57 protein-coding genes are annotated in these 54694 nt (G+C 63.1%); 21 read left to right on the top strand and 36 right to left on the bottom strand.

The features are described 5' to 3' along the window. Nucleotides 1–8: 8 nt before the first annotated feature. The 3 genes from SAZ10_RS03800 to SAZ10_RS03790 are packed head-to-tail and all read right to left on the bottom strand — an operon-like array spanning nucleotide 9 to nucleotide 3594. Nucleotides 9–992, bottom strand: coding sequence for an adenylate/guanylate cyclase domain-containing protein (locus SAZ10_RS03800; protein ID WP_318607845.1), 984 nt, complete (start codon nucleotides 990–992; stop codon nucleotides 9–11). A 50-nt stretch (nucleotides 993–1042) separates the two neighbouring features. Continuing rightward, entirely contained in the window at nucleotides 1043–1798 is a 756-nt protein-coding gene (locus SAZ10_RS03795; RefSeq protein ID WP_318607844.1) for a crotonase/enoyl-CoA hydratase family protein, read from the bottom strand. A gap of 20 nt (nucleotides 1799–1818) precedes the next feature. After that, nucleotides 1819–3594 carry an acyl-CoA dehydrogenase gene (locus SAZ10_RS03790; RefSeq protein WP_318607843.1) on the bottom strand — a complete coding sequence of 592 codons (1776 nt, stop codon included), beginning with the start codon at nucleotides 3592–3594 and terminating at the stop codon, nucleotides 1819–1821. Between the two features lie 155 nt (nucleotides 3595–3749). Between SAZ10_RS03790 and SAZ10_RS03785 the strand changes: the two genes are divergently transcribed. Continuing rightward, the gene (locus tag SAZ10_RS03785) at nucleotides 3750–3968 is read left to right on the top strand and encodes a hypothetical protein (protein WP_318607842.1); all 219 of its coding nucleotides are present in this window, start codon (nucleotides 3750–3752) and stop codon (nucleotides 3966–3968) included. Nucleotides 3969–4066: 98 nt separating this feature from the next. Here SAZ10_RS03785 and purD read toward each other — a convergent pair whose 3' ends face one another. Further along, nucleotides 4067–5341 (bottom strand): phosphoribosylamine--glycine ligase, encoded by a 1275-nt coding sequence (purD, locus tag SAZ10_RS03780; protein ID WP_318607841.1) that lies wholly within the window; start codon nucleotides 5339–5341, stop codon nucleotides 4067–4069. Nucleotides 5342–5470: 129 nt separating this feature from the next. Between purD and ubiA the strand changes: the two genes are divergently transcribed. Next, nucleotides 5471–6454 carry a 4-hydroxybenzoate octaprenyltransferase gene (ubiA, locus tag SAZ10_RS03775; protein WP_318607840.1) on the top strand — a complete coding sequence of 328 codons (984 nt, stop codon included), beginning with the start codon at nucleotides 5471–5473 and terminating at the stop codon, nucleotides 6452–6454. A gap of 181 nt (nucleotides 6455–6635) precedes the next feature. Here the strand turns inward: ubiA and SAZ10_RS03770 are convergent, their stop codons facing one another. The 4 genes from SAZ10_RS03770 to SAZ10_RS03755 form a co-directional block, all read right to left on the bottom strand. After that, on the bottom strand, nucleotides 6636–7199 hold the full coding sequence (locus tag SAZ10_RS03770; RefSeq protein WP_318607839.1) for a DUF6101 family protein: 564 nt from the start codon (nucleotides 7197–7199) through the stop codon (nucleotides 6636–6638). A 282-nt stretch (nucleotides 7200–7481) separates the two neighbouring features. After that, on the bottom strand, nucleotides 7482–7913 hold the full coding sequence (locus tag SAZ10_RS03765; protein WP_318607838.1) for a DUF2442 domain-containing protein: 432 nt from the start codon (nucleotides 7911–7913) through the stop codon (nucleotides 7482–7484). 2 nt (nucleotides 7914–7915) lie between these two features. Further along, nucleotides 7916–8143, bottom strand: a complete 228-nt coding sequence (locus SAZ10_RS03760; RefSeq protein WP_318607837.1) for a DUF4160 domain-containing protein — start codon at nucleotides 8141–8143, stop codon at nucleotides 7916–7918. An 86-nt stretch (nucleotides 8144–8229) separates the two neighbouring features. After that, nucleotides 8230–9660 carry an FAD-binding oxidoreductase gene (locus SAZ10_RS03755; RefSeq protein ID WP_318607836.1) on the bottom strand — a complete coding sequence of 477 codons (1431 nt, stop codon included), beginning with the start codon at nucleotides 9658–9660 and terminating at the stop codon, nucleotides 8230–8232. Nucleotides 9661–9887: 227 nt separating this feature from the next. Here SAZ10_RS03755 and SAZ10_RS03750 point away from each other — a divergent pair, with 227 nt between their 5' ends. Next, nucleotides 9888–10619 (top strand): GNAT family N-acetyltransferase, encoded by a 732-nt coding sequence (locus SAZ10_RS03750; protein ID WP_318607835.1) that lies wholly within the window; start codon nucleotides 9888–9890, stop codon nucleotides 10617–10619. A gap of 73 nt (nucleotides 10620–10692) precedes the next feature. On the opposite strand, the gene SAZ10_RS03745 is transcribed toward SAZ10_RS03750, so the two are convergent. Then, on the bottom strand, nucleotides 10693–11667 hold the full coding sequence (locus tag SAZ10_RS03745; RefSeq protein WP_318607834.1) for an L-threonylcarbamoyladenylate synthase: 975 nt from the start codon (nucleotides 11665–11667) through the stop codon (nucleotides 10693–10695). Nucleotides 11668–11804: 137 nt separating this feature from the next. Between SAZ10_RS03745 and SAZ10_RS03740 the strand changes: the two genes are divergently transcribed. After that, the gene (locus tag SAZ10_RS03740) at nucleotides 11805–12350 is read left to right on the top strand and encodes a hypothetical protein (RefSeq protein ID WP_318607833.1); all 546 of its coding nucleotides are present in this window, start codon (nucleotides 11805–11807) and stop codon (nucleotides 12348–12350) included. Nucleotides 12351–12417: 67 nt separating this feature from the next. Here the strand turns inward: SAZ10_RS03740 and SAZ10_RS03735 are convergent, their stop codons facing one another. The 10 genes from SAZ10_RS03735 to hutI all read right to left on the bottom strand — a co-directional run bounded on the left by SAZ10_RS03735 (nucleotide 12418) and on the right by hutI (nucleotide 22980). Continuing rightward, the gene (locus SAZ10_RS03735; RefSeq protein WP_318607832.1) at nucleotides 12418–13194 is read right to left on the bottom strand and encodes an amino acid ABC transporter ATP-binding protein; all 777 of its coding nucleotides are present in this window, start codon (nucleotides 13192–13194) and stop codon (nucleotides 12418–12420) included. A gap of 1 nt (nucleotide 13195) precedes the next feature. Next, nucleotides 13196–13858 carry an amino acid ABC transporter permease gene (locus SAZ10_RS03730; protein ID WP_318607831.1) on the bottom strand — a complete coding sequence of 221 codons (663 nt, stop codon included), beginning with the start codon at nucleotides 13856–13858 and terminating at the stop codon, nucleotides 13196–13198. Continuing rightward, entirely contained in the window at nucleotides 13858–14505 is a 648-nt protein-coding gene (locus SAZ10_RS03725; RefSeq protein WP_318607830.1) for an amino acid ABC transporter permease, read from the bottom strand. Before SAZ10_RS03725 ends, SAZ10_RS03730 begins: the two co-directional genes overlap by 1 nt. Nucleotides 14506–14562: 57 nt before the next feature. Continuing rightward, nucleotides 14563–15381: a transporter substrate-binding domain-containing protein gene (locus SAZ10_RS03720; protein WP_318607829.1), complete on the bottom strand. Its 819-nt coding sequence runs from the start codon at nucleotides 15379–15381 to the stop codon at nucleotides 14563–14565. An 80-nt stretch (nucleotides 15382–15461) separates the two neighbouring features. Next, nucleotides 15462–17126: a urocanate hydratase gene (gene hutU / locus SAZ10_RS03715; protein ID WP_318607828.1), complete on the bottom strand. Its 1665-nt coding sequence runs from the start codon at nucleotides 17124–17126 to the stop codon at nucleotides 15462–15464. Between the two features lie 15 nt (nucleotides 17127–17141). Continuing rightward, nucleotides 17142–18305, bottom strand: coding sequence for an acyl-CoA dehydrogenase family protein (locus tag SAZ10_RS03710; protein ID WP_318607827.1), 1164 nt, complete (start codon nucleotides 18303–18305; stop codon nucleotides 17142–17144). After that, complete coding sequence (locus SAZ10_RS03705) at nucleotides 18302–19453, bottom strand: CoA transferase (RefSeq protein WP_318607826.1); 1152 nt, start codon at nucleotides 19451–19453, stop codon at nucleotides 18302–18304. Before SAZ10_RS03705 ends, SAZ10_RS03710 begins: the two co-directional genes overlap by 4 nt. After that, nucleotides 19450–20256, bottom strand: coding sequence for an N-formylglutamate deformylase (gene hutG, locus SAZ10_RS03700; protein WP_318607825.1), 807 nt, complete (start codon nucleotides 20254–20256; stop codon nucleotides 19450–19452). Before hutG ends, SAZ10_RS03705 begins: the two co-directional genes overlap by 4 nt. Further along, nucleotides 20253–21794, bottom strand: coding sequence for a histidine ammonia-lyase (hutH, locus tag SAZ10_RS03695; RefSeq protein ID WP_318607824.1), 1542 nt, complete (start codon nucleotides 21792–21794; stop codon nucleotides 20253–20255). Before hutH ends, hutG begins: the two co-directional genes overlap by 4 nt. Beyond that, nucleotides 21787–22980: an imidazolonepropionase gene (gene hutI / locus SAZ10_RS03690; protein WP_412535157.1), complete on the bottom strand. Its 1194-nt coding sequence runs from the start codon at nucleotides 22978–22980 to the stop codon at nucleotides 21787–21789. The genes hutH and hutI overlap by 8 nt, the downstream gene beginning before the upstream one ends. 138 nt (nucleotides 22981–23118) lie before the next feature. On the opposite strand from hutI, the gene SAZ10_RS03685 reads away from it, so the two are divergent. The 3 genes from SAZ10_RS03685 to SAZ10_RS03675 are packed head-to-tail and all read left to right on the top strand — an operon-like array spanning nucleotide 23119 to nucleotide 25791. Continuing rightward, nucleotides 23119–24483: a formimidoylglutamate deiminase gene (locus tag SAZ10_RS03685; protein WP_318607823.1), complete on the top strand. Its 1365-nt coding sequence runs from the start codon at nucleotides 23119–23121 to the stop codon at nucleotides 24481–24483. After that, nucleotides 24480–25226: a GntR family transcriptional regulator gene (locus SAZ10_RS03680; RefSeq protein WP_318607822.1), complete on the top strand. Its 747-nt coding sequence runs from the start codon at nucleotides 24480–24482 to the stop codon at nucleotides 25224–25226. The genes SAZ10_RS03685 and SAZ10_RS03680 overlap by 4 nt, the downstream gene beginning before the upstream one ends. Further along, entirely contained in the window at nucleotides 25219–25791 is a 573-nt protein-coding gene (locus SAZ10_RS03675; protein ID WP_318607821.1) for a HutD family protein, read from the top strand. The genes SAZ10_RS03680 and SAZ10_RS03675 overlap by 8 nt, the downstream gene beginning before the upstream one ends. A 4-nt stretch (nucleotides 25792–25795) precedes the next feature. Here the strand turns inward: SAZ10_RS03675 and glyS are convergent, their stop codons facing one another. Continuing rightward, nucleotides 25796–28297 (bottom strand): glycine--tRNA ligase subunit beta, encoded by a 2502-nt coding sequence (gene glyS, locus SAZ10_RS03670; protein WP_318607820.1) that lies wholly within the window; start codon nucleotides 28295–28297, stop codon nucleotides 25796–25798. Between the two features lie 189 nt (nucleotides 28298–28486). Between glyS and SAZ10_RS03665 the strand changes: the two genes are divergently transcribed. Further along, a complete protein-coding gene (locus tag SAZ10_RS03665; RefSeq protein WP_318607819.1) occupies nucleotides 28487–28597 on the top strand; it encodes a ribbon-helix-helix protein, CopG family in 111 nt (36 codons plus the stop codon). Nucleotides 28598–28771: 174 nt separating this feature from the next. Here the strand turns inward: SAZ10_RS03665 and SAZ10_RS03660 are convergent, their stop codons facing one another. The 3 genes from SAZ10_RS03660 to SAZ10_RS03650 form a co-directional block, all read right to left on the bottom strand. Beyond that, nucleotides 28772–29692, bottom strand: a complete 921-nt coding sequence (locus SAZ10_RS03660) for a glycine--tRNA ligase subunit alpha (RefSeq protein WP_318608451.1) — start codon at nucleotides 29690–29692, stop codon at nucleotides 28772–28774. Nucleotides 29693–29786: 94 nt separating this feature from the next. Further along, nucleotides 29787–31766: a tetratricopeptide repeat protein gene (locus SAZ10_RS03655; RefSeq protein ID WP_318608450.1), complete on the bottom strand. Its 1980-nt coding sequence runs from the start codon at nucleotides 31764–31766 to the stop codon at nucleotides 29787–29789. A 167-nt stretch (nucleotides 31767–31933) separates the two neighbouring features. After that, entirely contained in the window at nucleotides 31934–32950 is a 1017-nt protein-coding gene (locus SAZ10_RS03650) for a polyprenyl synthetase family protein (RefSeq protein WP_318607818.1), read from the bottom strand. 149 nt (nucleotides 32951–33099) lie between these two features. Here SAZ10_RS03650 and SAZ10_RS03645 point away from each other — a divergent pair, with 149 nt between their 5' ends. Next, a complete protein-coding gene (locus SAZ10_RS03645) occupies nucleotides 33100–33474 on the top strand; it encodes a VOC family protein (RefSeq protein WP_318607817.1) in 375 nt (124 codons plus the stop codon). Between the two features lie 75 nt (nucleotides 33475–33549). On the opposite strand, the gene SAZ10_RS03640 is transcribed toward SAZ10_RS03645, so the two are convergent. After that, nucleotides 33550–34203 carry a hypothetical protein gene (locus tag SAZ10_RS03640; protein WP_318607816.1) on the bottom strand — a complete coding sequence of 218 codons (654 nt, stop codon included), beginning with the start codon at nucleotides 34201–34203 and terminating at the stop codon, nucleotides 33550–33552. A gap of 406 nt (nucleotides 34204–34609) precedes the next feature. Here SAZ10_RS03640 and SAZ10_RS03635 point away from each other — a divergent pair, with 406 nt between their 5' ends. The 6 genes from SAZ10_RS03635 (at nucleotide 34610) to moaB (ending at nucleotide 38299) form a co-directional block, all read left to right on the top strand. Beyond that, nucleotides 34610–34834 carry a DUF2007 domain-containing protein gene (locus SAZ10_RS03635; protein ID WP_318607815.1) on the top strand — a complete coding sequence of 75 codons (225 nt, stop codon included), beginning with the start codon at nucleotides 34610–34612 and terminating at the stop codon, nucleotides 34832–34834. Between the two features lie 13 nt (nucleotides 34835–34847). Next, a complete protein-coding gene (locus SAZ10_RS03630; protein ID WP_318607814.1) occupies nucleotides 34848–35633 on the top strand; it encodes a tRNA1(Val) (adenine(37)-N6)-methyltransferase in 786 nt (261 codons plus the stop codon). A gap of 109 nt (nucleotides 35634–35742) precedes the next feature. Beyond that, nucleotides 35743–36576 (top strand): S49 family peptidase, encoded by an 834-nt coding sequence (locus SAZ10_RS03625; protein WP_412535169.1) that lies wholly within the window; start codon nucleotides 35743–35745, stop codon nucleotides 36574–36576. A gap of 80 nt (nucleotides 36577–36656) precedes the next feature. Further along, nucleotides 36657–36842 (top strand): hypothetical protein, encoded by a 186-nt coding sequence (locus SAZ10_RS03620; RefSeq protein WP_318607812.1) that lies wholly within the window; start codon nucleotides 36657–36659, stop codon nucleotides 36840–36842. Beyond that, the gene (locus tag SAZ10_RS03615) at nucleotides 36829–37758 is read left to right on the top strand and encodes a 4-(cytidine 5'-diphospho)-2-C-methyl-D-erythritol kinase (RefSeq protein WP_412535156.1); all 930 of its coding nucleotides are present in this window, start codon (nucleotides 36829–36831) and stop codon (nucleotides 37756–37758) included. Before SAZ10_RS03620 ends, SAZ10_RS03615 begins: the two co-directional genes overlap by 14 nt. After that, nucleotides 37745–38299: a molybdenum cofactor biosynthesis protein B gene (moaB, locus tag SAZ10_RS03610; RefSeq protein ID WP_318607811.1), complete on the top strand. Its 555-nt coding sequence runs from the start codon at nucleotides 37745–37747 to the stop codon at nucleotides 38297–38299. The genes SAZ10_RS03615 and moaB overlap by 14 nt, the downstream gene beginning before the upstream one ends. A gap of 167 nt (nucleotides 38300–38466) precedes the next feature. Here the strand turns inward: moaB and SAZ10_RS03605 are convergent, their stop codons facing one another. Next, complete coding sequence (locus tag SAZ10_RS03605; RefSeq protein WP_318607810.1) at nucleotides 38467–39195, bottom strand: NAD(P)-dependent oxidoreductase; 729 nt, start codon at nucleotides 39193–39195, stop codon at nucleotides 38467–38469. A 62-nt stretch (nucleotides 39196–39257) separates the two neighbouring features. Here SAZ10_RS03605 and SAZ10_RS03600 point away from each other — a divergent pair, with 62 nt between their 5' ends. Both SAZ10_RS03600 and SAZ10_RS03595 read left to right on the top strand, forming a co-directional pair. Next, a complete protein-coding gene (locus SAZ10_RS03600; protein ID WP_318607809.1) occupies nucleotides 39258–39734 on the top strand; it encodes a MarR family winged helix-turn-helix transcriptional regulator in 477 nt (158 codons plus the stop codon). A gap of 210 nt (nucleotides 39735–39944) precedes the next feature. Beyond that, nucleotides 39945–40457 (top strand): OsmC family protein, encoded by a 513-nt coding sequence (locus SAZ10_RS03595; protein WP_318607808.1) that lies wholly within the window; start codon nucleotides 39945–39947, stop codon nucleotides 40455–40457. Here SAZ10_RS03595 and SAZ10_RS03590 read toward each other — a convergent pair whose 3' ends face one another. Continuing rightward, the gene (locus SAZ10_RS03590) at nucleotides 40458–40964 is read right to left on the bottom strand and encodes a glycosyltransferase (protein WP_318608448.1); all 507 of its coding nucleotides are present in this window, start codon (nucleotides 40962–40964) and stop codon (nucleotides 40458–40460) included. Between the two features lie 172 nt (nucleotides 40965–41136). On the opposite strand from SAZ10_RS03590, the gene SAZ10_RS03585 reads away from it, so the two are divergent. Together SAZ10_RS03585 and SAZ10_RS03580 are read left to right on the top strand one after the other, a co-directional pair. Further along, a complete protein-coding gene (locus SAZ10_RS03585; RefSeq protein ID WP_318608447.1) occupies nucleotides 41137–42291 on the top strand; it encodes a PA0069 family radical SAM protein in 1155 nt (384 codons plus the stop codon). Between the two features lie 147 nt (nucleotides 42292–42438). Then, nucleotides 42439–43140 (top strand): ribonuclease HII, encoded by a 702-nt coding sequence (locus SAZ10_RS03580; protein ID WP_318607807.1) that lies wholly within the window; start codon nucleotides 42439–42441, stop codon nucleotides 43138–43140. Nucleotides 43141–43440: 300 nt separating this feature from the next. On the opposite strand, the gene SAZ10_RS03575 is transcribed toward SAZ10_RS03580, so the two are convergent. From SAZ10_RS03575 to SAZ10_RS03535, 9 genes are all read right to left on the bottom strand, one after another. Further along, nucleotides 43441–43920 carry a F0F1 ATP synthase subunit B gene (locus SAZ10_RS03575; protein WP_318607806.1) on the bottom strand — a complete coding sequence of 160 codons (480 nt, stop codon included), beginning with the start codon at nucleotides 43918–43920 and terminating at the stop codon, nucleotides 43441–43443. Nucleotides 43921–43929: 9 nt separating this feature from the next. Beyond that, nucleotides 43930–44502 (bottom strand): F0F1 ATP synthase subunit B, encoded by a 573-nt coding sequence (locus SAZ10_RS03570; RefSeq protein ID WP_318607805.1) that lies wholly within the window; start codon nucleotides 44500–44502, stop codon nucleotides 43930–43932. A 70-nt stretch (nucleotides 44503–44572) separates the two neighbouring features. Then, on the bottom strand, nucleotides 44573–44797 hold the full coding sequence (locus SAZ10_RS03565; RefSeq protein WP_318607804.1) for a F0F1 ATP synthase subunit C: 225 nt from the start codon (nucleotides 44795–44797) through the stop codon (nucleotides 44573–44575). A 54-nt stretch (nucleotides 44798–44851) separates the two neighbouring features. Then, the gene (locus tag SAZ10_RS03560; protein WP_318607803.1) at nucleotides 44852–45601 is read right to left on the bottom strand and encodes a F0F1 ATP synthase subunit A; all 750 of its coding nucleotides are present in this window, start codon (nucleotides 45599–45601) and stop codon (nucleotides 44852–44854) included. Nucleotides 45602–45642: 41 nt separating this feature from the next. Further along, a complete protein-coding gene (locus SAZ10_RS03555; RefSeq protein ID WP_318607802.1) occupies nucleotides 45643–46044 on the bottom strand; it encodes an AtpZ/AtpI family protein in 402 nt (133 codons plus the stop codon). A 172-nt stretch (nucleotides 46045–46216) separates the two neighbouring features. Beyond that, nucleotides 46217–47404: a cell wall hydrolase gene (locus tag SAZ10_RS03550; RefSeq protein WP_318607801.1), complete on the bottom strand. Its 1188-nt coding sequence runs from the start codon at nucleotides 47402–47404 to the stop codon at nucleotides 46217–46219. A 114-nt stretch (nucleotides 47405–47518) separates the two neighbouring features. Beyond that, nucleotides 47519–48949 (bottom strand): ribosome biogenesis GTPase Der, encoded by a 1431-nt coding sequence (der, locus tag SAZ10_RS03545; RefSeq protein WP_318607800.1) that lies wholly within the window; start codon nucleotides 48947–48949, stop codon nucleotides 47519–47521. Nucleotides 48950–48958: 9 nt separating this feature from the next. Next, entirely contained in the window at nucleotides 48959–49624 is a 666-nt protein-coding gene (locus tag SAZ10_RS03540) for a tetratricopeptide repeat protein (RefSeq protein WP_318607799.1), read from the bottom strand. 112 nt (nucleotides 49625–49736) lie between these two features. Then, nucleotides 49737–50306 (bottom strand): NnrU family protein, encoded by a 570-nt coding sequence (locus SAZ10_RS03535; protein ID WP_318607798.1) that lies wholly within the window; start codon nucleotides 50304–50306, stop codon nucleotides 49737–49739. A 357-nt stretch (nucleotides 50307–50663) separates the two neighbouring features. Here SAZ10_RS03535 and SAZ10_RS03530 point away from each other — a divergent pair, with 357 nt between their 5' ends. Further along, on the top strand, nucleotides 50664–51659 hold the full coding sequence (locus tag SAZ10_RS03530) for a polysaccharide deacetylase (protein ID WP_318607797.1): 996 nt from the start codon (nucleotides 50664–50666) through the stop codon (nucleotides 51657–51659). Between the two features lie 115 nt (nucleotides 51660–51774). On the opposite strand, the gene sbmA is transcribed toward SAZ10_RS03530, so the two are convergent. Next, a complete protein-coding gene (gene sbmA / locus SAZ10_RS03525; RefSeq protein WP_318607796.1) occupies nucleotides 51775–53049 on the bottom strand; it encodes a peptide antibiotic transporter SbmA in 1275 nt (424 codons plus the stop codon). Nucleotides 53050–53633: 584 nt separating this feature from the next. Here sbmA and SAZ10_RS03520 point away from each other — a divergent pair. Further along, nucleotides 53634–54536 (top strand): LysR substrate-binding domain-containing protein, encoded by a 903-nt coding sequence (locus tag SAZ10_RS03520; protein WP_318607795.1) that lies wholly within the window; start codon nucleotides 53634–53636, stop codon nucleotides 54534–54536. Nucleotides 54537–54694 lie beyond the last annotated feature (158 nt).

Below are 54694 nucleotides of genomic sequence, written 5' to 3'. Positions count from 1 at the left end.
CCCGGCACTCAACGCGCGGGATTGTCCCCGCGCCGCGTTACCCAGCGGATGGCGGCCACGATCGCCAGACCCAGCAGCGGCCACCTCGCCCAGAACTCACCGCTCCACGAGATAAGATTGATGGCGACGAGTCCGAGCCCGATCACGGCCAGAGAGGCAATGCTGCGATCCCCGAACTGCCCTCTCTTAACGGATGCCAGCAGGACTATCATGGCGAAGGCGAACAAGGGCCATCTCGCCCAGAAGACGCCGTGCCAGGAAAAGAGATTGATCGCGATGAGAGCGATGCCGATCACGCCCAGCACGCCGAACAGCCTGGGAAGCGCAAGATTAGCCATTATGCCGGGAGCATTGACTTCCGGGATTTGCGTCGCCGCGGGAGGCGGTGCCGGATTACGCCCAAAATGTGTTGCGGGGGTTGGTCTGGGCGCAGTTTCCAGAGAGCTTTCGCCTACCTTGACGGCATAGCTCGGCACGCCTTCCTCGATGTTCTTGACGGAAAGATTGCCGAGGAACTCGAAGCCGACCGGCACCTTGTTGCGCACTTGGTCGTAGACCGTGCTCGAAATCACGACGCCGCCAGGCGCAGCCTGTGTCTGCAGCCGTGCGGCGATATTGACGCCGTCGCCATAGATGTCGTCGCCCTCGACGATGACGTCGCCGAGATTGATGCCGATGCGGAACAGCATCCGGCTTTCGGTCGGGCGGCCCTCATTATGCTCGCCGAGCTCATTTTGCACGTCCACTGCGGCCCGCACGGCCTCGACGACGCTCGGGAATTCGGCGATCAGCCCGTCACCCCAGGTGTTGACGACGCGGCCGCCATGCGAGGCGATCAGGCGCGCCATGGCATCCCGATACTGCTTGAGAGTGGCGAGCGTCCCCTCTTCGTCCGCCTCCATCAGCCGTGAATAGCCCTGGACATCGGCCGAGAAGATCGTGGTGAGCTTGCGCTGTGTCGCCGAGACTTGCCTGCCTTCGAACTGTGCCATGGTCGTGTAGCCCGGAAGGTTCCCTAGCGTCACTTTCGCAGAGATAAGTATTATCCCGCCTTCTTGCGATTGAGAAAGGCGGAAAATGCCTCGAGCGCCTCCGCCGAGCGCAACCGGCCGGCGAAGAGCTCCGCCTCCTGCTTGATGCGCGCGACGACTTCCTCGCGCGAGCCGCGCATCAGGTCGCGCGCGATCTTCAGCGCCTCGGGCGGCTTGGCGGCGATCTCTTCCGCGGCGGCGAACACCTCGCGTTCGAGATCGTCCTCATCGACCACCTCGTAGATCAGACCGACCGCCTTGGCACGCTCGGCCGGGAGACCGCGGCCAAGCCCAAGCGTGGCGAAAGCCTGCTGCCGGCCGATCATCGCAGGCGCAAGCAGGCTGGAGCCGGCTTCGGGCACCAGCCCCAGATCGACAAAGGGCGTGCGGAACACGGTCCGGCGCGTGGCAAAGGTCAGGTCGCAATGGAGGTTGATGGTCGTGCCGATGCCGACCGCAATGCCGTCGACGCCGGAGACGATCGGCTTTTGCGAACGGGCCAGCGCAACCAGGAGATCGATGACCTCTTCGCCAAGCGCGCCGCCCTCAGCAAAGGCCATGAAGTCGTTGATGTCGTTGCCGGAGGAAAAGGCGCCCGGCACGCCGAGGAAGACGTGCACGCGGACATCCTCATCACCGTCGCCGGCCGCAAGCGCCTCCGCCATGGCCGCGTACATGGCGCGGGTGAGCGCGTTCTTCTTGTCCGGCCGATTCATGCGGATGACCTGGATCGTGCCGCGCCGTTCGACAATGACGTGTTCTGTCATCTCAGTCCTTCCGATCCAGATCAGGCCACAAGGGCCGCGCCGGCGGCGAGCAGGCTGTCGCTGCCGCCGACAACCGCCTCCTTCAAGGCGGCGGTCTCGCCGAGCAGGTTATCGCAATAGAAGCGGCAGAGTGCGATGCGTTCGGGCGCGCGGTCAGCCAGCGCTGCCCTCGCCAAATAGGCGGCGCCCGCGGTCAGCGCGAACTGGCGGAGGTAGGGTGTAGCACTGGCGAGCGCCTGCTCCTGACGACCGCCCTTCAGCGCCTCCTGCAGGAAATTGGTTGCTGCCAGCAGGTTGGCGACAGCCCGGTCGATCGCCTCGGCGCTGCGGCCGAAGCCTCGCAGGTTGGAGGTGCGGATCGCGGCGCTCATCTCGCCGAGCTCGGCAATATAGCCAAGCACATGCTCGCCGTCCGATTGCGGCAGCTTGCGGGTGACGAGGTCGATCGCCTGGATGCCGTTGGTGCCTTCGTAGATCGGCGCAATGCGCGCGTCGCGATAGAGACTCGCCGCGCCGGTCTCCTCGATGAAGCCCATGCCGCCATGCACCTGCACGCCGACCGAACTTACGGCGACACCGGCATCGGTGGAGAAGGCCTTGGCGACTGGGGTGAGCAGATTTGAGCGCTCCTGCCAATGACGAGCCGCCTCGCCTTCGCTGACGTGCGCCATGTCGATCGCATGGGCCAGCGCGTAGCAGATCGAGCGGGCAACTCGCGTCAGCGCCGTCATGGTGAGAAGATCGCGCTTCACGTCGGGATGATGGACGATCGGGGCCATCCCTTCACTGGACCAGGAGGCCGCCCTGCCCTGCCGTCGCTCACGCGCATAGCCGAGCGCCTTCTGGGTCGCTGCCTCGGCAACCGCCACGCCCTGGATGCCGACGGCAAGGCGGGCATTGTTCATCATGGTGAACATGCAGGCGAGACCGCGATTCTCGTCGCCGACCAGAAAGCCGATAGCGCCCGGCGGCCGATCCTTGGCGAAGCCGTCTCCATAGATCATCGTGCAGGTCGGCGATCCGTGGATGCCGAGCTTGTGCTCAATGCTGCCGCAGAAGACATCGTTGCGCTTGCCCAGCCTGCCATCCGCCCCGACCAGGAACTTCGGCACGAGAAACAGCGAAAGGCCCCGCGTGCCCGGCGGCGCGTCAGGCAGTCGGGCAAGCACCAGGTGCACGATGTTGTCGGTGAAATCGTGCTCGCCATAGGTGATGAATATCTTGGTGCCGAAGATGCGGTAACTGCCGTCGTCGGCACGCTCGGCTCTTGTCTTCAGCGCGTTGAGGTCCGAGCCGGCCTGCGGCTCGGTGAGATTCATCGTGCCCATCCATTCGCCGGAAACAAGCTTCGGCAGATAGGTCGACTTCAGCTCCTCCGTGGCGTGCTTTTCGAGCGCCTCGACGGCGCCCATGGTCAGCGTCGGGCCGATGCCGAAGGCCATGGCGCCGGAATTCCACATTTCCAGCGCCGCCATGCCGAGCATCAGGGGTAGCCCCTGCCCGCCACGCTCCGTCGGTGCAGAGACTGCGTTCCAACCGCCTTCTATCCAGCGCCGGTAAAGATCCTTCCAGCCGGGCGGCGTCGCCACGACCGCATCCTTCAGCTCCGCGCCGTGCTGGTCGCCCACCCGATAGAGCGGAGCGACCTCCTCGGTGGCGAAGCGTCCGGCCTCGGAGAGGATGGCATCCACCACGTCCTCGGAGAGATCGCCGAACAGGCCGCTCTCCAGCGCCGCCTTCATCCCTGCGACGTGCTTCAGCGTGTGTGCGATCTCGTCGACCGGCGCGCGATACATGGAGCCTCCCTTCAGCAGCTACATTCTAGCTTCCGATGCTGCCAAGGCCAATTCTTGAACCGAGCTAATATCGCTTTACGTAAAGGTCAAACCTCGGTGCTGTTTCATTGTGGACCGATCCGCGATATGAAAAGCACCAACGGAAGAGCAAACTAATGCTGGCAAGACCCGAAAAATATCGCTGCATTGAATGCGGCCTCGCCTTGGGCGAGCCGGGTTTTGCGCTGCATGGCGGCAGGATTGAAAGCGGGCCGGCCTATTTCACCGACCGCGGCGTGCTCTGCTCACCGCAATGCTCGCTCGCGCATTATCGCAAGCGCGCTGCCGAGGGCACGCTGCCGGCCGAGCCGCCACCGAACCCGTTCGAGCATTAGAGCATCGGACCGAAAACTGCGCAGCGGTTTTCGGACAAATCCGATGCGGAAGTAAAGAGATAGAGCAGCGTGGCGATCCAACATGAGCGCACGCTGCTCTAGGCTTTTTCCCGCTCCACGGCACGCCAGCCGATATCGCGGCGGTAGAAGCCGCCCGGCCAGTCGATTTTCGAGACAGCCTCGTAGGCATTGGCCTTCGCCTCGGCCACCGTCGCACCGCTCGCCGCGACGTTGAGCACCCGTCCGCCATTGGCGACAAGCTTGCCCTCGCGCAGCGCCGTGCCGGCCTGGAACACTTGGGCGCCCTGCTCCCGCGCCGCCTCGATGCCTGCGATCGGCGTGCCCTTCTCCAGCGTGCCTGGATAGCCCTTGGCGGCCATCACGACCGCAAGCGCCGCCTCGTCCTGCCAGCGCACCGACATATGCCCAAGCTGGCCGTCGGCGGCGGCGTTCAACAGCACGAGGAGGTCGTCTTTCAATCTCAGCATCAGCACCTGGCATTCGGGGTCACCGAAGCGGACATTGTATTCGATGAGCTTCGGGCCCTCGGCTGTGATCATGAGGCCGGCAAACAGGACGCCGGAAAAAGGCGCGCCTAGCTCCGCCATTCCTTTCATCGTCGGCTCGACGATCTCGCGCATGGTACGCTCGACCATCTCGGGCGTCATGACCGGCGCCGGCGAATAGGCGCCCATGCCGCCGGTGTTCGGCCCGGTGTCGCCGTCGCCGACGCGCTTGTGGTCCTGCGCCGTGCCGAAGGGCAGCGCGGTGATCCCGTCGCACAGGCAGAAGAAGCTGGCCTCCTCGCCTTCGAGACACTCCTCGATCACGACTTCCGCACCGGCGCTGCCGAAGGCGCCGCCAAGGCAGGCTTCGACCGCGGCGAGCGCCTCATCGACGCTCGTAGCGACCGTCACGCCCTTGCCCGCGGCAATGCCGTCAGCCTTGACGACGATCGGCGCGCCCTGTTCGCGCACATAGTCTCTGGCTGCCGCCAATTCCGTGAAACGGCGATAAGCGGCGGTCGGGATGCCGAATTTCGCGCACAGATCCTTGGTGAAGCCTTTGGAGCCTTCGAGCTGAGCCGCCGCTTTCGACGGCCCGAACACATGGATGTTCGCGTTGCGCAGATCGTCGGCGATGCCGGCGACCAGCGGCGCCTCCGGTCCGACCACGACGAGATCGATCGCCTTTTCGCGGCAGAAACGGATCACCGCCTGATGGTCGGCGACGTCGAGCGCCACGCATTCCGCCTCTTCGGCGATGCCGGGGTTGCCGGGCGCTGCATAAAGCTTCGTCAGCAGAGGTGAGGCCGCCAGCTTCCATGCCAGCGCATGCTCGCGGCCGCCGGAGCCGAGGAGGAGGACATTCATCGCAGGGTGAATCCAAATAGCATCCGCCTACCCGGTAGGTGCGGCCGACACGGGGGTCAAGGGTCAAGGACCCAATGCGCTGCAATCCGCCACCTTGACGCCCTGCCCGTGCACTGCCACTGCACATCCATGGACATCATCCAATCCACCGAGCGGCAGGGCCGCGTGGCAGATGCGCCGAGCGGGCATTGGGTTTACCGGCTCCTGCCGCGGGCGCTTTGGCCCTATGCACAGCTTGCCCGCTGGGACCGGCCAATCGGCTGGTGGCTGCTGCTTTGGCCGTGCTGGTGGTCGGCCGCGCTCGCCGCGATTGCTTACGCGAGGCCGGGCGACTCGCTGCCGAGCCTGCTGCCCGATCCGTTGCATCTGCTGCTCTTCCTGATCGGCGCGATCGCCATGCGCGGCGCAGGCTGCACCTACAACGACATCGTCGACTTCGACATTGACAGCAAGGTCGAGCGCACCCGGTCGCGGCCCCTGCCATCGGGCAAGATCCGCAAGCGGCAGGCCTGGGCATTCCTCATCCTGCAGTCGCTGGTCGGCCTAGCGGTGCTCCTGCAGTTCAATTCCTTCGCGATCCTGCTCGGCATCGCCTCGCTCGCAGTCGTTGCAATCTATCCATTCATGAAGCGCATCACGAACTGGCCGCAGTTCGTCCTCGGGCTCGCCTTTTCCTGGGGCGCGCTGATGGGCTGGGCGGCGGCCTTTGCCGATCTCGATCCGCCAGCCCTCCTGCTCTATGCCGGTTCGATTCTGTGGGTGATAGGCTATGACACGATCTACGCCCATCAGGACAAGGAGGACGATGCGATCGTCGGCGTGCGCTCGACGGCCAGGCTGTTCGGTGAAAACACCAAATACTGGCTGATCTGCCTCTATGGCGGCGCGCTGATGCTCTTTGCCGCGGCCTACGCCACTGCCGAAGCACCAATGCCGGCGCTTGCCGGCCTGCTCGCGGCAGGTGCGCATATGGCGCGGCAGATCAAGCGGCTCGACATCGACGACCCCGACCAGTGCCTGAGGCTCTTCAAGTCGAACACCGTGGTCGGCTGGCTGATCTTTCTCGGTCTGATCGGTGGCGGGCTATGGGTCGCGTTGAAGCCGATCGTGTGAGAGCCCGTTTCGAAAATGCGTGAGGGCGGGCTGCAAATGGCGATTTCTGCGCATCCGGTGCTCACGTACCTTCAGGTACGCTCCGCTCCGGTTCTTGAAACCACCAGTTTGGCCGCTCACGCGCCATCTTCGATTCCGCCGCGCCCAGACGCATTTTAGAAACGGGCTCTACCGGCCATCCCTAGCTGCGCGCGATGATCTCTTCGCCGCCGATGACGAGTCGCAGGCCGAGGTCGCCGGTCTTGCGCCGCGCTAGGAAACGCGGACGACGCTGCTCCGAAATGCGGCGCTTGCGGCGCTCCTGTACCGGAGCCGTCTTCACAGCGCCGAGCGACTCTTCGAGCGTGCGGGCTACTCCGTCGGCCTCTATCAGAAGCATCGGCAACCGATATTCCTCGGCCCAGGCGCGCCAGTCGGCGGCAATGTCGCCGAGGTCTTCCGCCACAAGCAGCGGAACCGATAGCTGCGGATCACTGTGATGAAGCTCGAGCGTCACTGTGACATTGCCTTCGCTATCCTCGATGGCGCGGGCGGCGACGCCGCGGAAGGCGCGCGCCGGCAGGACGATCGCAACCGGCAGGCCGCTCCTTTGCAGCACGCGGCGGATGACCGCGCCGCGCTTATCGATCACGAAGGTAACGTCGCCTTGTTCGTCGCGAGTTGCGTAGCTCACCACTTGTGGCAAGCGAAAAGGGTCAAGCCGCATGTTGCGACCCGCCCAGACTGGCTTCAGTCCGGTATTCATATGCAGCGCCTTCCTGCCAACTTCCAAGAGCCGGTTTTCCGGTTCTCTCCGGACCGGTGTTTCCCGGTCTCGTTATGGGAGGAGACTAACGCGGGCAGCTTACCGCCGCGCTTAAGAAAGTCGGTTAAATTTTGCTGATCCGGATTTTGGTTATCGGAATCAAACCGTTGGCAAGAAGTGCGAAACCTGTCTCAACGGAAGGTTAATCTATTCCAATACTTTAGAATAATTCCCTATATCAACAGTAATTTTCTTCCATCTTCCAAGAGATTTTCCTGAGAATCACGCAGCCCTTACCTGGGCATCGAGCCCGATACATGCAAGCCGCACCGTCTTTGGTAGAAGATGTGTTCCAGATTCGTAGTAACGCCACATGCGGGCGCTGACGCCCAAAGCTGCCGCCGCTTCGCTCTGGGTCATTCGATGTTGGTCGCGCCATGTTCGAAGCCATGCGCTGCCCTGTTCAAGCGCCAATCTCCAGAGCGTGTCGGAGGAAATCTCCATTTCGTCGGACCAGTGAGCGCACCACCCCCATTCCCCCACCCGCACGTCTCTAAAGAGCGTGTCATTCTTCCGAAGCGGCGAAAAGATGGAGTAGTTCGCGATATACGCTCGCAGATCGACGGTGCTCTCGGCGCCACCCTTCCAAGTTACGATGAGCTTGCGGCCTTCGCCGGCACGGACGGAACGGATGTTTGGCGTATCGGTTTCCATGCTCAGCCTCTCTGATTGAGGCGGACCCATTCAGCCCGCAACAGTGTCAAATTCGAAGCCGCCCATTCCATCGCCTCCGCGGCCTTGCGGACGTCTCCGGCGCGCACCGTCATCGTCTCGATTTCCACGATGGCCCGGAAGCTTCGCCCTTCAATGTGGAAATGGGGCGGAATGTGGCCATCCGCATAGATCGCAATCTTGCAGTTGGCGAACCGGCGGATCGTCGGCATCAATCATTCCACGAGAAGGATAGGCAATCATTGCCTCACAATCAAGCTGACAGGCAATAGAGATTTCAGCTCGCCAGGGCTGCCGCTCAGATCACCTTGCCGGGATTCATGATGCCGGCAGGGTCGAAAGCCGCCCTAATGCGCCGCATCAGGTCGATGGCAATCGGCGGTGCAGTCGCGATCAGTTCGTCGCGCTTCAGCTGGCCGATGCCATGCTCGGCCGAAATCGAGCCATTGAACTCGCGCACCACATCATGGACCGCCTTGTTCATCACGCGGTAGATCGAAAGGAAGGCGTCGCTGTCGCCGCCGACGGGCTGCGAGATGTTGTAGTGCAGGTTGCCGTCTCCCATGTGGCCAAAGCAGACGACGCGGGCCTCAGGCGAAACGGATGCCACCGCCTTCGCTGCCCGCGCGATGAATTCGGGAATAGAGGCAACGGGCACGGAAATATCGTGCTTGATCGAGGCGCCTTCCGGCCTCTGCGCGTCGGACAGGAACTCGCGCAGCTTCCAGAATGCGGCCGCCTGGGCGAGGCTCTGGGCGATCGCCGCATCGCCGACCATGCCTGCCTCAAGTCCAGCGGTGAGGATGTCCTCGACGAGCGCGAGGGCATCCTCGGCCGAGCGGCCGGAGGAAATCTCCATCAGAACATGCCAGGGCCACTCGCCGGTGAGCGGCCTGACGGCGCCGCCGGGCATGTGCTTTTCGGCGAAGGAGAGGGGCGTTGCACCAATCAGCTCGAAGGCGGTGAGCGCGGCGCCGGCGCGATCCTCCGCCAACCCGAACAGCCTCAGCGCATCCGGAGGCGACGACACGCCCGCCCAGGCGACTTCCCTGCCCTTCGGCTTCGGGAAGAGCTTCAAGACCGCGGCGGTAATGACGCCGAGCGTGCCTTCCGCGCCCACGAATAGGTTCTTGAGATCGTAACCGGTATTGTCCTTCTTCAGCTTCCTGAGATCGTCGAGCACCTCGCCGGTCGGCAGCACGACCTCGACGCCCATACAGAGCTCGCGCGAATTGCCGTAGGCGAGCACGCCTGTACCGCCGGCATTGGAGGAGAGATTGCCGCCGATCTGGCAGGAGCCCTGCGAGGCAAGCGAGAGCGGGAACAGCCGGCCGGCGGCCTCCGCTGCCTCATGCAGCTTCTCCAGCACGACCCCGGCTTCGGCCGTAATCGTGTTCGAAAGCGGGTCTAGCTCGCGGATCCTGTCGAGCCGGGAAAGCGACAACACGACCTCACGGCCGGTGCGATCCGGCATCTGGCCGCCGACCAATCCGGTATTGCCGCCTTGCGGCACGATGGGCGTGCGCGTGTCTGTCGCAAGCCGCAGGATGCGACTCACCTCGTCGACGCTGCCTGGCCGCAAGACCAGGCCAGTGCGGCCAGCCCACAGGCCGCGCCGTTCAACCACGTAGGGTGCAATGTCCGCTTCGGCGGTCAGCGCATAGTGCTCGCCGACGATTCCGGCGAAGCGAGCGATCAAAGCGGAATCGAGAGGTGCTGATTTTTCCATGGAAGGAACCTAGTAGAGAAGACCCGACGTTTGATACCCGAAGACGGCCCGAAAAGGGGGTTCAACCACAGCCGCTTCCTGCGCAGGTCAAAACGTGCCAGTGCGTCCTGAGCTTCGGATGCTTGTCCATATTGATCGTCAGCCATCCATCGAACCACTGGCCTGCGGCCTTGGCAACAGATGGAGGCCGCTCGACAAGTGCCGAACATTCTTGAATGGGTTGTTTCATGACCGGTGAAAAGATTTTTTTGAAGACCGAGTATCGTACCATGTTTCGATTGAATTCTGACGAACGGATCGAGCGCGAGAACGATCCGGACGGCTCACCCGGCCCGAGATTCTGGCTGGCAGGCTGTCCAGAGGGCAACGTGTTCGGGGTGCGAGCCGATTTGCCAAATGAGCTGGCGGCAAAGCTGGAAGGCCTCGCGGCCACCGAGCCGCCGCTCACGCATTCAGCGAAACCGAAACATCTTGAATGCTATCTGTCTCTACTCGGCGGCAATGGCCCTCCTGCACACAATTTCGGCCTGGTTTACGAATTGCCGCACGCGCATCCGTACCAGAGCGAGGCTAAGCTCATCAGCAGCGACTCCGAGGAAGGTGAGAATCTGATGCATTCCTGGGCGGCGACCAGAGTACCGGAATCCCTGTTTGAACTCGGCTTTCGTGAGATGGCAGATTTCTGGACACCTTGGTGTGCTGCCATTGTCGATGATGAAGTCGCCTCTATCGCCTTTGCGGCGCGACTCGCGGATGCCGGGGCCGAACTGGGATTGGTAACGGTAAAAGCTTTCAGAGGGCGAGGTCTCGGCGCCGCTGTGACCGCCGGTTGGTCCCGGCTTCCTGCGCTGCGCAATCGGACGCTGTTCTATAGCACGGATCAAGCCAACATCTCATCACAGCGCGTCGCCGCCCGCCTCGGGCTTCGGCTGCGCGGAGTTAGCTTGCGGATATCCTAGACCCGATTGCTGAAAGGCGGCTTCGCTCGTTCTCTGCCATTCGAGGCAGGTATCAAGTGTCAGGCTCTCACCACTATTGTCCGTTCGCCATCGAATCACGCGGGGCCGCGGCCCTGCGCAGCCGGTCGTTGATCGCCTCGCCTAGCCCGGTCTCGGGTACCGGCGCGACCGCAATCGTCGCTGCACCGCTGGCGTCAAGCTCCTGCAGCATGGTGAACAGGTTGGAGGCCGCCTCGCGCAGGTCGCCCGCCGATGACAGGTTGCGGGCGGCGACCGCTCCGCCGGCACCTGCGACCTCGTCCGGGCCGAAGGCGAGCAGCGCCTCGCCTCTTCCCACTTCCTGCGCATCGAGCCGCACGGCAGCGTTCGGCGCATAATGCGAAGCGAGCATGCCCGGCGCCACGACCCCGGATGTGCCGCCGCGTGAGAGCGGCCTGCCTGCCACTTTCTCGATTTCTTCGGCCGCTATGCCTCCGGGCCTCAGCAGCCGAAGGGAATCGCCTTCGACCTTGACGATCGTCGACTCCAGGCCGACCGGCGTCTGTCCACCATCGACGATCAGCGGGATGCGCGGACCGAGATCGGCCTCGACGGCTTCAGCCGTTGTCGCGCTGATGCGCCCGGAGGAATTGGCGCTCGGTGCCGCCAATGGGCGGCCGAGCGCCGCGATCAGCTCCGCGCCGAAGCCCCTGGGCATTCGCACCGCCACCGTGTCGAGCCCGGCAGTGACGAGCGGGTGGATGGACGCTTTTTCTTTGAGCGGCAGCACCAGCGTCAGCGGTCCCGGCCAAAAGGCCTCGACGAGTCGGCGCGACAGCGGGTCGAGCTCGCCAATCTCTTCGGCCATTGCCGATGACGACACGTGCGCGATCAGGGGATTGAAGCGCGGCCTGCCCTTGGCCTCGAAGATGCGCGCAACCGCCCGGCCGTTGGTTGCGTCCGCCGCGAGCCCGTAGACGGTTTCTGTGGGAATGGCGACAACATCGCCGGCTTCGATGAGGGCCAACGCCTGCGCCAGTGCGTCCCTGCTCTTGACGATCTCCACCACGTGGTTCCTTCCGTTTCGCGGCCCATGGCTATAGCGCCGGCAAAGTGCCGGCAACCCAGCGCCTTGACATTCCTAATCGCTAAAATGCTAGGCTTTGCCTAAGGCTGACGGAAATCACGCGCAGTTATGATCGCGTGATGATGGCATTCATCGGAAGCGTCATGCGTGCGGGATTGGTTCTTCTGGTCGGAACTCTGTGGGCCGGCGAAGCTCAGCCTTCGTCGCTGGTAACGCCGCCACCTGTGCGGGCCGATACCAGCCGCTCGGTGGTCGTGCTCAGCTCGCCGGCCCCTCAATCCGCCGAGCCGGATATCGTGGCCGGCACTGTGGATGATCCCGGCTACAGCTCGGCGAAGAGCGAGCTCCTGGTTCTTTCGCCGTCGGTGGTCTCGATGGGCGAGCCGGCCGTAGCCGACGAGAATGTGGCTGCAATCGGCGCGAAAGGCAGCCAGACGAGGCATGATGCCCTGCCGCTGGTGATCCGCGGCGGCCTGACCGGCGATGCTTTCAGCTCCGCCCCGGCCGACACGGTCACTATGACGAGTGGATTCGACGCCAATGACGGCGCAAAGGCGCCGGAAGCGCCGAAGCCGGCGGAGCCGGCCGAGGCCGCCATGCCAAGTGCCGTACCGGAGCCTGCGGCTCCAGCGCATGCGCCCGGACTTTACGTCGGGCCGGAATAACCAGCCGGCACCTTGCATAGCTTTTGTGCTGCAAGGCGTTCGATAGCGACGTCGCCGCTATAACAGATCAGAAGCTGTTGCGTTCGTGGTAGGTTCGCAGGAATGCCTTGATGCGCGCATCCTCGGGGTGATGCAGAATGCTGTTTGGGGTGTCCACTCCCACCAGCTCACCCTTCTCCATGAAAGCCACCTGGTCCGCGACATGCGCCGCAAAACCCATTTCGTGGGTGACTACGACCATGGTCATGCCTTCGGAAGCCAGCGTCTTCATGACGCTCAGCACCTCACCGACCAGTTCGGGGTCGAGCGCCGAGGTGGGCTCGTCGAACAGCATCAGGCGCGGCTCCATGGCGATCGCGCGGGCGATCGCAACACGTTGCTGCTGGCCACCTGACAACCTTGAGGGATGATTGGCCATCTTGTCAGCGAGCCCGACCTTCTTCAGAGCTTCGGCCGCACGGGCCTCGGCTTCGACCTTCGGCAGGCCACGTACGCGGATCAGCCCTTCTGCTACGTTCTGAAGCGCGGTCATGTGCGGCCACAGATTGAACTGCTGAAATACCATGCCGATCGAACGACGCATCTCGCGCAGCTTGCGGCCCGGCATCTTGCGTCCGCCAGGCTTGATGTAGCCAATCAACTGCCCGTCGATGGTGACCTCGCCGGAGTCATATTCCTCGAGAAAGTTGATGCAGCGCAGCAGCGTGGACTTACCCGAACCGGAAGGACCGATCAGGCAGGTCACCTTGCCTGGCGGGATCGAAAGATCCACGTCCTTCAGCGCCTGGAAGGGGCCATAGAATTTGTTGACCTTGCGAATCTCGACGGATGACGCGGCGAGCATCTTACGTCCTTTCGATCAGGTGTTTCGTGATGCGCGCTTCCAACAGGCGTCCCAGGCGCGAGATGGTCTCGACCAGCGCCCAGAAGAATAGCGCCAGCACCAGATTCGCCTCGAGGTAGCGGAAGGTCTCCGTGGACATGCGCTGCACCGAATACATCAGTTCGGGCACGGTGATGATCGACAGTATCACCGTCTCTTTGGTCAGGATGATCGAGAAGTTAACCAGCGCCGGCAGCGCGGAAACGAGGCCCAGCGGCAGAAGAATGCGGCGCACTATCGCAGGTTCCGACATGCCAATGGCACGGGCCGCCTCAAGCTGGCCCACAGGCACCGCCAGGAACCCCGAGCGGAAGATCTCCGCAAAATAGGGGCTGCCGTAGATGGTGAGGCCGACCAGCCCCGCAGGCAGCGCATCCAGCCGCAACCCGAGCAGTGGGCCGCCATAGTAGAGCACGAAGAGCTGCACGAGGAATGGGGTACCCCGTATGACCTCGATATAGCCCCGGATCAGCCAGCCGAGCGGACGCGGCCCGTAGCGCTGCGCCAGCGAGATGACCAACCCCAGCGCCATGCTGAAGGTCGTTCCCAGCATCCAGCACAGGATCGTGAGGCCGAAGCCGCTCAGCAGGATCGGCCAATATTGCTGCAGGACGGTCAAGCTCATTAGATAGCCATCCTCCGCTCGAGGTAACGCCCCAGCGCGGCTAGGCAGAGATTGATGAGCAGGTAGATGCAGGCAGCCGCGATATAGACCTCGAGCGGGCGGAAGGTCGTGGCCGCCTGCGCCTGGCTGGCCCGCGTGACCTCCAGGATGCCGACCACCGAAACCAGCGACGACGCCTTGACCAGCAGGATCAATTCGTTGATCAACGCCGGCAAAGACATGCTGATCGCTTGCGGAAGGATGATGCGAGACCAGATGTCGCGCGGCGCCATGCCGATGGCGGTGGCCGCCTCTGCCTGCCCTTTCGGCAAGGCCATGATGGCGCCACGCCAGATCTCGGAAACATAGGCGCTGGAGCAGATGCCGACCGTCACGACGGCCGCAACCATCGCCGGCACGTTTATTCCGATCACTGGCAAGAGATAATAGGCCAGCAAAAGCTGCACGAGCAGCGGAACACCGCGCAGGAAACTGACCCAGAGCACGGCGAACCGGCGGAGCCAGACCACGCGGGAAAGGGCGGCGGCGCAGATCAATGCTCCGATCAGCAGCCCGACCGCGATGCCAAGCACCGAGATCAGCACCGTAAAGCGCGCCGCCCACAAGAGCGGTTCAAAGCTGCCCAGAAAGATCGGAATTGAAAACATCGCTGCTCAGCTGGCGAGGATGGGCGGGCGGGAGTGACTCCCGCCCGCGGCATCGCATTACTTGGTCGGAACTTCGCGGGGCAGTTCCGTGTAGCTGCCCAGCCATTTTTCCTGAATGGCCTTGACCCGGCCGTCGTCCGTCATCTTCAGGAGCGCGTCGTTGACGGCCTTGACGAAGCTTTCGCTGTCGGCGTCCTTGCGCGCCACCCAGGCGAAGTAGGTCGGCTTGCCAAAGGCGGCCGGCTCGAACATCGCAAAGGTCTCAGGGCGGGTCTTCACCAGATAGGCGAGGTTCGGCAGCGAACCTGCGACCGCGTCAAGGCGGCCGGCGGCGAGGTCCGCATAGGCCTCGTCAGTGGTGCCGTATTCCTTGACGTTCACGCCGCCCAACTCCTTGCCGAAGGCCTGGAGCTGGAGAAACTGAGCGGTGCCCTGCTGAACGCCGACGGTCTTGCCCTTGATGTCCTCGGGCTTCTTCAGTTCGGTATTATTGGCGGCGCGCACGAGCGCGACAGTGGCGTCGGCGATCGGCAGGCTGAAGGCGTAACGCTCGAGGCGCTCCGGCGTGATAGTGACGGGCGCGATCACGATGTCGAACTTCTTGACCTCGAGGCCAGGCAATTCCGCCGTCCAGGGAATGTCCTGATAGACCGGCTCTGCGCCGATTTCCTTGGCAACCCCGTCGAACAGATCTTTCGTCATGCCTTCATACGTGCCGTCCACCAGCATGTCGAAGGGGGCATAATGCATGTCTGTGGCGGTCTGGATCTTGCCGGCAGCCTTGATGTCGGAAAGCTGGTCGGCCATGGCAGGCACGGTCAGGCCGAGTGCGGCCAGACCGAACAGGGCGGTTCTCAATGTTCTGGAAAATGTCACGTCGTTTCTCCTTCCTGGATTAGATTAGCTATCGTGCATTTTTTCACGCGCCGCCAGTGATCGACGCGCGATAACGCGCTTCAGAGGATGCCGGGCAGGTTGAGGCCATGCTCCTTGGCGCAATCGATCGCAATCTGATAGCCGGCATCCGCGTGACGCATGACGCCAGTGGCAGGATCATTCCACAGCACACGGGCAAGGCGTGCATCGGCATCTTCCGTGCCGTCGCAGCAGATCACCATGCCGGCATGCTGCGAGAAGCCCATGCCGACGCCGCCGCCATGATGCAGCGAAACCCAGGTCGCACCCGATGCGGTATTGAGCAGTGCGTTGAGCAACGGCCAGTCGGAGACTGCGTCCGAACCGTCCTGCATAGCCTCGGTCTCGCGGTTCGGCGAGGCAACGGACCCGGAATCGAGATGGTCGCGACCGATGACGATCGGCGCCTTCAGTTCGCCCTTTCGCACCATCTCGTTGAAGGCCAGGCCCAAGCGGTCGCGCTGGCCAAGGCCGACCCAGCAGATGCGAGCAGGCAGGCCCTGGAAGCTGATGCGCTCGCGCGCCATGTCCAGCCAGTTGTGCAGATGCGGATCATCGATCAGCTCCTTCACCTTCTGATCGGTCTTGTAGATATCCTCCGGGTCGCCCGACAGCGCGGCCCAGCGGAAGGGCCCCACGCCACGGCAGAACAGCGGGCGGATATAGGCCGGCACGAAGCCCGGGAAGGCGAAGGCGTTTTCCAGTCCCTCTTCGAGAGCGATCTGGCGGATGTTGTTGCCATAGTCGAGCGTTGGCACACCCTGGCTCCAGAAGTCGACCATGGCCGCAACGTGCAGTTTTATCGAGGCGCGGGCCGCCTTTTCCACGGCCTTGGGGTCGCTTTCCTGTTTCGTGCGCCATTCGGCAACGTTCCAGCCGAGCGGCAGATAGCCGTGCACCGGATCGTGCGCCGAAGTCTGGTCGGTGACGAGATCCGGCTTCACGCCGCGCTTCACCAGTTCCGGGAATATCTCGGCCGCATTGCCGATCAGGGCCACGGACTTCGCCTCGCCGGCTTCCGTCCATCGATTGAGGATCTGAAGCGCTTCGTCGAGCGAGTGGGTCTTTTCATCAACATAGCGGGTGCGCAAGCGGAAGTCGGCGCGGGTCTCGTCGCATTCCACCGCAAGGCAGCAGGCGCCAGCCATCACCGCGGCTAGCGGTTGGGCGCCGCCCATGCCGCCGAGGCCGGCAGTCAGGATCCATTTGCCCCTGAGATTGCCGCCATAGTGCTGGCGGCCGGCTTCCACGAAGGTCTCGTAGGTGCCTTGAACGATCCCTTGCGAACCGATGTAGATCCAGGAACCCGCGGTCATCTGGCCGTACATGGCCAGGCCTTTCTTGTCGAGTTCGTTGAAGTGGTCCCAGTTCGCCCAATGCGGCACGAGGTTGGAGTTTGCGATCAACACACGTGGAGCGTCCTTGTGGGTTTTAAAAACACCCACCGGCTTGCCCGACTGAACCAGCAGCGTCTGGTCGTCCTCGAGCTTTTTCAGGCTGTCGACGATCAGGTCGAAATCCCTCCAGGTGCGCGCCGCGCGGCCGATGCCGCCATAGACGACCAGCTCATGCGGCTTCTCGGCGACGTCAGGATGCAGGTTGTTCATCAGCATCCGCATGGGCGCCTCGGTCAGCCAGCTCTTGGCGGTAATCTCGGTGCCCGTGGGGGGGAAGATATCGCGTACGTTATGTCTGGGGTTGCTCACAATTCGCCTCCGTCGTCAGGCCAGCATGTTGCCGGAAATGATGATGCGCTGAATTTCGCTGGACCCCTCGTAGATGCGCATGATGCGCAGATCCCGGTTGATCCGTTCGATGGGAAAATCGCGGGTGTAGCCATAACCACCATGCAGTTGCAGGGCGGTGTCGGCGATCTTGCCCGCAGCCTCGGATGCGCCGAGTTTGGCCATGGATGCGGCAAGCGAGAAGCGCCCGCCATGATGATGTGCCAGATCACGCTGGCGCGCGGCCTCCTGTGACAACAGAAGCGCCGAGCGGAAGGCGAGGCCCATGTCGGCGATCATCCAGCGTATGCCCTGGCGCTCCGACAGCGGCATGCCTCCGATGATGCGCTCCTTGGCGTAGGCAATGGAGGCATCCATGGCCGCGCCGGCAAGGCCGAGGCACTGCGCGGCGACCTCGATGCGGCCATTGTCGAGAACCTGCATGGCGGTGCGGAAGCCCCTGCCCTCCTCGCCCAGCAGCGCGCTTTCGGGAACCTCGCAGTCGAGGTTCAGCGTGAAAACATGGCCACCTTTCAGGCCCATGGTCTTTTCCGGCGGACCGGCCTCGAAGCCCGGCGTGCCCTTCGGCAGGATGAAAGCCGAGATGCCGCGATGCGCTTTTTCCGAATCGGTTACCGCATAGACCACGATGAAGTCCGCAACACCGCCATTGGAGATGAAACACTTGGTTCCTTTGAGGTGCCAGCCATTTTGCGTGCGCCGCGCCCGCGTCTTCATGTCGGCGGGATCGGAGCCGGCCGTGGGCTCGGTGAGCGCGAAGGCGGCGAGCGCTTCGCCAGCAGCGGCCCTCGGCAGCCACTCCTGCTTCTGCGCCTCGGAGCCGCCGATGAGGATGGAATCGGTCGCCAGATAATGCGCCGTCAGCGCCGAGGCGGTGGAGCCGCAGGCTGCGGCCACAATGGAAACCGCGCGTAGCAGGGCGGGAGCAGAAATGCCGCTGCCGCCATAGGCCTCCGGCAGGTTGGCGCCCATCACGCCGGCCTCGCCGAGCGTCGCGAGTTGATCATGCACGAAGCGCGCTGCCTCGTCGGTTTCAGCCGCCAGCGGCGCGATCTTGTCGGCGCAGATCCGCTCCAGCACGTCGCAGAACATGCGTTCCTCTTCGGAAAGCATGTGCCAGGGATCATCAATCCGCGTCATGCAAGGTGCTCCAGTCCGAATTCCTTCAGCACCGCCTCGATGTCGCCGCCAAGGCGCGGCGCCGGCGTCGCGGCTACCGGCTTGGCACCATCGAAGCGCACCGGCTGGCCGACAACCGGCGCCTGGCCCAGAACGGGATGCGCAAGCATGCTGACCAGACCGCGCATAGCGGCGTGCTCGTTGTCGGCGGCTTGAGCGATGTTCCAGATCGGCGCGGTCGGAAGGCTCTGCGCGGCAAGCTGAGCCACGGCCTTCTCGGTCGTCAGTCGACCCGACCATTCCTCGATCAGCGCCCGCAATGCGGGCTCATGCTCGGTCCGGCTGGAGTCGGTGGCAAAGCGCGGATCGTCCGCGATCTCCGGCTTGCCGATAAGGGCCGCCAGGCGCTGGAACTGCCCGCCATTGAGCACGGCGATCGCCACCTGGCCGTCACTGGTCCGGAAGCAGCCGAAGGGAGTGGAAAGCGGATGGCGGTTTCCGACGCGGCCCGGCAACACACCGCCATAGAAGTGCTGGGCGTGGCTGGTGGTCAGCATGGAAAACAACGCATCGTACATGGCGATGTCGAGCGTCGCACCCTGTCCGGTAGCGTTGCGCTGGACCAGCGCCGCCATGATCGACCAGCTCGCGAACAGCCCCGCGATCAGGTCGGCGATGCTTTCGCCGGTCTTGAGCGGCGCGCCGCCGTCCTCGCCGGTTGCGGCCATCAGCCCCGACATGGCCTGCACCACCAGATCGTAGGCCGGCAGATCCTTGAACGGTCCTTCCTGCCCGAAGCCGGAGATCGAGCAATAGATCAGCCGGGGATTGGCCTTGCGCAGTGCTTCGGCGCCGAGGCCCAGCCGGGTAGCGACCCCGGGACGAAAATTCTCCACCACCACGTCCATCCGGGTGCCAAGCGCCTGCGCGAGCTCAAGATCCGCCGGCTTCTTCAGATCCAGCACGATGCTCTTCTTGCCGCGGTTGTTCAGCGTGAACAGCGCGCTCTCGCCATTCTTGAACGGACCGACATGCCGGTAGTCGTCGCCGGCCGGGGGCTCCAGCTTGATGATCTCCGCCCCCAGATCGGCCAGCAAGGCGGTGCAGTACGGTCCCGCCAGAACACGGGACAGGTCCAGAACCCGAATACCCGACAGTGGCCCGGTCATGCCTTGAGTTCCGGGGCGAGGCCGACGAGCCGTTGCAGAATCTCGGTGAGCGTGGCGCGCATCGCCGCGGCCTTGCCCTCGTCATAGGCGAAGGGCTGGGTTTCGCTCACCAGGTGGGTTGATTGCGCCAGTTCCATTTGGATCGCATGAACGCCCTGCTCCGGCCGGCCGTAGTGACGCGTGGTCCAGCCACCCTTGAAACGGCCGTTCAGCACATGGGTGCGGCCCGAGGCCGCGCAGATGTCTACGGCCGCAGCCTCGATGCGCTGGTCGCAGGTCGTGCCGTTATTGGTGCCGATGTTGAAGTCGGGCAGAACGCCTTCGAACAGGAACGGAATGACGGAGCGGATCGAGTGGCAATCGTAGAGGATGGCCACGCCGTGCCTGGCCTTCACCCGCTCGATCTCTGCGGCAAGCGCTTCGTGATATGCGGCATGGAAATTGGCCTTGCGCTCGGCGATGTCGGCGCCCGTCGGCTCTTCCGTCCAGATCGGCTTGCCGTCGAAATCGGTGAGTGGCACGAGGCCCGTGGTGTTCTGGCCGGGATAGAGACTGGCGCCATCCGGGCCACGGTTGGCGTCGATCACGTAACGGTGGAACGTCGCCCTGACCGTCGTCACATTCGGCAGCAGCCCATCGTAGAGCCTTTCGATATGCCAGTCGGTGTCCGCCAGGCTGCGGCCACAAGCATTGAGCTTCGCCTGGATGGGCTCGGGCAGATATGTGCCGGTGTGCGGAAAGCCGAGGATCAGTGGACCGTCGCCCCGAACGACTTCGACCGGGGGCACGTGGACTGTGCTCATGGTCGAATGTCCTTCAACATGCCTTCCGGCAGGGCCGCAAGCAGAGCGCCGGAACGCACGAGGGCTGCGGCCTCGGTCAGATCGGGCGCGAGGTATCGGTCCTGGCCCAGCGGCTCAACCGACTGGCGGAGCCGAGCGATCACGCCCTGGAGCGGGACCGAAGTCTTGAGCGGGCCGCGAAACTCGACGCCCACGGAAGCGCACAGCAACTCAATGCCGATGATATGGGCAAGATTGGCATTCATCCGCTTCAGGCGGCGTGCGCCATGGGCGGCCATGGACACGTGGTCTTCCTGATTTGCCGAGGTTGGGGTGGAGTCGGTCGAGCAAGGGGTAGCGAGGTGCTTGTTCTCGCTCATCAGCGCTGCCGAGGTAACTTCGGCGATCATCAGGCCGCTGTTCAAGCCGGGCTCGGGAGTGAGAAACGGCGGCAGGTCGTGATTGAGCGAGGGATCCACCATCAGCGCGATGCGACGCTGCGAGATCGAGCCGATCTCGGCGATAGCCAGCGCAATCTGGTCGGCGGCGAAGGCCACGGGTTCAGCATGGAAGTTGCCGCCGGAGACGATCTCGTCGGCCTCGATCAGGACAAGCGGGTTGTCGGTGGCGGCATTGGACTCGATCTCCAGAGTGCGGCCTGCCTGAGTCAAAAGGTCGATGCAGGCGCCGGTGACTTGCGGCTGACAGCGGATGCAATAGGGATCCTGGACGCGTGCGTCGCCCACCCGGTGGCTTTCGCGGATTTCGGAGCCGTCCATCAGTTCGCGGATGACTCGGGCGGCAACGATCTGACCGCGATGCCCGCGCAGTTGATGGATCTCGTCGAAAAAGGGCGCGGTCGAACCCATGATAGCGTCGGTCGAAAGCGAGGACGACACAAGCGCATTGCGGGCTGCCTGAAAGGCGTCGAAGAGCCCGACAAGAGCAAAGGCGGTGGAGACCTGGGTCCCGTTGATCAGCGCCAACCCTTCCTTGGCCGCCAGCACGACAGGTTTCAGGCCTGCCGCTGCCAGTGCCTCGTCGCCGCGCATCTCGCGGCCCCGATAGACGGCGCGGCCTTCGCCAATCATCGCCGCGGCCATATGCGCCAGCGGAGCGAGGTCGCCGGAAGCCCCGACCGAGCCTTGCGATGGAATGACTGGTGTAACGCCTTTCGCCAGCATCGCCTCGATCAATTCAACGACCTCGGGGCGGGTGCCCGAGGCGCCACGTCCGAGCGACAGGAGCTTTAGCGCCATGATCAGACGAACGGTCTCCTCCTCGACCGGCTCGCCCACGCCACAGCAATGCGACAGGATCAGGTTGCGCTGCAGCGTGGCGGTGTCCCCGGCTTTGATCTTGATGGAGGCGAGCTTGCCGAAGCCAGTGTTCACACCATAAACCGGAGCGTCGCCGCTCGCTGCCGCGGCTATCTTGGCGGCAGACATGGCGATGCCGGGGCGCACTTCGTCTGCCAGCCTGACGGCGAGCCCCTCGCGCCAGACGCGCTCCAGCTGGGCCAGGGTAACCGCGCCAGGCGAAAGGATCAGCTCAGACATATTGGCCTCCGAAGATGCGGGCATGTAGCGGGTTGAAACCGATGCGGTAGGAAAGCTCGGCGGGATGCCGGACGTCCCAGATCGCCAGGTCGGCGCGGGCGCCGGGCAAAATGACGCCACGGTCGGCGAGGCCGAGCGCGCGGGCGCCATTGCGGGTCACGCCCCGCAGGCACTCGTCCGGCGTCAGGCGAAAAAGCGTAGCCCCCATATTCATGGTCAGCAGGATCGATGTGAGCGGGGAGGTGCCCGGGTTGGAATCGGTCGCCAATGCGATCGCCACGCCTGCGTCGCGCAACGCATGGATTGGCGGCTGTTGCTTTTCCCTCAGCGTGTAGAAGGCGCCGGGCAAAAGCACGGCGATGGTCCCCGCCTTCGCCATGGCCGCGATACCATCCGCGCCGAGATATTCGAGATGGTCGGCCGAAAGCGCGCCGTGCCCTGCCGCCATCGCCGCACCGTGCAGGTCAGAGAGTTGCTCGGCATGCAGCTTGACGGGCAGGCCGAGCGCCTTGGCGTGATCGAAGATGCGCGCCATTTCGTCGACCGTGAAAGCGATGCCCTCGCAGAAGCCGTCCACGGCGTCGATCAATCCTTCCGCGCGCCCCTGATCCATGCCGGCGATGACGACCTTGTCAATGTAGCCGGCACGGTCGTTCTGGAATTCCGGCGGAAGCGCATGTGCGGCAAGCCAGGTTGTCACGACATGGACAGGACGAACTTCACCGATGCGCCTCGCGACGCGCAGCATCTTGAGTTCGGAGGCGATGTCGAGTCCGTAACCCGACTTGATCTCGAGCGTTGTGACCCCTTCGCCGATGAGAGTGTCGACGCGCGGTAGCGCCTGGGAAAGAAGCTCTTCCTCACTGGCTTCGCGGGTATTGCGAACGCTGGAGAGAATGCCGCCGCCGGCGCGCGCAATCTCTTCATAGCTGGCGCCTTCGAGCCGCATCGCGAACTCCCGGGCGCGGTCGCCGCCATAGACGATATGCGTGTGGCAATCGATCAAGCCCGGCGTGACCAGCCGCCCCTCGATGTTGCGGCGAGGCGCGTCGGCGTAGGGCGCCGGCAGGTCTGCAGCATCACCAGCCCAGGCGATCACCTCGCCATCGACAACAATCGTGTCGATGTGGCTGGTAGCGGTCTGCTCATCCATCGTGGCGACTTTGGCATTGCTTAGGACCTGCATCTGGCGGACTCCGAACTGGCCTGTCACTCCCTAAGCCTAAACATATGCCAGAGTCTATGTCTAAACTTATTTCCGTGTTATGTCTAAGCATGTACAGGCGGCGCGCTCATTGCCGGACGGGGGAAAGAGGAAATCGTGATGGCTGTAATTTGGGCGAAACATGCGCTGTTGCCGGCGGGATGGTCGGATAGTGTGCGCGTGGAGGTGGGCGCCGACGGTCGAATCACGAATGTGGAGATCGCGGCTGCGCCCGCAGGCGAGCAGGTGGGCTTACTGTTGCCAGCGATGGTGAACCTGCATTCCCATACCTTTCAGCGCGCCATGGCCGGGCTGTCCGAAGCGCGTGGACCGCAGCCGCGCGATACATTCTGGACATGGCGGCAGATCATGTATCGCTTCCTCGATCACCTGACGCCCGACGACGTGGAGGCCATCGCCACGCTGGCGCAGATGGAAATGTTGGAGGCCGGGTTCGCCACCAATGTCGAGTTCCACTATCTGCACCACCGGCCCGGCGGGGCGCATTACGACAACATCGCCGAGACGTCGGAGCGAATTGCCGCAGCCGCTGCGCGCACGGGCATCGGGCTCACCCTTTTGCCGGCGCACTATCAGTTCGGCGGCGTCGACCGCCGTCCGCTCGGCCCCGGCCAGCAGCGCTTCGGCACGACCCCGGATGAATTCGTCACCTTGCTGGACGCTGCCGAGGCTGCGCTCCGTCATCTGCCGCCGGATGCCGGGATCGGTGTCGCGCCGCATTCGCTGCGCGCGGTCAGCCCCGAGGCGCTGGCGCTTTGCGAGAGCCTGCGGCCTGGGCGGCCGCTGCATATCCACCTCGCGGAACAGATTCCCGAGGTGGATGAGGTGCAGGCTGCGCGTGGCCGCCGTCCCGTCGAGTGGCTGCTGGACAACTTCAGTCCCGACCCGCGCTGGACGCTGATCCATCTCACCCACATGACCGAGGACGAGACGCGCCGTCTGGCTGCGACCGGTGCCGTCGCCGGCCTGTGCCCGATCACGGAATCCAACCTCGGGGACGGAATCTTCAACGGTACGATATGGAGGGATGCGGGCGGGCGGCTGGGCTTTGGGTCGGACAGCAACATCCGCATCTCGCTGATCGAGGAGTTGCGAACGCTGGAATACAGCCAGCGGCTGCGCGACACCGGGCGCGCCATCTTCGCCGAAACGGGACGCTCCACCGGTCGAGCGCTTTATGATGCCGGGCTCGACGGCGGGGCCACGGCGGCGGGCCGGGAGACAGGCGCCATAGCGACGGGCCTGTGGGCCGACCTGTGCGCCGTCTCGCTGGACAACGCGGTTCTGTTCGGCCGGAAAGGCGATGAACGCCTCGACAGCCTGATCTTTGCCGGAGGTGACGGGCTTGTGCGCGACGTCTGGGCGGCAGGTCGCCACATCGTCCGCGATGGCCGCCATTCAGATCATGACCGGATCGTAGCCGACTACTTGGCCTGTATCGGCAGACTGCAGGAGGTGATGTGAACGAGAAGCAAGCCGGCGCGACCTTGCCAAAGGCACGGAGCATCGCCAACGAAGTCCGTCGACGCATCGTCGAAGGCGAATGGCGCCAGGGCGACCGTATCCCGGACGAGGCCGATCTGGCGATCGAGTTCAACGCCGCACGAGCAACCGTCAACAAGGCCCTGCAACTTCTGGCCGATGAAGGGCTTCTGGATCGCCGTCGCCGTGCCGGCACACGCGTGGCGCTCGATCCCGTCCGCAAGGCGACGTTCTCGATCTCCATTGTGCGCGAGCAGGTCGAGCAGGCTGGCATGACCTACGGCCATCGTGTCTTGGCACAGCGCGATAGCCCAGTTCCTGAGAAGATCGCTTCGCGGATCGGGCTTCCTGAAGGCAGTGTCCTGGTCCATATGAGAGCCCTGCACTATGCTGATGGGAGGCCGTTCCAACTCGAGGATCGCTGGATCAATCGGCGCGCCGTGCCGAGTCTGGCCAAGGTCGATTTCTGGCAGTTGAACGCCAATGAGTGGCTGGTCCGAAACGCTCCCTATCTGCGGGCCGAACTGACCTTCTCCGCCGAAAATGCCACCCGACGCGACGCCAGATTGCTGAACATTCAAGAGGGGCAGGCGCTGCTGGTCCTGCATCGAACCACCTGGAACGATCTCGGCCCTATCACCACCGTCAGGGTGGCACACCAACCTGGCTACCTCATCGGTACCGAAAAGAACTATTGGCCCGAGCGGCAGGGCGAAGATGCCTGAGGCTTTGAGGGATAACGGCGTGGCGGAATCAGGTGTTTTCCGGCTGGCGGACCGCGTATTCCAGCCCTGGAAAAATGGCGGCGGTGAAACGGCCGAAATCGCTGTCTCGCCGGCAGGAGCCGATTTCGAGACCTTCGACTGGCGCCTCAGCACAGCCGTCGTCGCAAAGTCCGGCCCGTTCTCCACATTTGCCGGCGTAGATCGGGTGCTTACCGTCCTGGAGGGGGGCGCGATGGTCCTCTCCGTCGACGGCCGGGAGCACAGGCTGGATGCAACCTGCGAGCCATTTTGCTTTTCAGGCGACGTCACTGTCGTCGCACGGTTGGAGAGTCAGAGGCTGCTCGACTTCAACGTGATGGTGCGACGTCCCTTGCAGGCGGAGGTCGTGCGCGGCCCGATCGACTTTAGTCGCAGGCGCAAGAACACACGCGCGAGGTTTGCCTTGCTGCTCGAGGACCGGGTTAACCTTGCGCGGCTCGATCTCGTCGATCTCGAAGCCGTCACTCCTTCGCTCGCCGCCAGCCTTGTCGGAACGCAAGCGTTGGACGTGCAAATTTTCGGTTGAGTCTCTACCCCGCGATCTTCGAGAAGTCCGCCACCTGCCCGGTTGCGGCGCGGATGCGTGCGAGCAGCGCCAGCCGGTTGGCGCGCACGGCAAGATCCTCGTCATTGACGAGCACATGATCGAAGAATGAATCAACCGGTCCACGCAGCGCGCTGAGCGCGCGCATGGCATCCGCGAAATCCTCCCGCGCGATCGCCGCGGCAGCCTCATCCTCGGCACGGTTCACCGCTGCGTAGAGCGCCTCCTCGTCCGGCGTGTTGAAGAGCGCCGGGTCGACCTCGGCCGCGATCGCCGTGCCCTTCTTCTCCTCGGCCGCGAGGATGCTCACTGCGCGGTTGGTGCCGGTAAGCAGGTTCTTGCCGTCCTCCGTGTCAAGGAATGTGCCCAGCGCCTCGACGCGCCGCACGATCATGAGGAGATCGTCGTTTGACGAATGGCCTGCCTCTCCGCTCGCCAGCACGGCATCGATCAGGTCGTGCCTTGCACCCTGGTCGCGGAGGTAGACCTTCAGGCGATCATGGAAGAAGGAAAGGAGGTCTGTAAATTGTTCGGCAGTCCACCCCGGATAGAACTCGGAAACGCCTACTCCGTCGTTCGTGTCAACCGCTTTGACGGAACCCTCGAACCGTTCCTCAATGTCTTCCACGAAGTTGTCCGGAACACCTGCCTCTTTGAGTTCCTCGATCTTTACCAATGTTGCCAATTTTCCTTGGTAGTAAAGCTGCGTCAGCAAGTCGTTAAGCGACGACACAAGCAAAGCTTGTAGTGGCAACCTCACCCCGTTCTCGATCACGATCCTGATCACGCCCAGCGCCGCTCTGCGCAGTGCATAGGGGTCCTTGCTCCCGGTAGGCTTCTCGTTGATCGCCCAGAAGCCGACCAGCGTGTCGAGCTTGTCGGCGAGCGCGACGGCGATCGACACCGGGTCGTTCGGCACGCGGTCGGACGGGCCCTGCGGCTTGTAGTGCTCCTCGATCGCCGCGGCGACCGAAGGATGCTCGCCCTGGAGTGCCGCATATTTGCGACCCATCACGCCCTGCAGCTCGGGGAATTCGCCGACGACTTCGGTCGTCAGGTCCGCCTTGGCAAGCACGGCCGCGCGACGTGCGAGAGTAGCAATCTCCCCCCTTGCGGGGGAGATGCCCGGCAGGGCAGAGGGGGGCGACGTAGGGCGTTGGCCTTCACCGGTTTCAGACTGAGAGGCTGGCGGGACAGCGCCCCCCTCTGTCGGCTGCGCCGACATCTCCCCCGCAAGGGGGGAGATCGGGCGCATAATCATTGGCGCCAGCTCTTCCGCCAGTCTGGCGATGCGCCCTACCCTCTCGCCCTGCGTGCCGAGCTTGGCATGAAAGGTGACGCCGAGATGGTCGAGGCGGGCCATGCGCTGGTCGAGCGGCAGAAGCTTGCCGCGCTCGTCGCGCTTCAGGTCAAATTTCTTCGCCGACTCCTCCAGCTCAGGGAGATCCGGCAGGTCGCCCTGGTCGGTCTTCCAGAAGTAGAGCGCATCGGAGAGCCGAGCGCGCACCACCTTGCCGTTGCCATGGGCGATCTCCCTGCCGCCGTCGCTGGCCTCGATATTGGCGGCGAGCACGAAGCGGTTGGAGAGAAGGCCATCGGCGTCCTGCGGCCGCGTCACGAAGCACTTCTGGTTCGTCCTGATCGTCAGCCGGATCACTTCGGCCGGGATGTCGAGGTAGGTCTCATCGAACTCACCCATCAGCACGACCGGCCATTCGACCAGTCCGGAGACCTCCTCCAGCAGCCCGTCATCCTCGACCAGCTCCAGCCCGCTGGCGAAGGCCAGGTTCTGCGCGTCGGACTTGATGATCTGCTTGCGCCGCTCGGCATCGAGGATCACCTTGCCGGCCTCCAGCTTCGCGACATAGTCCTCGAAGCGGCGCACGGTAATCGCGCCCGGCGAATGGAAACGATGGCCGTAGGTGATATTGCTTGCGCGGATGCCATCGACCTCGAAGTCGATCACGGTCGGCTCGCTGGTCTCCGGGCCGAAGGTGCAGACGATCGACTGCAGCGGCCGCACCCAACGCAGCGAGCCGGGCACCGCTGACGCCTTGCCCCAGCGCATCGACTTCGGCCAGGGGAAGTCGCGGATCACGGCAGGCATCAGCTCAGCGATGATCTCCTCCGCCTCACGGCCCGGCTTGACGATGTGCGCGACGTAGAAGTCGCCCTTCTTGGGATCGGAATGGACATGCGCCTGTGAGACGTCGCTCAGGCCGGCCTTGCGCAGAAAGCCCTTGATAGCCTGTTCGGGCGCCTTGGTGCTCGGCCCCCTGATCTCCTCGCGCACGTCGCGTGAGCGCGCGGTGACGCCGCGGATATCAAGGGTCAGCCGCCGCGGCGTCCAGTATTCCTGGCCGCCTTCGTATGTCAGGCCTGCCTCGACAAGCCCGTCGGTCACCATCTTGCGCAGGTCGCCGGCAGCCTTGCGCTGCATGCGGGCCGGGATTTCTTCGGAACGAAGTTCGAGCAGAAGGTCAGGCATTCACACGTCTTTCGTTGGCGCGCCCGCCGTACCAAGACTGACTGCTCTTGTCACCCGTCTGCCTTAAACGGCGTCCGCTGAGCCATTTTGATCGCGACCGAGCAATATAGTGACGGCGACCATTCCTGACCTGCCCAAAAGGATGAAGAAGCGATACAGATGCCAATATCAATGCCTGAGAAAAACGCGATGCGGGCGCTTGTAGAAATCGACGATAGCCACATCAGGGAGCTGGATCGGCTGGCCAAGCACCAAAAGCGGTCGCGGGCGGCTCTGATCCGCGAGGCCGTCGTCGACTAGCAGGCCGAGATGACAAGGGCAGATGCCTTCGGCCTGTGGGGTAAGCGGAAGACAGATGGGCTCGCCTACCAGGAAAAAGCCAGAACCGAGTGGTGAAGTAGCGGACGTCCCCGACATCCGCGTTCCATACGCGCTTTGAGCCAAGCGGCCAAACGACGCAGCAAGCGTTGTGTCTTACGCCGCCATCCCCCCGGCTTCCGTCTTCAGGAACGCCTCCCCGCACCCTTTGGCGAGGTTGCGCACGCGCAGGATGTAGCTCTGCCGCTCGGTGACCGAGATCACGCCGCGTGCGTCGAGCAGGTTGAAGATATGGCTCGCCTTGATCGTCTGGTCGTAGGCGGGCAGCACAAGCTTATGCAGCGGGTTGTTGTCCTTGGCGCCCGGCTCGCCGGCCGACAGCAGCGCCATGCATTCGGCCTCGGCGTCGTCGAAGTGCCTGAGCAGCATCTTCGTGTCTGCAAATTCGAAATTATGTCGCGAATATTCCTGCTCGGCCTGCAGAAAAACATCGCCATAGGTGACCTTCTCGTCGCCTTCGCGGCCATTGAAATTGAGCTCGTAGACGTTGTCGACGCCCTGCACATACATTGCAAGCCGCTCCAGCCCATAAGTCAGCTCGCCCGAGACAGGTGCGCATTCGATGCCGCAGACCTGCTGGAAATAGGTGAACTGCGAGACCTCCATGCCGTCGCACCAGCATTCCCAACCGAGCCCCCAGGCGCCGAGCGTCGGGCTCTCCCAGTCGTCCTCGACGAAGCGGATGTCATGCGTCAGCGGGTCGATGCCGATCGCCGCCAGCGAACCCAGATAGAGCTCCTGCAGGTTCGGCGGGTTGGGCTTCAGGATCACCTGGTACTGGTAATAGTGCTGCAGCCGGTTGGGGTTCTCACCGTAGCGGCCGTCCTTCGGCCGGCGCGAGGGCTGAACATAGGCGGCGTTCCAGCGCTTCGGCCCGAGTGCCCGCAAAGTTGTGGCGGGATGGAAGGTGCCGGCGCCGACTTCCATGTCGTAGGGTTGCAGCACCAGGCAGCCATAGTCGGCCCAGTAATTGTGAAGAGCCAGGATCAGCCCCTGAAAGGAGCGGCTCGGCTGCATATGTGGGGCAGGCTCGGTCACGGCAAATTCCTCGGTCGGAATGCGCCTGACCTAAAGGCGGAGGAATGGAGCGTCAAGGCGGACGGAACGCTTGTCAGTTCGAGACCGGAAGCCTGAGTTCCTGACCAGGGACAATGCGGCCCGGATTGCGGCGCAGCTTGGGGTTCAAGTGCAGGATCTCGCGATAACGCTCACCGCTGCCGAGCTTGTCGGCAGCGATCGACCACAGCGATTGCCCACGCTGCACGGTGTAAGCAGCCGGGACGGCCGCCATGACAGCGGCCACGCTCTCGGTCGGAGCATCGAGCTCGCTCTTCTTCTCCACCGCCGGAGAATCGGCCGGTGGGGCGACCGGAGCATCCGGCTTGTCGGCGGCGGTCTTGCCTTCGATCGGCGGCAGGCCCTCGGCGAGCTTCTTCTGAACGTTCGCGAGCACGTCCTTGTCCGGCTTCATGTCGCGCGCATGTGCCCACTGAAAGGTCGCTTCCAGCCGGCGGCCGACGCGCCAATAGGCATCGCCGAGGTGATCGTTCAGCACCGGATCGTCCGGCTTCAGCGAGACTGCCTTCTCAAGCTCACGTACGGCATCGTCGAATTTGCCGAGCTTATAGTAGGCCCAGCCGAGCGAATCGACGATGTAGCCGTCGCCGGGCCTGAGATCGACCGCCTTGCGGATCAGGTCCATCGCCTCGTCGAGGTTCATGTTCATGTCGACCCAGGAATAGCCGAGATAGTTCATGACCTGAGGCTGGTTGGGATAGAGCTCGAGGGCCTTCTTGAAGTTGGGCTCGGCTTTCGGCCATTCCTTAAGACGCTCATAGGCGATGCCGCGCTGGTAGAAGATGTTCCAGTCGGTGCTTGCCGGCGTCTTCAAATGCTCGACGGCGCGGTCGTAGACTCCCGCGGCGTTTCGGAAATCCTCCTTCGCCGCGTAGACGCCGCCGAGCGCCAGGTAGCCGCGCATGTCGTCGGGATCCTGCTCGATCAGCTTGTTAAGCTGCGCGATGGCCTCGTCCTGGCGTTTGAGATCAGCAAGGTTCAGGCCACGCTGCATCTCGGCAAGTCGCTTCACCGGCGAATCCGCCGGAATCCGCGAATAGAGATCAATCGCCTGCTCGGCATCGCTCTGCTGCTCGGCAAGCGCGGCGAGCTGCAGCAGGACCGAATCGCCCGTCGGATTCAGCGCGCGGGCGAGCTGCAGGTATAGCTTGACGAAGGCCTCGCCGCCGCTGCGGTTAAGCGCTGTGCCGAGGTCGAGCAGCACTTCGGAGGCGCCCTCGACGGGCCCTTCCACCAGACGAGGCACCGGCTTGCCGGCTGTTATCTCCTTGCGCAGGGCGCCCACCTGCACTCGCCCCGGCGCAAACTCGTCGATGCGATCGAGCACGCCAAGCGCCTTGTCCTTCTCGCCCCTGCGCGCCAAAAATCGCGCATAGGACTCGGCCGAACGCAGCCAGGTTTCAGGGGCGGCGCTACCGGACGAAGCGTCATCGAGTGTAGCTTGATAGACCTGCTTGGCCTCCACATCAAAGCCGGCCTGATCGGCGATCAGCGCGCGATGATAATTGACGAAGAGACTGTACCAGTCCGGCCCATCCAGTTTGTCGAGATGTTTCAGGGCGTCTTTGGGACTGCCCTCGCCGGCCTTCGCCCAGCTCGTCATCAGGCCGGTGATGAGGCGATCCAGGTCGGATTCGAGCACCAGCTTCAGCCAGTTCTCGGCAGCCTTGAAATCCTTCTTGCGGAAAGAATCGACGGCCAGCATCAGCCGCGAGAAGCGTTCCACGTCGGGCACGGTCTTCAGCTTCTCGGCCCAGGGCAGCGCCTCATCGAAATCGCCTTGCGTGATCAATGCGAGCAGCAGGCTCTGCTGCAGCGACTGATCGTCGGGGTCGAAGGAAAGGGCTCGCTTGTAGTAGGCGATCGCGCTCGGCAAGTCGTTGTCGCCTTCGGCGACCCTGGCCGCAAGATAGGCACCCGAGAACGTGCCGATCGCCACAGGCTGGTCGGATTGCTTGGCAAAGCCGAGAAGCGGCGACACTACGAAGAGCGCCGCAAGTCCCGCGACCGACATGGCGCGACTGAGAGTGTTTTTCACCTGCCTTGAGTTCCCTTTTCCTGTGGGCGCCCGCCCACCGAACCTTACCTAGCGCCGCTTTGGTCCTCAAGCATGGCCTTTTTGCGGTAAGCGTTCAACCTCGCAAGGTTCACATTCCGGTCAGCCGGCGTGCATCAACCCCATCACGACACGCGACTGATACAGAAATCTATTACGTCGTTAAGCGCCGCTTTCTGCGGAGTCGACTTCAGCGGCGCGAGCGCATCGCGGGCGATGTCGCCGAAATGAGTTGCGCGCGCGATCGTGTCGGTTACGGCACCGTGGCGCTTCATCAGCCCGATCGCCTTGTCCAGAGCAGCGTCGTCGACAGCGTTCTCCTCGATCGACTTCACCCAGAACGCACGCTCGGCCGGCGTGCCGCGGCGATAGGCGAGGATCACGGGTAGTGTCACCTTGCCCTCGCGGAAGTCGTCGCCAACATTCTTGCCGAGCTCTTTGCTCGAGCCGCCATAATCCAGCGCATCGTCGATCAACTGAAAAGCGAGGCCGAGATTCATCCCGTACGAGCGGAGCGCCGCACGGTCGTTGCGGGTCGCCTCGGCGATTACCGGACCGACCTCGGCGGCGGCGGAGAACAGGGCTGCCGTCTTCGCCTTGATCACCGCGAAATGCTCGTCCTCGGTGGTCTCGAGGTTCTTCGCCGCGGCAAGCTGCATCACTTCGCCTTCGGCGATTATGGATGCGGCGGTCGACAGGATGTCCAGCGCCTCGAGCGAGCCGACGTCCACCATCATGCGAAAGGCCTGCCCGAGCAGGAAATCGCCGACGAGCACGCTGGCCTGATTGCCCCAGATCATGCGCGCTGTCTTCTTGCCGCGCCTCAGGTCGCTCTCGTCGACAACGTCGTCGTGCAGCAGCGTGGCCGTGTGCATGAACTCGACGCTGGTCGCAAGCTTGACGTGGCCGTCACCGGAATAGCCGAACATCTGTGCGGCAGCCAGCGTTACCATGGGCCGCAGCCGTTTGCCGCCGGAAGAAATCAGATGGTTCGCCACCTCGGGGATCATCTCGACGTCGGAGCCGGCCTTGGAAAGGATCAACTCGTTGACCCTGTCCATGTCGGCCGCAGTGAGGTGCAGCAGCCGCTCGATCGAGGCTGCGTCCCGCTTGCTATCTTCAAGATTGAGTACGACACCCAAGGCCAGATCCCTTATTTGCCGCAGACATAACGATGCCGCGGCGGCGCGCAAGCCCTCACTGCAAAGCTAGGTTGTCCTATATAGCTGCCGCAAGGGGCGAATTGGCGCGGGGGACAGGCCTACCGGCCGGACATGCCTGGAGATAATCGATGGGATCGATCAGGGAAATCGTATTCGACTGCGCGTCCGCGGCGCGGCTTGCGCGGTTCTGGGCAGAGCTACTCGACGGCTATGCCGTTCGGCCCTACGACCAAGCCGAGATCGATCGACTCGCCACGTTGGGCCTCACGCCGGAGACCGATCCGACAGTCATGGTGGATGGACCCGGGCCTGTCCTGTGCTTCCAGGAAGTTCCGGACCGCAATTACCAGAACAACCGGGTGCACCTGGACATATCCGTTGATGATCGAGGGCAAGAGGTGCAGCGCATTCGTTCGCTTGGCGGCGAGGTCGTCCGCGAGACTGACGGGTACACCGTCATGCGTGACCCGGAAGGCAACCAGTTCTGCATCGTGGGGCACTGAAACCGGTATGTGCAATGCGGACAGTTTACAGGTGCGCGGGCTTGGCCGCCGGATTCTCGTGTGCGCGGAACTATATCAGCCGGGGATGAAACGGCGCTCCTCGTTGAAGGCGAGCAGCACGTAGATGAAAAGGAGCGTGCCGGCGAGTTCCATCCCTTCCTCCGCGTTCGTTTCCATGCGGTAGTGCAGCGACTTCACCCCTTCAACCTCGGCAATCTTGCCGCCGATCATTTCCAGCCCGACAGCCCCGCCGAGAAACAGGCCGGCTGAAAGCACCATCAAGAGGGCGAGCCTTGTCGGAAAGGAGCGGATGAACGGGATGAAGCTAGCCAGCCCTATCAAGGCGAGTATGCCGGCAGGGGCTGCCCAGGCGAAATATAGAACGCCGGAGTGGCTCATCCGCGCAGCCAGGACCGCCGACAGCTTCTCGTGAAGCCCGGCAAATTCGTCGAAGGAGGCGAGGAGAAAAAGCGCGGCGAGTGCATACCAGTGCCATCTGAAACGGTCGCGTCGGGCTGCCGCATGCTCGGCGCCCAGAAAAAGAAGCACGGCCGCCACAAAGAGCGAGATTATCGAGACCCAGGTGAATGCGCTGCGTTCGAAGTCGACGTCGAGCATCCATATCTTAGCGGAGAGGTCCGGCTCAGGGCCGACGTAGAGCCGCACATCCTGGGCGATGCTGGCACAAAGCAGCGCCAGCGAGACACCAGCCACCCCCAAGAGGATCATTTTCCCTCGGAGGCCGGGGCGGCTTGCTGCGGTCAAACGTGTAACGTGCAACGGGACTGTCCCGTCAGCCCCTCGGAAATAGGATTTCGACATCGTAGTAAAGCACCAGTCCAATGAGAGCTAAGACTATCGAGAGCGTTGTAAGCGCTAGCGCGGCATCGAATTTGTTGCTGCCCGTGACCATGCGTATCAATGCCGTAACTTGGCCAAAAGTTCGCGGCACAGTGCCGCTGTTTTGACACTTTAATGACACTTTTGTAACAATCGGGGAGCTGCTCTATGGAGCTGCAGTCGAGTGCGTGCAGGGCCCGTTTTGGAGGCCTTTGAAGAGGGGCTGCGGGCAATTGTGACGGATCGGCGATTCCGGCCATTTACTCCTGGCGCACGACCTGCGATTTTCGCGCGCATGAAAGAACTCGTCCGAACCAATGATGCCGTGCTGATCTCGTTTATCGAGGCGCTGATGCGCGACGCTGGCATCGCCTATCTCGTTGCCGACCAGAACATGAGCGTGGTCGACGGCTCACTCGGCATCCTGCCACGACGCATCATGGTCGAGGAGGACGAGCTCGTCAGGGCGCGCGCAATCCTCGCAGATGCGGGCATAGGCCACGAAATCGAGAAGCACTGACCGCCTGCCAGCCATGGCGACCGACCAGGCAAGCCCGGACTTTACGCTCGACGCCTTCCATCGCGGCCGATTCTGGCTCGTGCAGCCGAAAGGCGCCGGGCACCGTGCCGGCATGGATGCAATGATGCTTGCTGCCGCCGTGCCCTCGGATTTTTCGGGCCGTCTCGTCGATTTCGGGGCCGGCGCCGGCGCGGCCGGCCTGGCCGTTGCCGCGCGCTGCGCGGCAGCGCAGGTCGTTCTCGTCGAGAACTCGGCCGAGATGGTCGCCTTTGCCGAGCGGACCGTCACGCATCCGGAAAACGGTCATCTTCGGGACCGCATCTCTGTTCTGACAGCCGACGTGTCGCTTTCCGGCAAGGCACGAACGGCAGCAGGCCTCGGCGATGGCGCATTTGATTTCGCCATCATGAATCCGCCATTCAACGCCGGCCATGACCGAGTGACGCCCGACCAGCTGAAGCGCGGCGCCCATGTCATGCCCGACAAGCTGTTCGAGCTCTGGCTGCGCAGCGCCGCAGCAGTGGTAAAGCCGCGCGGCGGCGTCGCAATCATCGCACGACCCCAGTCGATCGGCGAGCTCCTCGTTGCGCTGGCCGGCCGCTTCGGCAAGCTTGAAATCGTGCCGATCCACCCGCGGCCCGACGCCGCGGCCATCCGTATCCTGGTGCGCGGGACGCGTGGCTCGCGCGCCGGCCTATCACTGATGCCGCCTCTCTTCCTGCACGCGGCGGGCAGCGACCGCTTCACCGCGGCGGCCGACGACATCAACAACGGTCGCGCCTCGCTCTTTGGTGATTGAACGGTAGCTGTCCCACCATTGCGGAAATGCGGTAAAATCCTACATCTTCGTGGCAAAATCCGGAGCATCCCGTTTGAACCGCTTCCTCAATAAGTTCCTGCCCAGATCCATGCGTTCAGACGCCGTGACGATCCCTGTGATCAGGCTGCACGGCACGATCATGGCCGGCGGCACGCAGCTCAGGCAGAGCTTGTCGCTCTCCTCGACGGCAGCGCTTATCGAGAAGCTGTTCGCCTACAATGATGCGCCGGCCGTCGCGATCTCTATCAATTCGCCCGGCGGCTCGCCGGTGCAATCGCGGCTGATTTACCGCCGCATCCGCGATCTCGCGTCGGAAAAGAAGAAAACCGTGCTGGTGTTCGTCGAGGATGTCGCTGCGTCCGGCGGCTACATGATTGCGGTCGCCGGCGATGAGATCATTGCCGATCCTTCCTCCATCGTCGGGTCGATCGGGGTCGTTACGGCCTCCTTCGGCTTCCCAGAGCTCTTGAGGAAGGCCGGCATAGAACGCCGTGTCCACACGGCCGGACGGAACAAGGCCGTGCTCGATCCGTTTCGACCGGAAAAGGAAGAAGATGTCGAGCGGCTGAAAGTGCTGCAGCTCGAGGTCCACGAGACCTTTATTGACATCGTCAAGGAGCGCCGGGCCGGCAAGCTGACCGACGATCCCGACCTGTTTACCGGCCTGTTCTGGACCGCCAAGCGCGGGATCGATCTCGGCCTGGTGGATGCGCTGGGTGACATGCGCAGCGTCCTGAAGAGCCGTTTCGGGCCGAAAACGAGGCTGCAGCTGATCAGCCACCCGCGCGGCTTCTTCGGCCGTCGGCTTGCCTTCTTCGGTTCGAATGCCGGGCTTTCGGCATCCGACCTCGCGGCTTCAGCCGTCGACGGGCTTATCGAGGCGATCGAGTCGCGTGCGCTATGGAGCAGGTTCGGGCTTTGAAAAAAGCCACGTTCGGCGCTACCATGGTTAATAGGCGAATTCGCTTAGTGGCGCCGCCGCCTATCAAGGAGAAAACAGGGATGCCACAGCTCATCTTACTTTTGCTGGTCTTGGCCGTAGCCTATCTGGGCTACAAGTCCTTCCTCCGCGAGGCCAACCGTGTCACGGCCAAGGTGCGGCGTGCCGAGAAGCAGGCGCGTACCGGCGCAACAGGGACGCTTGTCAAGGATCCCAAGACCGGCGAATACAAGCTTGCCAAGGACTAATCACCAGGAACTGGTGCTCGATGAAGGGCACGACCGGGCGCTCACCATCGAGGCTCCCGGAAAAATCAACCTTGCCCTCCATGTGGTGGGGCGACGGGAGGACGGCTATCACCTTCTCGAAAGCCTCACGGTTTTCACGCGATTCGGCGACCATCTCACCGTAGAAAACGCCGAGGCGGATTCGTTCGTTGCCACGGGCCCATTCGCCAAGTACATGCCGCTCGGCGATGATAATCTGGTGGTTACCGCCCGGGACAGGCTGCGCGCTGCCTTCCCGCTCGCGGACTGCCCGCCAGTCGCAATCAGCCTCGAAAAGAACATGCCTATCGCATCGGGTCTCGGCGGCGGGTCGAGCGACGCTGCAGCGACACTCATCGCGCTCTCGTCGATCTGGGACCTGACCACGACCAAGCGGGAGCTTGCGCAGCTCGGTCCGGCACTCGGCGCAGATGTGCCGATGTGCGTTGCCGCAAAGCCGTTGCTGGCCTCGGGCATCGGCGAGCGGATTGCCATGGTGCCGAGCTTTCCCGAATTGAGCCTTGTGCTTGTCAACCCAGGCGTACCGGTCCCGACGGCCAAGGTCTTCGGCGCGCTCGCAACCTATCAGAATCCCGGCTTGCCGCCGCTGCCCGAGCAACCTTCGCTGGACAGCCTGGTCGCCTGGCTCGGCCGCACGCGCAATGACCTCGAGGCCACGGCGCGCAGCATCGCGCCGGAGATCGACGATGCCCTGCATGAGCTCGGACTGACCGGGGCGCAAATCGCGCGCATGTCGGGTTCGGGCGCGACCTGCTTCGGGCTGTTCGAGAACGACCTCCAGGCGCAGGGCGCTGCCCGCCATATTCGCCGCGAGCGGCCGAATTGGTTTGTCGTCGCCACGCGAACCGGAGGAGCGGGACTGAATGTCGCGGATTGACGAGAGCCGACCCTTCATCCCCGTCCGAATCGCCGTGCTAACAGTCTCCGATACCCGCACGCTTGCGGAGGACAAGTCGGGCCAGACGCTCGCCGACCGCATTGTTGAGGCGGGGCATATTCTGGCGGTCCGCCACATCGTAAAGGACGAAAAGGCTGCCATACGCGAATGTGTCGAGGCATGGTCGACGGATCCCGACATCGACGTGGTCATCACGACCGGCGGCACCGGATTCACGGGCCGCGACGTGACGCCGGAGGCGCTGGAGCCGATCTTTGAAAAGCGCATGGATGGCTTCTCGGAAGTCTTCCACCGGATCTCCTACGACAAGATCGGTACTTCGACCATCCAGTCGAGGGCGACCGGCGGCGTCCTCAACGCCACCTTCGTTTTCGTCCTGCCAGGCTCGCCCGGCGCCTGCCGCGACGCCTGGGACGGCATTATCAAGGCGCAGCTCGATTATCGGCATATGCCCTGCAACTTCGTCGAGATCATGCCGAGGCTCGACGAGCATCTGAAGCGAGGCGGCAAAGCCGCTTGAGCTGAGCCAGCCTCGTCGAGGTCCGGCCGCGCCTAGATCGCGCACCATGCCGGTGGGAACGAAAGGGACCGCGCAGCCGGCAGAGCTCCTTGCCGGAGGTTGCGGTTTTGCCACAGACAACTGCCATTGCCTCCTGTTACGGACGTCTCTCCGGCCGGCCAATTCGGTCACTCTTGCAAGCGAAAGTCGGCGCGCCAGCCGAGCTCCTTGCGAGCTTTTTCTGTAGCAACATGATCGTTTTGGTCGGCGATATTGAAGATGCCCGTCGTGCCACGATCGAGCGCGAGCAGTGCGGCATAAGCGGCAGCATCCACGTGAAGGGCCGGTGGAATGGGTGCGGCATCGACGCCGGTTCCCGGACCGTAGAACCGGCCATAGCGAAGCACGACGCCGGCAAGAGGCGAGGCAAGCGTCCACTTCTCGAGTGCCACAACGCCTTTGACGGTGACGGCCAGGCCACCCTCCGCATGGACGTCCAGCGGATCGCTTTCGATATGAGGCTCTGGGCCCGGGGCATAGATCCAGGCGATGCTCTGCGCCACCAGCCGGCGCGCGCCTGCCGCGATAGCGGCGCTGACGAGGTTGCGAGTGCCCTCGTCCCGCACTCGGGCATTGCGGACCCGCGCCTCCGCCATGCGGCTGGGGTCAAGTCCTCTCGGCAGATCGGTGAGCTGATGGATCACTATGTCGGGCCGCGCGGCGGCGACCGCGCGGGAAAGCGCATCCGCATCGAAGACGTCGACCAGCGCCGGCTCGACGCGCAAGGCGCGCAGTTGTTCAGCTTTGGCTTCAGATCGGGTGGTGCCAGCCACCTGATGGCCGGCGCGAACCAGCAGCAGAGACAATCTTTGCCCGATTGCGCCTGCGGCGCCTGCCAAAAAGATCCGATGGGCCATCGCCAGCGCCTCATAAGTTCGATAATGTAAGAGTTCGAATATCTTATCAAAGCTCTGATATTATGCGCAAGTCTCGATCGTCATCCGTTCCAAGGCCCGGTGAGGGCAAACGTGGGAAAGAAGGCCATCTCGGTTATCTGCTGAGGCAGGCGGCCGGGGCATTTCGTCTTCGGGTGGAGCGTGCGCTGGCCGATCTGGATGTGACGCCGCCGCAGTTCTCGGTGTTGACGATGCTCGCGGCCTATCCTGGCCTGTCCAACGCGGAACTGGCTCGGCTTGCGCTTCTTACGCCGCAGACGGTGAGCGTGATCGTGGCCAATCTCGAGCGCGCGGGGGCATTGGTGCGCAGTCCGCATGCTGTCCATGGGCGCATCCAACATCTCGACCTCAGCGAGACGGGCCGAACTATGCTTGCCGCAAGCCGCGAGCGGGTTGATTCCCTCGAACGCGAACTGGCAGACGGCCTGTCGCCGGAAGAGGAGAAACTGATCAGGCGATGGCTCGTGGGCGTCGCAGTGGCTGATGCAGGGCGATCATGAGGTTGCGCCACGAGTTGCCTGCCAAGCTCGCCGCGAACACACCAGCTACTTGCCAAATTCGCACAAGTCTTGACCGGCATTGTTTCAAAACACGGTTACATGATGGCACTTGCTAGCATCGGCTAGAAACAAGCTGGACCTAGGAACTCCTCAGCAAGGCGGCGAAGTTCGCTGACAGGCGGGCATAGCGAGGCGAGTTGGAGGGGGACCATGGATCGAAATGCGCAGATTCGTGGCGCGCAGGAGCGCGTGATCGCAGTTTATCGGGAGAAGCCAGAAGCGGCATTCAGTTCGGTGCGGGCCAGCGCGCAGGTCGGCGAAGGCCTGACCTGCAGATTCCGTCAAGGCCACCACGAGGCAGTGATGGATATGAGCAAGGTCATTGGCGGCGACGAGAAAGGCCCGACGCCGGGCTTCTTCATCCGTGCGGGGCTAGCGGGCTGCATTGCCATCGGGATCAAGCTCACGGCGGCCCGCGAGGGAGTGGCGATCGACACGATCGACGTCGATGTCGAAATGGATTTCGACGACGGCGCCATGTTCGGCGTTGGCAGCAACACCGCCGCCCCGCTCGAAACCCGGTTCAAGATCACCCTGCAAAGCTCTGCGCCATGGGAAGAGGTGACCGCGATGGTCGATCGCGCACTGGCCGCCGACCCATATTTTCTCGCGCTCCGCGACGCTCAGAGCGTCAGCGCGCGAGTCGTCCGGGGAAAGGCGTAGTTACCCCTTCTTCGCAGGCGATATCCCCGCTGAAAGCCGCTTCACAGCCAGCCCTCGGGCGAGCGCCTCGGCGTTGCCGGCATTTTTCGCCAAGCCGAAAGCTTGCCGCTTGCTGATGACGAGCCCTTCGACAAGCGGCCGATTGGCCGAAAACAGGCGCACCAGAAAGGAGAGCCGATCATCGCGCGACCTCGAAAGGCGCGCCGGCATGGTCGATCTATTGACATGCGCCACGACCGGTTCCGTCCAACCCTCGACAAGCCGCGCTCCCGGCTCAACGAGCAACAGCCACTCGCTCTTGGCTGCCGTAATCGCGGCTGCAATTCCGCCGTCGGTGAGAAAATGGCAGCCTGCATGCTCGGCGACGTAACGTGTCTGGTCGGTCGAACCGAGATCGACCACGATCACTTCCCGCACCACGCCTTCGACAGCTGCGCCGATCAGCGAGGCAAGCGTGCGAGCCAGAGCCTCCTCGTCATCGCGCGTTTCGATCAGCACCGAGAGCATAAATAGCCGATTACCGGAATCCGGCTGTTCGCGCCAGTTGTGCGCTGCACAAAATTCCATCACCTACCCGACAGCGAAAAAGTTCTTGCTTTGTTCTCCTTCCGAAAATAGGAATAGTTTCATGAGAACAGCGATTCGACAGACCGCAGACACGCCTTGGGAACGCGCCAAGATGGCCGACATCGTGCGCGCCGACGCTGCAGCCTTCGGCAACGGAAAATCGCCGCTGGCGAACGCCATTGTCGAGGAGAGCGGCATCAGGGTCGGCGAAGAGCGCCGCCGGGGGCGTGGCGCAGGGCTCAATCCGACCGGGCGCTTCGAACCGATCACGCGCGATGTCTTTGACGACGGCTGGGGCGCGATCGAGGAGCTGCCGCCGTTCAAGACCGAGGTGCAGGTCGAGAAACCACGCACCATCATCACACGCAACGATTCTCCCGACATCTCTTTCGACCGTTCGATCAACCCTTATCGCGGTTGCGAGCATGGCTGCATCTACTGTTTCGCGCGGCCGACCCACAGCTATATGGGTCTCTCGCCAGGGCTCGATTTCGAATCGAAGCTTTTCGCCAAACCGGACGCCGCACGCCTGCTCGAGAGAGAACTCGGCAAGGAGGGCTATCAGCCGCGCACCATCGCGATCGGAACCAACACCGATCCCTACCAGCCGATCGAGCGAGAGTACCGCATCATGCGCGAGGTGCTGGAAGTGCTGGAGGCCTGCGGTCACCCTGTCGGCATCGTGACCAAGTCGGCGCTGGTCGTGCGCGACATCGACATTTTGTCGCGCATGGCCGAGCGGGGGCTCGCGAAGGTGGCGCTTTCGGTGACCACGCTCGACCGGCGGCTGGCGCGAACCATGGAACCGCGCGCCTCGACACCAACGAAGCGGCTGGAAGCCATGAAGGCGCTCAACGAAGCCGGGGTGCCTGCCTCGGTTATGATCGGCCCGGTCATTCCCGGACTGAATGACAGCGAGATCGAGCGCATCCTCGATTCGGCTCGGGCCGCCGGTGCGCGTGAGGCAGGTTACGTGCTGCTTCGTCTGCCGCTCGAGGTTGCACCGATCTTCAAGGACTGGCTGCTGCGCCACTATCCCGACCGCTACCGGCACGTGATGTCGCTGATCCGTTCGATGCGCGACGGCAAGGACTATGATTCGGAATGGGGCAAACGCATGAAGGGCACCGGCCCCTATGCCTGGCAGATCGGCCGCCGCTTCGAGCTTGCTGCCAAGAGGCTCGGCCTCAATCTCGAGAAACGGACGCTCAGGACAGACCTGTTCGTAGCGCCCGAGAAGGCAGGCAAGCAGCTGATGCTGCTCTGAACGACTGGCTGGCGCCGGCATCCAAGGCGCCTGCCTTCTTCCAATCCCGTCGGCCCGCCCCGCACTCAGGCCGACGGCGCCTCCCGCCTACCGCCCCTGGGCCAGGAGGCCTTGCGGAGAATCGGAGCCGGTGCGAGCATTGCCGCTATGGCTCGACCGCGTTCCGATTCTCCAACCCTTTTTGTGCTCGAAGATATCCGTCCGGATTTCTCGATCGAGCGGCGTGCGATCAAGCGCGGACAGTGGCCGGTGGCCGGGCTCGACGAGGCCGGCCGCGGCCCGCTCGCCGGGCCGGTCGTCGCAGCGGCAGTGATCCTTGACCCGAAGCGGATCCCCAAGGGACTCGACGATTCGAAGAGGTTGTCGGCAGAAGAACGCGAGAACCTGTTCGCGGCCATCCTGAAGAAGGCGCTCGCCGTCTCGTTCGCATCCTGCTCAGCCGAGACGATCGACCGCACCGATATCCGCAAGGCGAGCCTGGAGGCGATGCGGCGCGCGGCCTGCAGTCTGGCCATCACGCCTGCATTTGCCATTACCGACGGGCTGGATGTGCCGCAGGGCCTGCCCTGCCCCGGCGAAGCCTTCGTCAAGGGCGACCAGCGCTCGCACTCGATCGCCGCCGCCTCGATCGTTGCCAAGGTGATGCGCGACCGAATGATGGGCATGTGCGCCTCGCGCCATGCCCGCTACGGCTTCGAGTTCCACATGGGCTACGCGACCGAGCGGCATCGCGCAGCAATCGAGGCCGAAGGCGCCTGCGCGCGGCTACACCGCATGACCTTCTCACCATTCCGAATAGATGCCGAGATTATCGTGCAGGAAGAGATTGTGCTGGCCGACGCGGACTAGGGTGTGCCGCCAATCACTTGACGCAAGCGCCGCCCCTCACCCTTACCCTCTCCCCGTAACACACGGGGTAAAAGACGGTGTGAGGGGGCGTCATCGTTTGGGCAATCTCCTCCCCTTGAAAGCCTCGCAGAGACAGGGATTAAGCGCCAACGTTGAAGCCCCCCTCTCCCCGTCTTTTGCGAGGAAAGGGTAACGGTGAGGGGCAGCACCGGCGTCCGACGCTAGAAGAGCCCACCTTTGCGAGCGCAAAAAAGCCGCCTTTCGGCGGCTTCTTCATGAAACAGTCAGCTCGTCGGGCAGCTACTGCAGCTTGCTCTGAACCGCCTTGAGCGAATCCCTGAACAGATCCGCGCTTGCCTTCGCGTCGAGCTTGCCCGCAAGCACAGCACGCGCTGCCTCCGTGGCCACGTCAACCGCGATCGAGCGAACCTCGGCCACGGCGTCGCGCTCGGCCTGGCTGATCTTCAGCTCGGCGAGTGCGGCCCGGCGCGCGACATATTCTTCGCTCTTCTTGTGCGCATCCTCGACCAATGTCTCGGCCTCGCGCTTGGCCGCAGCGATGATCTCGCTTGCTTCCTGCTCGGCTTCCTTGCGCTTTCTCTGGTATTCGCCGAGCAACTGGTGCGCCTCTTCGCGCAGCCGCTGGGCCTCATCAAGCTCGTTTCGGATCTTGGCGGCACGCTCGTCGAGCGATTTGCCGATCATTCCCGGCACGCGGTAGTAGATGACCACGCCCAAGAAGATCACGAGCGCGATCAATGCCCAGAATGTCGCGTCCATCGCCGTCTCCTATTCGCGAACCGACTTCACTGCAGCGGCAACCGTCGCCTTGTCGACCTTGAGGCCGACCAGGCGCTCGACGATCACCGAAGCCGTGTCCGTCGCAATGCTGCTCACCTCGGCCAGAGCGGAGGACTTGATCCCCGCTATGTGAGCTTCGGCGTCGGCGAGCTTCTTCTCGAGCTCACCCTCGACTTGCTTGCGCTTGGCCTCAGCTTCGACCTTGGCCGAGTTGCGCGCGTCCTGACCGATGGAATTAGCCTTGGCGCGCGCCTCGGCAAGCTCCTGTTCGTAGGCCGCAACGGCGGCGTCAGCCTCTTCCTTCATTTTCGCGGCCTGATCGAGGTCGTGCGCGATGCGCTCGCGGCGAACATCGAGAATCGAGCCGACACGCGGCACCGCAACCTGCTTCAGGAACAAATAGAAGAGGCCGAAGATGATTGCCAGCCACAGGATCTGCGAAGGGTAGTGCGAAGGATCGAAGGGCGGAAAAGCCCCCTTGCCGTGCTCGGCCCCCTCTACTGCGGTGGACTGATCCAACGCCGGAGAGGCTTCGTGCGCATATCCCGGTGTCACAAACATCTCGCTTCCCCTGTCCACGAAGGTCGGCCGCTCAGTGCGGCCGAAGTGGCTTTCGAGCCGTCAGCTGTTCTCAGGTGAAGAGCAGCAGCAACGCGATCAGCAGCGAGAAGATGCCGAGCGCCTCGGTGACGGCGAAGCCGAAAATCAGGCGGCCGAACTGGCCGTCGGCAGCCGACGGGTTGCGCAGCGCGCCCGCCAGGTAATTGCCGAAAATTGCGCCGAGGCCCATGCCGGCGCCGCCCATGCCAAGGCAGGCGATGCCCGCACCGATTGCCTTTGCTGCTTCCACGTCCATGTCGAACTCCTTGTTGAACCAGATTCGTGATTGCGATTTCAGTTTTAGGCGCACTCAATGCGACGGATGGAGCGCGTCATTGAGATACATGCAGGTGAGCACCGCGAAGACGTAGGCTTGCAGGAATGCAACCAGGAACTCCAACGCGGTGAGCGCCACAGTCATAGCAAGCGGCAGCACCGCGCCGGCGACGCCGACTGCGCCGAAGGCCGCAAGCGATGTCACGAAGCCGGCGAACACTTTCAGCGTAATGTGGCCAGCGAGCATGTTGGCGAAGAGACGAACGGAGAGGCTGACCGGCCTCGACAGGAACGAGATCACCTCGATCAGCACCACCAACGGCACCAGCAGGCCCGGAACGCCGCTCGGCACGAACAGCTTCAGGAAGCGCAGACCGTGCTTCGCGAAGCCATAGATGACCACCGTCCCGATCACCAGCATGGCGAGCGCGAAGGTCACGATGATGTGGCTGGTGATAGTGAAGAAGTAGGGGAAGAGCCCGAACAGGTTGCCAAACAGCACGAACATGAAGAGCGAGAAGACGAACGGAAAGAACCGCATGCCGTGGCTGCCGGCCGCATCACGCAGCATATTGGCCACGAACTCGTAACTCATTTCGGCCATGGACTGCAGGCGAGTCGGCACCAGCGCGCGATTGGCCGAGCCGAAGAACAGGAAGGCGCCGGCCGCGATCGCAGCGGCAGCCATGAAAGCGGATGAATTGGTGAAGGACAAATCGACGCCGCCGATTTCGATCGGAATCAGTTTGGAGATTTGGAACTGATGGATCGGATCGTTCGACACGCTCTATCCCCTCGTCACGCTTCGACGCCGGAGCGCCGTGTTCAACTGGAGCCGTCCTTCCCGAACGGCGGCTGCGACCCGTGCTCGGCGACCATGCCGGCCGACCGCATCACGTTGAGGACACCCGCCGCAAAGCCGAGAAACAGGAAGACGATCAGTCCCCAAGGCTTGGTGCCGGCCCAATAGTCCAGAACCCAGCCGATCCCGACACCCACCACAATCGCGGCAACGAACTCGCTCGAAAGCTTGATCGCGTTGCCGAAGGAATTCTTCGACGATGGATTCTGAGCGTCCTTCCCGTCGCGACTTGCCGGCCGTCTCTCAGCTAATGTGGCTTCGAGCCGAAGCCGGCGGCGCTCCAGGTCTTCGTCGCCGCCACCGGTTCCAATCATCCGTTCCGAGCCGGGTTTTCCGGTTTCGTCTGGCCGACTGTCCTTGGCCACCGCAACCTCCCAGCCCGGGCCAGCCGATCGGCCGCTGCCCGCTTCAAAGTCGGGCGCAACATAGTTAGGGCGCTTGCGCCCGTCAAGCCATTGAGCAGCGTTGATATCGCAGCAAATTACTTCGCTAATTCAATATCTTATACAAGTGCGACAAGATGCGCCGACTTTCCGCTCAACTCCAGCCGCCGCCATAGGTGCGATAGAACAGGTGGCGACCGATTTGCTTCATCAATTCCATGGTGCGCGCCCAGCGCGGGCGAACGTAATTCGCATGGTAATGAGTCGACGATCCGACCTCGGGCAACCAGATCTTGCCGGCGGTTACGGCAAGCGCGACTTCCTCGGCTATCGCATAGTGCTCTGGGCTCTCGACGCGGTCCTTGATGCGGTCACAGGCGAAGGAGAACTGGCAGCGATTGCGCCACTTCTCGTTCTGATAGACAACCCCGCAGATCGTCTTCGGATAGGTCGGATTGCGCACGCGATTGAGCACGACCTGGGCGACCGCGGCCTGGCCCTTCACCGGCTCGCCGCGCGCCTCGAAATAGACCGCCGCGGCCAGGCAGCGTTGCTCCTGTGCCGAAAACACACCCGGCGGAAGAGGTTGGGAGACCCAGTCATGGTCGCCCTCCTCCATCGGCGGGATGAAGCGACCGTTGTTCGGATCGTCGTCCTTGAGCAACGTCTCGAAGGGAGAGGTCTTGGCGTAGTCAGGCTTGGCCGGCGCATAGGCGGTCGCCAGCACGTCCGGTTTGTCGTTGTTGACCAGCGCCTGCAGCACCGGTGGCAGCAGCGGGTCGGCCTTGGGCAACTCACGAGGATGGAAGGCCGCGGCGATGGTGATTTCCTTGCCTTTGATCTCGGGCTTCGCGAATGCCATCTTCAGCTCATTGTCGAGCCCCGGCTGAACCAGCATCGAGGTGCGCTTGAAGACCGAGCCAGCGGTGAACGCCTTCGGCGGCGCGACCAGCATCACCTTGGCAAGGCGTCCCTTCTTGCCACTGCGCACGATGCGGTCCTCATCCGGCGATGCGTCGGCGGCAATGCCCTTTCCGCGTAGCGCAACCGTGCCTATGCCCGGGGCGACGAGCCCGCCACCGGAGATCGTGCCGGTCGCCAAGCCTGCATCGGTGAAGGGCATTTCAGCAGCGTGTGTTGAGCCTGCAACCGCGCTCTCGACGAAGGACCCCCAACGTGCGCCGGGCGTCTCTGCACCTGAGACCAGGCTGCGCATGTCCTGGTAGGCCGTGACGGTCGGAAAGCCGAGCCAGATGCCGAATCCTACGACGATGCATGGAAGGAGCGAACGCTCGTTTCGGCGCGCGGCAAGGAGCTGCCGCAAGTCTACTCGTCGAAGCACTGATACCCTCTCCAGGACGCAACTTTTGACCCCATCCCTAGGTCAAAAATGGTCCATTAACCTTGACACGCCGTTAATGCGGAAGGCGGGGCGAGATTATGACCGTAAACGAGTTTATTTCCGGCTTTTCGCTTTCCCAGCGTAAGGGTTCTCGGAGCCGCGCAGCACCATGCGGATCGGCACGCCCGGCATTTCGAACGCCTCGCGAAGGCTGTTCGCGAGATAGCGGACATAGCTCTGCGGCATGGCTTCCGGCCGTGAGCAAGAGACGACGAACCCCGGCGGCCGGGTCTTCGCCTGCGTGACGTATTTCACCTTAAGCCGCCGCCCGGCGACCGCCGGCGGCGGGTGATGCGCAAGTATTCCCTCGAGCCACCGGTTGAGCTTGCCGGTCGAGACACGGCGATTCCAGACCCGATGCGTGCGGATCACCGAGTCCATCAGCTTGTCGAGGCCGCGACCCGTCTCGGCCGAGACCGTGACGGCCTGGACGCCACGAACCTGCGGCAAAAGCCGTTCGGTCTTCTCGCGCAGTTCGGCGAGCGTCCGCTGCGGCTCCTCGATCAGGTCCCATTTCGAGAAGGCGATCACCGGCGCACGCCCTTCACGAATGACGAGATCGGCAATCTGGAGATCTTGTTTCTCGAAGGGGATCGTCGCGTCGAACACGATGATCACCACCTCGGCGAAGCGCACCGCGCGCAACCCGTCGGCAACCGAGAGCTTCTCGAGCTTCTCCTGAACCTTCGCCTTGCGGCGCATGCCAGCGGTATCAAAGAGCTTTATCCTGCGGCCGCGCCAGTCCCAGTCGACCGAAATTGAATCGCGCGTGATGCCTGCTTCGGGCCCGGTCAGAAGCCGCTCCTCGCCGATCAGCGCATTGATCAGCGTCGACTTGCCGGCATTCGGCCGGCCGACGACGGCAATGCGCAGCGGCTTGGTATCGTCGTAAGCCGGCTCTTCCTCCGCGTCGGGATCGACATCCTCGCCCACCAGCGCCTCGGCGAACGCGCCCGGCGCAGCCTCGTCATCCTCTGCGAAGGCCCGTTCGTCGCCCAGAGCGGCGATGATCGCCTCCCTGAGGTCGTTCATCCCTTCGCCGTGCTCGGCGGAGACGGGCACAGGCTCGCCGAGCCCGAGCTCCCATGCCTCGAGCAGGCCGGCACCGGCGCCTCTCGCCTCCGCCTTGTTAGCGACGAGGACGACCGGCTTGCCGGAGCGCCGCACGATTTCGGCAAAGGTCTTGTCATCAGGAAGCACGCCACTCTTGGCGTCGACCATGAAAAGGATGATGTCGGCATCGCGGATAGCAATTTCGGTCTGCACGCGCATGCGGCCGGGCAAGGTCTCCGGGGCGGCATCCTCAAAGCCTGCCGTGTCGATCACCTCGAAATCGAGGTCGAACAGACGCGCGGTATGAACGCGCCGATCGCGGGTGACGCCCGGCGTATCGTCGACCAGAGCCAGCTTCCTGCCGGCAAGACGGTTGAAAAGCGTGGACTTGCCGACGTTAGGCCGGCCGATGATTGCTGCGGTGAACGCCATTGCCGGACATCAGGACGCTGCGCCCGAACCGCGGATCAGTTCGGACATCAACGTCGCGCGCTGTCGCAGGTTGGTGGGCGCGCCATCGTCGGAAGCAATCTGGTCGAAGAGCTGCAGCGCATCCTTGGCCTTGCCGGCCTTCCACGCTGCGAGGCCGAGCGCCTCGCGCGCGGAATTGCGCATTATGTTTGTGTCGCTGGTCAGCGGCTCGACGCGCTTGGCGACATCGTCGTAGCTGCCGTTGTCGACGAGGATGAACGCTGCCCTGAGCCTCGCCATGTCGCGGATCGCCTCAGGAACGGAGGTGTCGTTGGAGACCTCGTCGAACTCCTTGACCGAACCGGCGAAGTCGCCTTTTTCGGAAAGCACCGTCGCGGCACGCATGCGGGCAAGCAGCGGGTACGCGCCATAGCCCTCCTTCTGCAACTGATCGAGCGCCTTCAGCGCCTCGTCAGGCTTGCCTGAATTGGCGAGCTGGAGGGCGGCCGAGAAGTCGTCGCCGGATTTGCTGGCCCTGGTCTCCCTCCAGTACTGCCATCCGACATAGGCAGCCGTCGCCAGCACTATGATCACGGCCAAGGCAATGAAGGCCGGGCCATAGCGGTCCCAAAGGGCCCTGGCCTGCTCCTGGCGAAGCTCTTCATTGACCTCGCGGAAGAAACTGTCGTCCGACATGAAAAATACCGGTTGCGGGCCGCTGGCCCATTTCGTGAGCGAGCCTTTTAGCTGAATTTTGCCGGCATGGAAGGGGTTGCCCGAAAATCGCCCCTCTTGGTCACCTGCACGATCAGGAGAGCGGCGGCACGCCGATCAGCCACAAATGCAGTCTCCACACAAACAGGACGTAGAGAACCGCGCCCAGAGCGACGGCGAAGACATCCCATTTGACCGGCCCCGGCTGCGGCGCCTTTTCGCCGCGCCGGCCGACGGCAATGCGGTCGACTACGGCCCAGGCAAGGACGGCGAGGAAGAGGATCAGAGAGGCCAGATCGCCATTGGCGAGGAGGTGGGCGAAAGCCCAGATCTTCACGGCGACCAGCAGGGGGTGCTTCAGCACAGGCTTCAGACGCCCAGCAGGAAAAATGAACACCGCCAGCGAAATGAAGGAGAAGAACATCAACCCGACGGTAATGTGCTTCATCCAGATCGGGGGTTCGTAGAGGACCGGCGCAACCTCCCGTCCCCTTGCATATCCCCAGACAAGGAGGACAAAGCCGAGGATCGAGATCAGCGAATAGATGCCCTTCCAGGGCCCCTCGCCGATCACCGCGATCTGCCGGTCGCGCCATTCGGGCGCGGCGATGCGGACCGAGTGAATCCCGAGAAAGACAATCAAACCTAGAACGAGCGCGAGCATCACGACTACCCCGATGTCAAGCAGGATTCTCCGACGTTAGCACTGCATGGTAGCGCATCGGAGGGAAAAGCGCGTAGCGGTTTTCGGACAAATCCGACGTGCAAACAAAGAGCTGGATCTGAGCGGCGCGGCGGTCCGATTTGACAGCATGCCACTCGGACGCGGAGCGGCCGGCTTGCCAGTGCATCCAACCTCGGCCACATTCCGACCCTAAGCGGGCATTCATGGCTGTCTCACGAATCCCCGAACTGATTCCTTGTTTGTCGCAGGTTCGCATCGCAAGAACCCCGCGGCACTCTCGCAGAGCCTGCTCAGTGATTTGCCGTCTTATTTCAAACCAGTAGACCCCGATATCCGATGCCTCTTGCCTCCCGCGTTTTTACCGTGGCGCTCTCTGCCTGCGCGCTTTTTCCAGCTGCGGCCTTTGCCGAACCTCCCGCTCCGCCGACCCAATATGTGATCATCTCCTTCGACGGCGCCCAGCATGTCGAGCAATGGCAGCGCAGCCGGGCGCTGGCAGAGCGAACCGGCGCGACGTTCACCTATTTCCTCTCCTGCGTTTACCTGCTCTCGCCCGAGCACAAGCGCGAATACAAGGCGCCCGGCCAGAAGCCCGGCAAATCGAATGTCGGGTTTGCTACATCAAAGGAAGAGGTGGCGGCGCGCCTCGAACAGATCTGGCTCGCGCGGTCGGAGGGCCATGACATAGGCAGCCATGCCTGCGGGCATTTCGACGGCTCGAACTGGAGCCGCTCCGACTGGAATGACGAGTTCAAGACCTTCCGAAGGATCCTGGAGAACGCCTACGCAATCAACGGCATCGAAGGAGAGCCGGACGGCTGGAGGCATTTCGTCGACACGGAAATCAGGGGCTTCCGGGCACCCTACCTCTCGACCGGCAAGGAGCTTTATCAGGCGCTTGCCGATTCTGGCTATGCCTATGATGCAAGCGGCGTTTCGCGAGGCCCTGGCCAGCCCTCGGCCGAAGCCGGCCTCGTTCGTTTCGCGCTGCCGCAGATCCCGGAAGGGCCGAAGAGCAGGCCGGTCATCGCCATGGACTACAACATGTTCGTGCGCCACTCTGGCGGGTTCGAGCGCGACGACAAGGACGCCACTTTCGAGAACCGCGCCTACGAAGCCTTCCAGCAGGCCTTCCAGTCCGAATATAATGGCAAGCACACGCCGCTCGAGCTCGGCTTCCATTTCACCTTGATGAACGGCGGCGCGTATTGGCGGGCGCTCGAGCGCTTCGCCGAAGACGTTTGCGGCAAACCAGGTGTGGCCTGCGTGAGCTACCGCGACTACGTTGCCCGCAACCCGCAGTTTTCCGCCACGCTGAAAGCGGGCGGATAGAGCGGCGCTACGGCGCTCTATCTCTATTCGGCGCATCGGATTCGCCCGAAGGCCGCTGCGCAGTTTTGCCTGACGCGGTCCTTCGGTTCGATCTCAAGCCCTGGAGCCGCCCTCGCTATGCCTCGATGGGCTTGACCCCCGCGTCGGACTCCTTGCCCTTCATAAAGCGCTCGTCGATATCGGGCAACGGGGCGCCTTCCAGCGTCGCCTCGAAAGCACGCAGGCGCTTATGGACCGACTGCAGCTCGACGATGGTCGACCAAGAATTGAGGAGGAACTGGAGCGACCCGGTTACCCTGCCAAAGGCGTTTGATATCTGGCTGAATGCACCGAATGTTATCTTGTGCGCCACAAACGATGGCCCCAGTATCAACATAGAGAAGATGTTGTCGGCCTGAAGGTAGGTATAGCGCACGACATTGAAATAAATATAGTGGAAATACAGCCGGAAATAATTACGGCGCACGTTGTTGAACAACTCGGCTGTCGTTGCCGGCTGCGCCCTGTCCGCGTGATCTTCGCCGTAGACGAGTTCCTTGCGATAGGCCGCCTCCACCCGCTGGTTGCGGAATTGCAGGCCCGGCAGCTTCAATCCGGCCACCATCACGGAGATCGTTCCGAACAGACACCAGGCCAAGGCCGCGATAACCAGCGGCTGCGGAATCTCGCCCACGATCGGCAATTCGGAGATGTGAGCCTGCAAGGCAATCAGCACCGGCAGGAAGGCGATCAGGGTCATCAGCGACTCGACGAAGGAAGAACCCAGATCCTCCATGATCTGCGAGAAGCGCATCGTATCTTCCTGGATGCGCTGCGATGCGCCCTCGATGTGGCGCAGCTTGCTCCAATGGCTCACGAAATAGTGGTTCATCGCAGTACGCCAGCGGAAGATCCAGTGCTGGACGAGGAAGTTGTTGACGACCTGAACGTTCATTCCGACGAGCGCCAGCCAAGCAAAGCTAGCTAGTCCGGCGTAAAACTCTCCAGCGGTCGACTGTATGGTCCCCGACATCAATCCCTGAATGTAATCATAGAACGGACCGTACCAGGTGTTGACCGCAACGCTGACCTGCACGTTGAAGTAGATCAGGAACAGGATCACCGCGGTCATCAGGATCGACCAGTGCTGCCACGGATGCGGCGAGTACCAGCGCCAGAAGCCGTAGAAGGCGGCCACGGCCAAGAAGAAATAGATGTAGAACCACAGGAACGGGGCAGACCAGAAAACCGAGATACCGATGATCGGCGGCGTGCCGGCAACAGCGGGCGGCAGTCCGACCAGGGCACCCAACTGCTCGCCGCCGAAGAACCAGAACAGGATTGCGGCGAGACTCCAGACGGCGGCCGACAGGAAAAACAGCCGGGGCGTTGGAAAGAATGATACGAACACGTGGATACGTTCCTTCTAAGGCACTCGGCGGGCGCGAGGTCGCCGGCATAAAGTCACACTTCCGATGGGTTTGAAACGCCCGAACCGATCAGTCGGCGCGCACAATCGCGTCAATCATGGCAAAAATGGCGATGCGAGGATTACGAAAAGGTCACGAACCGCGCGCCAGCCCTACCTCCGAGGCGTTGGCGTGCGAAGCGGAGGACTGGTTCGGCGCAACCGGCGGTTCCGGTAGAGTCGGTCGATCAGCTGAAGTGGCTGATGGAAGACGGGGATGGCGCCGAGGAGTACGCGCCTTGCGTCTAGGCGCCGCAATCAGTTCTGTCTGGTTGCAAGCTCCTGCTAAACGAAAGATCGGCCAGCTCGCGTTCCGACATAGCATCAAGGGCCGGATGGGCGAGCGGATCGCGGAGACAGTCGGCCCTGCGCGCGCAGTCATCGTCGGAAGGCTCGATCGACAGCCCAAGCAGGCTTGAGATAATCTTTACCAACATATTCATCGTCTCGTGAGACGGATCCGGGTTTTGGCTCCGACGCCGCAAGATTCAATGCAGATTCCCTCGCCCACATTTTAGAAAAGCTAAATGAACCTCAACACTGTCCACCTCACCGGCCTGCGCGCTGTCGAAACCGTCGCCCGAACTGGCTCGCTGCAAAAGGCGGCCGAAGAGCTCGGCGTTTCGCCAAGCGCGGTGAGCCAACAGATCGGACGCACCGAGAAGCAGCTCGGCCGCCCGATCTTTGCGCGTACGTCGAACGGGCTCGTTCCCACCGAGTTCGGCGCTCTCTTCACGGCGAAGCTGTCGGCCGGCTTTGGGGAGCTCGCCGGAGCTGTAGCGATGGCAAGGCAGGATCAATTGTGCACGCTGGTCATTTCGGTCGCGCCGGCTTTCGCCTCTCGGTGGATGGTGCCCCGCCTCAGCCGCTTCTACGAGCATCACCCCGAGATCATGCTGAGGATCGACGCCTCGACGCGTATTGTTCACCTCGAGCGCTCGGATATCGACCTTGCGATCCGCATGGGTGACGGCAATTGGCCCGGCGTCGAAGCCGAGCTGCTCATCGCGCAGGAGATGTTCCCCGTCGCCGCACCTTCCATTGCGGCCAGGCTGCGCTCGGTCGAGGACCTTGCGAACGTATCGGTGCTGAGCGACTCCAATACGATGTTCAGCTGGGAGCGCTGGTTCGAGGGCGCAGGCGTAAAGCCGGTGAGACCGCAGCCGGGCGCGACATTCACCGACCCTATCTTGTGCCTGGAAGCCGCGATCGCAGGCCAGGGCGTCATGCTCGCCTGGCAATTGCTCGCAGCCGACGCGCTTGCCGATGGCCGGCTGGTCGCGCCGTTCGGGGTTCGAGCCGCCAGCGGCCTCGGCTACTACCTCGTCACGCCTGCATCCGGCAGCCAAGGCCGCAAGGTGGCCGCCTTCAGGCGCTGGGTGAAGGAGGAAATCGGGGCAACGATGGGGAAGTTCGGGATAGGGGAGTAGGGGAATAAGGGAGTATGGGAGTAGGAAATTTGTCTGCCGTGAAGAATTGCCAAGTCGCTGATTTGCAGTGGGAATTTGGGGCAGTCGAAGCTGCCGATTTTGCCGGAAAATAAGTCTTCGGCTGGGGATTCCTTGCAAAATGGATTTGTGATTCCGTT

This window comes from Mesorhizobium sp. BAC0120, assembly GCF_033542235.1.
Taxonomy (GTDB): domain Bacteria; phylum Pseudomonadota; class Alphaproteobacteria; order Rhizobiales; family Rhizobiaceae; genus JAWRCU01.
This window is presented reverse-complemented; position numbering and strand designations above follow the sequence as displayed.

What these genes read in the sequence shown, in the direction of transcription:
- SAZ10_RS03740 (WP_318607833.1), top strand. Translation starts at nt 11,805, where the DNA reads ATGATGGCATTCATCGGAAGCGTCATGCGTGCGGGATTGGTTCTTCTG.
- SAZ10_RS03575 (WP_318607806.1), bottom strand. Translation starts at nt 43,920, where the DNA reads ATGGACGCGACATTCTGGGCATTGATCGCGCTCGTGATCTTCTTGGGC.
- SAZ10_RS03790 (WP_318607843.1), bottom strand. Translation starts at nt 3,594, where the DNA reads ATGTATCGCGCGCCGGTCGACGAGATCGCACACACGCTGAAGCACGTC.
- glyS (WP_318607820.1), bottom strand. Translation starts at nt 28,297, where the DNA reads ATGCCTGACCTTCTGCTCGAACTTCGTTCCGAAGAAATCCCGGCCCGC.
- SAZ10_RS03620 (WP_318607812.1), top strand. Translation starts at nt 36,657, where the DNA reads ATGCCACAGCTCATCTTACTTTTGCTGGTCTTGGCCGTAGCCTATCTG.
- ubiA (WP_318607840.1), top strand. Translation starts at nt 5,471, where the DNA reads ATGGACATCATCCAATCCACCGAGCGGCAGGGCCGCGTGGCAGATGCG.
- SAZ10_RS03605 (WP_318607810.1), bottom strand. Translation starts at nt 39,195, where the DNA reads ATGGCCCATCGGATCTTTTTGGCAGGCGCCGCAGGCGCAATCGGGCAA.
- SAZ10_RS03595 (WP_318607808.1), top strand. Translation starts at nt 39,945, where the DNA reads ATGGATCGAAATGCGCAGATTCGTGGCGCGCAGGAGCGCGTGATCGCA.
- SAZ10_RS03750 (WP_318607835.1), top strand. Translation starts at nt 9,888, where the DNA reads ATGACCGGTGAAAAGATTTTTTTGAAGACCGAGTATCGTACCATGTTT.
- SAZ10_RS03710 (WP_318607827.1), bottom strand. Translation starts at nt 18,305, where the DNA reads ATGACGCGGATTGATGATCCCTGGCACATGCTTTCCGAAGAGGAACGC.
- moaB (WP_318607811.1), top strand. Translation starts at nt 37,745, where the DNA reads ATGTCGCGGATTGACGAGAGCCGACCCTTCATCCCCGTCCGAATCGCC.
- hutI (WP_412535157.1), bottom strand. Translation starts at nt 22,980, where the DNA reads ATGCAGGTCCTAAGCAATGCCAAAGTCGCCACGATGGATGAGCAGACC.
- SAZ10_RS03520 (WP_318607795.1), top strand. Translation starts at nt 53,634, where the DNA reads ATGAACCTCAACACTGTCCACCTCACCGGCCTGCGCGCTGTCGAAACC.
- SAZ10_RS03725 (WP_318607830.1), bottom strand. Translation starts at nt 14,505, where the DNA reads ATGTTTTCAATTCCGATCTTTCTGGGCAGCTTTGAACCGCTCTTGTGG.
- SAZ10_RS03760 (WP_318607837.1), bottom strand. Translation starts at nt 8,143, where the DNA reads ATGCCGACGATCCGCCGGTTCGCCAACTGCAAGATTGCGATCTATGCG.
- SAZ10_RS03660 (WP_318608451.1), bottom strand. Translation starts at nt 29,692, where the DNA reads ATGCAGCCGAGCCGCTCCTTTCAGGGGCTGATCCTGGCTCTTCACAAT.
- SAZ10_RS03625 (WP_412535169.1), top strand. Translation starts at nt 35,743, where the DNA reads ATGCGTTCAGACGCCGTGACGATCCCTGTGATCAGGCTGCACGGCACG.
- SAZ10_RS03530 (WP_318607797.1), top strand. Translation starts at nt 50,664, where the DNA reads ATGCCTCTTGCCTCCCGCGTTTTTACCGTGGCGCTCTCTGCCTGCGCG.
- SAZ10_RS03665 (WP_318607819.1), top strand. Translation starts at nt 28,487, where the DNA reads ATGCGGGCGCTTGTAGAAATCGACGATAGCCACATCAGGGAGCTGGAT.
- SAZ10_RS03645 (WP_318607817.1), top strand. Translation starts at nt 33,100, where the DNA reads ATGGGATCGATCAGGGAAATCGTATTCGACTGCGCGTCCGCGGCGCGG.
- SAZ10_RS03800 (WP_318607845.1), bottom strand. Translation starts at nt 992, where the DNA reads ATGGCACAGTTCGAAGGCAGGCAAGTCTCGGCGACACAGCGCAAGCTC.
- SAZ10_RS03630 (WP_318607814.1), top strand. Translation starts at nt 34,848, where the DNA reads ATGGCGACCGACCAGGCAAGCCCGGACTTTACGCTCGACGCCTTCCAT.
- SAZ10_RS03735 (WP_318607832.1), bottom strand. Translation starts at nt 13,194, where the DNA reads ATGCTCGCCGCGTCATCCGTCGAGATTCGCAAGGTCAACAAATTCTAT.
- SAZ10_RS03585 (WP_318608447.1), top strand. Translation starts at nt 41,137, where the DNA reads ATGGCCGACATCGTGCGCGCCGACGCTGCAGCCTTCGGCAACGGAAAA.
- SAZ10_RS03765 (WP_318607838.1), bottom strand. Translation starts at nt 7,913, where the DNA reads ATGGAAACCGATACGCCAAACATCCGTTCCGTCCGTGCCGGCGAAGGC.
- SAZ10_RS03600 (WP_318607809.1), top strand. Translation starts at nt 39,258, where the DNA reads ATGCGCAAGTCTCGATCGTCATCCGTTCCAAGGCCCGGTGAGGGCAAA.
- hutG (WP_318607825.1), bottom strand. Translation starts at nt 20,256, where the DNA reads ATGAGCACAGTCCACGTGCCCCCGGTCGAAGTCGTTCGGGGCGACGGT.
- SAZ10_RS03755 (WP_318607836.1), bottom strand. Translation starts at nt 9,660, where the DNA reads ATGGAAAAATCAGCACCTCTCGATTCCGCTTTGATCGCTCGCTTCGCC.
- hutH (WP_318607824.1), bottom strand. Translation starts at nt 21,794, where the DNA reads ATGTCTGAGCTGATCCTTTCGCCTGGCGCGGTTACCCTGGCCCAGCTG.
- SAZ10_RS03570 (WP_318607805.1), bottom strand. Translation starts at nt 44,502, where the DNA reads ATGTTTGTGACACCGGGATATGCGCACGAAGCCTCTCCGGCGTTGGAT.
- SAZ10_RS03795 (WP_318607844.1), bottom strand. Translation starts at nt 1,798, where the DNA reads ATGACAGAACACGTCATTGTCGAACGGCGCGGCACGATCCAGGTCATC.
- SAZ10_RS03580 (WP_318607807.1), top strand. Translation starts at nt 42,439, where the DNA reads ATGGCTCGACCGCGTTCCGATTCTCCAACCCTTTTTGTGCTCGAAGAT.
- der (WP_318607800.1), bottom strand. Translation starts at nt 48,949, where the DNA reads ATGGCGTTCACCGCAGCAATCATCGGCCGGCCTAACGTCGGCAAGTCC.
- SAZ10_RS03640 (WP_318607816.1), bottom strand. Translation starts at nt 34,203, where the DNA reads ATGATCCTCTTGGGGGTGGCTGGTGTCTCGCTGGCGCTGCTTTGTGCC.
- SAZ10_RS03785 (WP_318607842.1), top strand. Translation starts at nt 3,750, where the DNA reads ATGCTGGCAAGACCCGAAAAATATCGCTGCATTGAATGCGGCCTCGCC.
- purD (WP_318607841.1), bottom strand. Translation starts at nt 5,341, where the DNA reads ATGAATGTCCTCCTCCTCGGCTCCGGCGGCCGCGAGCATGCGCTGGCA.
- SAZ10_RS03675 (WP_318607821.1), top strand. Translation starts at nt 25,219, where the DNA reads ATGCCTGAGGCTTTGAGGGATAACGGCGTGGCGGAATCAGGTGTTTTC.
- SAZ10_RS03655 (WP_318608450.1), bottom strand. Translation starts at nt 31,766, where the DNA reads ATGTCGGTCGCGGGACTTGCGGCGCTCTTCGTAGTGTCGCCGCTTCTC.
- SAZ10_RS03770 (WP_318607839.1), bottom strand. Translation starts at nt 7,199, where the DNA reads ATGAATACCGGACTGAAGCCAGTCTGGGCGGGTCGCAACATGCGGCTT.
- SAZ10_RS03590 (WP_318608448.1), bottom strand. Translation starts at nt 40,964, where the DNA reads ATGCTCTCGGTGCTGATCGAAACGCGCGATGACGAGGAGGCTCTGGCT.
- SAZ10_RS03705 (WP_318607826.1), bottom strand. Translation starts at nt 19,453, where the DNA reads ATGACCGGGCCACTGTCGGGTATTCGGGTTCTGGACCTGTCCCGTGTT.
- SAZ10_RS03635 (WP_318607815.1), top strand. Translation starts at nt 34,610, where the DNA reads ATGAAAGAACTCGTCCGAACCAATGATGCCGTGCTGATCTCGTTTATC.
- SAZ10_RS03685 (WP_318607823.1), top strand. Translation starts at nt 23,119, where the DNA reads ATGGCTGTAATTTGGGCGAAACATGCGCTGTTGCCGGCGGGATGGTCG.
- SAZ10_RS03540 (WP_318607799.1), bottom strand. Translation starts at nt 49,624, where the DNA reads ATGTCGGACGACAGTTTCTTCCGCGAGGTCAATGAAGAGCTTCGCCAG.
- SAZ10_RS03730 (WP_318607831.1), bottom strand. Translation starts at nt 13,858, where the DNA reads ATGAGCTTGACCGTCCTGCAGCAATATTGGCCGATCCTGCTGAGCGGC.
- SAZ10_RS03565 (WP_318607804.1), bottom strand. Translation starts at nt 44,797, where the DNA reads ATGGACGTGGAAGCAGCAAAGGCAATCGGTGCGGGCATCGCCTGCCTT.
- SAZ10_RS03535 (WP_318607798.1), bottom strand. Translation starts at nt 50,306, where the DNA reads ATGCTCGCGCTCGTTCTAGGTTTGATTGTCTTTCTCGGGATTCACTCG.